The organism is Amycolatopsis thailandensis, assembly GCF_002234405.1.
In the GTDB taxonomy this organism is placed as follows: Bacteria; Actinomycetota; Actinomycetes; order Mycobacteriales; family Pseudonocardiaceae; genus Amycolatopsis; species Amycolatopsis thailandensis.
In genome coordinates this window covers 1-57671 of record NZ_NMQT01000190.1, presented here as the reverse complement: position 1 = coordinate 57671, position 57671 = coordinate 1, and the positions used below count along the sequence as shown (strand labels likewise).

Here is a 57671-nt window from a genome sequence, read left to right as displayed (position 1 = left end):
CGGGGAGCTGGCTGATGTGGTGGGCGAGCAGATTAGTGAGCTGTTCGAGCGCATCGTTGTATGTGGCAAAGGCACGAGCTAGCACCAGCGCCGCTGCAGGAGCATCCTGATCACGTAACAGCTGTAGGCGGCGGCGGAGGGTGTCAAGGACCAGGCGATCGGCGACAAGGTGAGGAACCAGGCCTGGCCGGTGATCAGGCCCTGGCGGGTAGCGTCGGTGCACCCAGCCAGCAACCGCGATGCGGGACTCCTGCGCGGTGTCGTGAGCGAACTGAGGTAGCCGACGCAGCAGCGTCGCCGCCTCCTCAACATCGGCGGCAGGTGACAGCAGCAGCACCGTCAGGGCCTCGGCGAGCGTGTCTAAATCACACCCTGCAGGCAGCCGCGATAGGTCGGCGGCCCAGCCGCGTTGTTCCAGGGCGACCAGCTCGGTGAACAGCTCGGACGGTGGCTGGGTGCGGGAATTGATGCGCCCCAGCACCGCGAGCAGCGCACGCGCGTGCAGCACCAGCGGAGTGTCGTCTTCGGATCCAACCGGACGATCCGGCAAGTCCGGCGGGGAGACCTGCAGCGTGCGGGCATAGGCCTGAACTGCCTCGCCGTACCAGCGCAGCCGGTCGCTGGCCTCACCCACGGGTTCCAGCGTCTCGATCCGCCGCAGATGCGGCAAGACCGTGTCGGACAGCACCGGCACCGCCGCTGCCGTACGGGCAAGCAACACCACGCGCACCAGAGCCGGGTGGCGGATCGCTCCGCCGAGGAGAGCTTCCAGTACGGGGGCGGCAACACGCTCAGCGTCGTCGACGATCACCAACGTCGGATCGTCTGCTGCGACAATCCGCTCGACCAGTCCCGCTCCGTCACTGTCCAGGCGCCCGGCCGCCCATCCCTTGTTGAGCAGAGACTCCGCCACCGCCAGAGCGAGACGGCTCTTGCCCACCCCGGCAGAGCCGGCAATCACCCTCGCCACCTCAGCCTGCGGATCACGGTGTTCGCACCACGCCACAAGCCGGTCGCGGACAGCACTCCGGCCCCACAGCGGAGTAGGGCTAAATGGAGCGGTCAGCCAATGCACCACACCCCGCGCTCCAGATCCCCCACCGCCTTGTCCGACGGCAGCCTCGTCGGCCGAAAAGATCGGCGCGGGCGGCCGCAGTTGCCCCAGCATCGCATCACGCGCATCCCGCATATCCTGCCGATCGCGCCCCACCTGCCACGCCGACAAGCCCGCCTGGACTACCACCAGCACAACCAAGAACACGGTCAACGCCCACGAGAACCCGCCGGTGGCCAAATTTGTTAGCACCCCGACTCCGGCGGCGATGACCACCGACACGAGCCCGTGCCACCATCGCGCTCCGCGCAACCGACTCATACACCACCTGTCGCGCAGCGACTCGCTTGCGTAACACACCTCGCAGCGTGGCAGTACGCAGCGGCATGGACGGTCGGACACCCTACCGAGTGCAGCTTGGCTCGGCCAGTCGTGATGCCCTGGGTAAGGATCACAGCTGACGTCGGCCGCGAACGGCAAAGCTCGGGTACTGGAAAAGGAGCCCGGACTCAACAGGCCTCGTCATCAGGCCAAGTGGTGTAACCGCGGTGATGCGGTGCGGGCAATATGCCTAAAACACGCCTACCAACTGGCCTGTTCATCGCCGAACGAGTGAGAATGCCGAGTCTGCTCCACACCCGCCGCTAACTTGCAGCACGTGTTAAATCATCACGCATCGCGCCCGGTTTGTCCGTCGCGGCCGACGCCGCGCTCATTACGGCTGAGCCCGCCCAAGTCGACGGGAGACTGATCGCCACAAGCCCGGAAGTCGAGTTCGATCAGATAACTGGTCACCCACACGACATGCCCGCCAGATTTCGTGCCTAAAAGCACATGTCGTTCATGCCATCCATCACCTGTACCCGACGGAGAAACGCCACGCCAGGCGAACCGTGGTGCCAACTAACAACTGTCGTCACAGAGCTGCTGCATCAACCGCAACGACCGCTCTGCCCGTTCGCGTACCTGGATCACCGCCAACCGAGAGACTCATCTGAACTCGCGGGGCTGGTGGTGGCGTCATGGACCTCGGCGTCCGTCGCCGGCCCGGACAGCTGGTTGCGCTGTCCGGGCCGGCGCCGCGGAGCAACTCCTACTCGCCGAGGACTTTGCGGATGGCCCAGCCGATGAACTGCCCGGCGATCAGCTGCAGCGGGACCTTCACTCTCGGCCACACGTGCTGCCACCATCTGGGAGCGTTCGGGGCGGGGTGCTGCTGGTCGTGGTTCGCGTGTCCTGACATGACGTTTCTCCCTGGTTGGTGGTGGTTGTGCAGCACCAGGTTGAAACAGGAGGAGAGCCAGGAGGTATTGGTGGGTGTCACACGAGGTCGGTGTCCGCGAGGCCGCCGGGCCGCCAGTACGACGCCGCGTAGTGGTCGAACCCGTCGTGCCAGGCCTGTTCCATGGCCCCGAAGACCATACGACGTGCCATCCAGAGAGACCGGTCGGCCAGCCAGCTCACGATCTCCGGTGAGGTTCCGGCGAAGACCTCCTCAGCCACCGAGCCGCGCGGCCACCGCCACACCGGTTTCGCTGTGCGGGACTTCCTTCGGCGCGTGATGAGCACGGTGAAATCCCGGTCGGGACCGGGTCCGGGCTCGGACACGATGCGTTCGCCGGCGGTCCGCGTCCGATGTGGGGCCTGCTCGTAGGCTGCGGCCATCGCGGCGCGGCGCTGTCCGGCGTCGATGAAGCCGAAGTCGAACGCCTTGTCGACCGGCAGCCACAGGTAGGGCGTCGGGAAGTCGAACTCGGCCACCAGCTCGTTGGACGCTCCGCTGCCGTCGTCATCGAGCCCGATGCTGGCGTCCACCGCGTCCGTCACGGACGTTCCCCATTCGATGAGGATCGCCTCGACGAATTCGAGGACTTCCTGCGGCCGCAGGGTGCGGGCGAGGGCGGCGAGCGGCTCGATTCCGGGGACGGGCCGCGTGCGCCCGGGGCGCACTGGCCACACGATCTGGCGGCCGTCGACCGGCCACACCAGTACTTGATCCCGCGCAGCCCACTGGGCGAATCGCTCGGGCAGTTCCTGGCCGCGCGGGACGACGTGGGTAGCCCAGCCCGCGGGCGCGCGGACCGACCAACCGGGAGCGCGCATGATCCGCGTCCGTGGTGTGCGGCCGTCGAGTGTCCGCAGCCAGTCGGTGAAGTCCTGAAGGTCGACGTTGCGGCCCGCGCGCCAGACCGCGGTGGAACCGCGGCCGTCTGCCTCCCAGCCGCCGCGCTGCTGGCTACCGTGGTCGGCGTGCCGCAGGTCCAGTCGCCACTCATGCCAGTCGTTTCCCTGCTCGTACAACCATTTCTCCTTCGCCGCCCCGCTGTCATCGTCAGTCAGCAGCACGCGGGCCAATTGGGTGGCGGCGGTGAAACGGGACTCGGCGTGCCAGAACACCTCGTCGTCGAGCTGTTCGGACATCAGCAGCAAGCGTCGTTCGTCCGGTGTCAACGTCCCGCCCATCCGGGCGCGCACGTACTCGGCAGCGCCTTGGATCGCCAGCTCCGGTTTGGTGATGGTCTCGGCGACCGCCAGCTGCCACAGGCCAAGAGCGGCGTTGTGCCGTAGCACCGGCAACAGCCCATCCAGGAAGGGATCGGTGAAGCGCTCCTGCACCGCGATGGCGGTCACCACCGCGTCGGTCAGCGGCCGGGCCACGTAGTCCTTGTGGGCACGTGGATGCTGCCCCGGCAGCCGCAGGGACACCGCACGGGCCCGGTCGGCCATTCCCTCCGGGAGCCGCAGCCGTAGTGGCTGGTCTGCCCGTTCCCGGTTACGCGGGCCCGGCAGGGGGTGCCGCAGAACGGTCGCGATATGGGTGAGCCGGTCCTCGGGGTCCCGCGCTTCCTGCGCGGCGATGTGCTCGGCGAGTACCTGCCGCACGGCTTCATCACGCGACACGCCGCGCCGAAGCGCGATCCGGTCGAGCGCGTTCAAAACGCACGGCAGCACCCGCACGTTGGTCTCTCGCACGGCGGCCATGCCGTCAGAACACGCGCTCGAACATCACTCGTTGTTCCTGGGGCTCGGGAAGGACGAGGCCTGCGAGAGGGTCGTCGTCGGGGTGGTGGAAGACGCACCGGCGAGCCCCGTTGACGATCTCCTGGTTCAGTCTCCTGCTCACCTGGGTCGTACCGGCGATCACGCGATCGCGACCCTTTCCCTCGTCCATCAGGAGGGCGGCGCGACGGTCGAGCGGCACCAGGATGCCGCTGTTGGAGGTCAGGCTCAGCGGCGTGCGGACGGCGGTGCCGGGAATCGGGAGCAGGGTGACGGGTGAGTCGGAGGTGATCAGCGTCCTTCTCTCAAAGAACACCACGGTCCAGGTGCGGGAGACGAGCGTGTCAACGCCGGCGTGGAAGTTGTCGATTATCGACTGGAGGTGCGGCGCGCGGTGGCGTTCGCTTTCCTGTCGGGACAGGTGCCTGGCATAGGTGTGCGGACCTGGGCCGGGGAACTGTTCGAGTTCTTCGCCGAGGGTGCGGCCGCTGATCTCGCTGGTCAGCTCGGTGGTGAGAGCCAGCAGTTCGCGCTGGCCGGGTGTGCGCAGGTGCTGCAGAGCGGCCCAGGCCGCGATCCATTCCCGATGCTCCTGCGTCAGGGGAGCTTTGTCGTCGACCAGGTGGCGCACGGCGGTCGCCGCAGCCGCCTCGACCTCTGATAGCTGATCCTCGAAGGCATCGGAGGGATCGCCGTCCGCGGTGTGGGTGAGGTAGAAGTCCGTCTCGACGGTCGCCGAGGTCACCGAGATCGGGTGCCGCTTCGTGCCGGGCAGTTCGACCCGCGTCAGCTGCGGATGCCCGCGCCCAGCGCGCTGTGCACGCGCGAACCGGGTGAGGTGAGAACGGGGAACGGTGTGATGGGACCGCTTGCGCTGTTGCTTGGTCACTTCAGTTCCATTCGCCTCGCGGGTGCCCGGCCCAAGTATCCGCCGATTCGTCACGACACGAGCAGAACGCTACTCGCCTCGACGCGCAGCGCGACAGACCCCGCATCGGCCATCCTCCTTGTCGCCGATGTCCCGGCCGCGCGCCGTCCAAGCGCACCGCACCGAAGCCCCGGACACGATGCCAACGATCACCTGTGGTTCGTGCCAACTATTGCCCCGGCGCGAAATCAGTGCAACCGGATCTTGTCGAACGGCCACGGGCGGTGCGGCATGACAGGCGGACCGCCCTCGGTGCGTTTCGCGTCGGGGTCGATCATCTCGGGCCAGCTGTGCTGGTCGAGGCTGTAGGCGATCTCCGGTTGCGGGCCGGTGGTGATCGGGGTGCCGTTGCTGTGCAGCTGGGGTGTGGACAGGGTCACCGAGTAGGCCGGAAGAAGGGTTGCGGGGTCGAGGAAATACCGCTTCTTGAAGCCTTGCCCGGCGCCGATGTTGATGCTGTAGGGCTGGTCGTAGGGGCTCTTTCCCGTCTGGGCGAACGCGGCGTTCAAGAATGCCGCGCCCCTCGTGCTGTCCGTGTCCGTGCCATCGGGCTGCGGCACGAGGGTGACGTCGAGCTGGATGTAGGTCTTTCCGTTCTTGCCCGTGATGGATTCGGGGCGCGCCACTTGGATCAGGTTCGGTACGTGGTCGAGATACGAGATGAACTTGTCCATCGCCTGGCCTGACAGGCCCGAGGGCGCCAGCCCGTCGGTGACGTGGTTGTTGGCCACGAGCTTGCCTGGTTTCATCCGGTCTGGGCAGTTGCTGGCGCGCGGGTTCTCCTCGATCTTCCACGTGGCCGGGCGGTCGGTGGAGCGGCTCCCCGAGTACGTTCCTTCCCGCGCCGGGCCGGAGGCTGGGCCGACACAGCGGAGGAAGACGTAGGTGTCGATCGCGTTGTTGACGTCGATGCTGGTGTCGTCCCGCGTGAACTCGCGGGTGCGCCAGTCGATGACCGACCGGATCACGGAGTGCGCCGCCGGGTAGGACGTGTCGTATTCCTGTGTGGACTGGTACCAGCGGTTGACCACGTCGGTGACCGGACGGGCAGCTTGCCGTTTAAGCGTGACCCACAGCAGCACCCTGGGGTCGACTCCCCCGAGTTGCTGGCCGGACAGCTCCGTGCCGTCCGGTACGCCGGGCAGGCTCGACGGGTACTGCCGGCTTTCGCCGGCGGGGATGTTGATCCCGTACATGACCGGATCGGTGACCGAACCCGACCCGAGGTCCGCCGACCCCGGTGTCTTGTCCTTTGCCGACGGTGACATCCACGAGCGGACGACGGCGGTGCCGGCGAACGCGAGCACGGCGACCACGACGAGCGTGAGCGTGACTTTCAGGACACGGTGGCGCTTCTTGCGCGGCGGTGTCTCCGGCGCAGGAAAGGGACGGGGCGGCGGCGAGCCGACTGGCGGGAAGAGCGAGTGGGTGCCACCACCTGTGTGCGGCACGAATCCCTGATGCGGATGCTGATTCCGCGGGCCGTAGTTCCCCTGCCCCGGTGGATAGTGGCCGTTCATGTCTTTTTGTTCCTCCCCTGTGCGTGGCACGTGCTGGTGGATCGGTGTGGATTCTGTCCGGCTCCCGGCGGCGGAGAGCCTCTGCTTCGTCGGTGCGGTGTGTCCTGGGCGTGCGGAGATGGTCGTTGTCTCGTCCGGTGGCAACGGCACCGGGCTTGGACGATCTCTACGATCAAACCCGGTAGTGAATTGACAGAGGAAGGATCGAGTCCGCCGTGCCCACCGACGACGACATCGTTCAGTTCGACGCAGGGTTCCTCAGCGACCCAGACGTCGCCTACACGAAGCTTCGCGCCGAGAAACCCGTGCACCGCGCGGTCACGCCCGACGGGTCCCCGGTGTGGCTCGTGACGCGCTATGACGACGTCCGCGCCGCACTCGCGGATCCGCGCCTGTCGCTGGATAAACGCAACGCGGGCAACGGCTACCAGGGCTTCAACCTGCCGCCGGAGCTGGACGCGAATCTGCTCAATATGGACGCGCCCGACCACACCCGCCTGCGGCCGATCCTCGGACGCGGCTTCACCCGCGCCCGCGTCGAAAGCCTGCGCCCCCGGATCCGGGAGATCGCCGACGGACTGCTCTCCGCCCTCCCCGACACCGGTGAGGTGGACCTGATCGAGACGTTCGCCGCGCCGCTGCCGATCGCCGTGATCTGTGAACTGCTCGGGATCCCCGTCGCGGACCGTCCCGACTTCCGGTCCTGGACCGACCGCATGCTTGCCCCCACCGGCCCCGAAGACGTCGGGCTCGCGGTGAAATCCCTGTGGCGGTATCTGCTGGGGCTCGCGGCGGCGAAACGCGCCGAACCCGGCGAGGACCTGATCAGCGCGCTGATCGACGAGCGCGACGTCGAAGACCGGATGTCCGAAGCGGAGCTGATCAGCGCGCTGTTCCTCGTCCTCGGCGCCGGGTACGAGAACGTGGTGCACCAGATCGGCAACGGCCTCGCCGCGTTGCTCGCCCGGCCGCACCTCCTCGCGCGACTGCGCGCGGACCGCACGCTGCTTTCGTCCACGGTGGATGAACTGGTGCGGTTCTCCTCGCCGTCGCAGCTCGCGATCCGCCGCTTCCCCACCGTCGACGTCGTCATCGGCGGGACCAGGATCCCCGCCGGGGACACGGTGTTGCTGTCGCTGGCCTCGGCCGGCCGCGATCCGGACCGTTTCGCCGACCCGGACGATCTCGACCTGCGCCGGACGGACAACCCGCATCTCGGATTCGGGCATGGACCGCACTACTGCGTCGGCGCGCCGCTGGCCCGGATCGAGATCGAGGTCGGCCTGGCCGCGCTGCTCGACCGGTACTCGGACCTGACCTCGGCGGTCCCCCACGACCGCCTGCGCTGGCGGCCGTCGTTCCGCAACCGCGGCCTGCTCGCTCTTCCTGTTCACGTCGCCTAGTCCTCGTCAGCGAATAACCCGGCGCATCCGGGCCGCTGGTGACGATCGCGCGTAGCGGCGATCAGGGCGCAGGCCCGCAGTATGGCTGCGGCGCGCAGTGCACGGAACTGCTGCCGGGTGCGAGCGGCTGTCATGACCGGCAGGGGGCGAGTGTGGTGGTGGAGCGCTCGGGGCGCGGACGCAGGGAGCGGCGCACGTGGCGGATGGTGCGGCTGAACCGGAACGCCACTGCGACCGTCGCCAGGTGGCGGGCTTCGTCGAACGGGGTGGCCCCGATCCTGTCGTGGTTGACGTAGTCGACTCTCGGGGATTCCGGGTGCGGGCGCCGCTGCTGAGCGCGGAAGGCGTCGAGACCGGTCGCCAGGGCTGCGGCTTCGCAGAGCGCGAGGCTGTGCTCGTGGGCGGGTTCTCGACGTGATCGAGCGGCGGCGACGAGCTGGGCGTCTGGGTGGACATAGGGCGCCAGGCGCAGCTGGACGTCCCGGATCTCGATGACCCTGCGATACAGCATCGTCGTCCGGCCACAGACGGTGACGTTGACGACGACACCCGGGACGGCGCGGACCAGGGGGCGCCACAGCATGCTGACCAGGGCCAGTGCCACCATGACCCGGAGATGGGCTATCGGCCGGAGCAGACACCTCGCGGCTCGGGTCCGTAGCAGCGGTGGCATCCACTCCGGGAAGGACACCCCGAGAGCCACGAGCGCGGCGCAGAGCCCGGGCAGCACGGTGGCGCCGATCAGGGGCGCGCCGATCGGCCAGCCGGTGTGCAGGGCGAGGACATCGATCGCCCGGGTCAGCAGCCACAGATAGCCGCAGGTCAGCCCGAGCTGCGTCAGCCGGAAGCCTGTGCGGGCGATGATCGTGGTCGACGGCGCGTGGAAGTAGCGGTGCCCGAGCCGGTGAAACGTCGCCATTGCCCAGGTCAGGTACCCGGCGTAGACGGCCAGGTACATGTCGATGAGCGGCTCCCCACCGTAGGTCGAGACGAACGCTGTGGTCGGCGCGGTGTTCGCGGCGTCGAGCAGAAGCGCCATCGCCAGCGCGCCCGCCAGGAACACCGCGGTGTGGCCGGTGATCCGGCGATGCGGGTGCGGATCCCGGCCGGGAGCCATCGTCGACAGCGCGAGCAGGCAGTTCGCGGCCCCCATCGCCACCACGTCCCCCACCAGCCGTGCCAGGTTCGGCACAGCCTCGTACCGGAGGGCCAAGCGGGCCGTGGCGGGGGCTCCGAGCGTCAGCGCGGCGGCGAGCAGCAGCAGGCCGAAGATCAGGAATTGCCGCGCCCGAGTCCGGGGACGGCCGGAGTCTCGTGCGGCCAGGTACTTCGTCACGGCGGCGGCGCTCGCGAGCAGCGCACCGCTGTAGCTGAGCACGTCATTCACTCGCAGCCTCGCGAGCGTCGTCAGCGTTCATGTGATCTCCCATCCCCGACCACGAGTCTGGTGTCACCCTGCGCCGCTGGGCTAGTACCTGCTGTTTCGAGCTCGATGAAACAAGCGTGGCGGTCGCCGCCCGCGTAAGCACCGTCGACGACCTGCCCGCGTCTCCCCGTGTGCGGTCTGATGTGGACATCGTTCATTTCCCCGCTGACCGACGTCGATGTGTGGCACGATCATGAAAGGTCAGACGGAAGAAGGGGCGGAATGCCGGCAAACTCCGACCGCGAGGGCTCCAAGCCCCCCACGGCCGCCGAGCAATACGGCAAAGCGCAGAAGTTCTGGCGAAGGAAGCGCGGGCTAACCTTGCGCGAGCTGGACGCCATGAAGGTGGGCTACAGCTACAGCATGCTCGGCCGGATGGAGACCGGTAAGCAAAAGCCCACGATGGAGGGCGCGGTCCTCATCGACCAGGCACTGGGCGCCGACGGTGTGCTCATCAGCCTGGCGACCGCGGCCCGGGCCGAACCCTACGCCGGGCTTCCCCCGGCGACCCCGCATTTCGTCGGCCGCAAGGACGCTCTCGCAGAGCTCACCACCGAGCTGATCGACAAAGCGCGTCCGGACCGGTCAACGGTCACTTTCGTCTCCGGGCCGCCAGGTGTGGGCAAGTCCGCCGTGCTGCGCCAATGGGCCAACACGCATGAAAAGAAGTTCCAGCTGGTGCTGTACGCAGACCTGCACGGATTCGGCCCGCGGGCACCTTCCCAGGCCGGGGACATCCTCGAGGCACTGCTGCGCGGCCTGGGGGTCGACGACACCCGCCTCCCGAGCGCCGACGAGATGCGCCTGGCGCTGCTCCAAGGGCATCTGCGGGCGCTGGACATGTCCGACAAACGGGTGCTCATCGTGCTGGACAACGCGAAGAACTCCAGCCAGGTCAGCCAGGTCCTTCCCGGAACACGCAACGCCTCAGTTCTGGTAGCCAGCCGGGTATGGCTCGGAGGACTGGTGATGTCCTCGAAAGCGGAAGGCATCAATCTCGGGTCCATGGGCAAGTTCGACGCGATCTCGCTGATCCGCAGCTTCGTCGGTGACGAGCGGGTCGATGCCGAACCTGACGCGGCCGCGCGCCTGGCGACCCTGTGCGGGATGCTGCCGCTAGCCCTGACGATCGGCGCCGAACAGGTCGCCTCCAACGAAACGCTGACCATCAGCCAGCACGTGGACAATCTGGCCAACCAGGCCCTGGAACTACAGGTCGAGGACGACGTCGACAGCGGCGTCCGCGCGGCCTTTGGCTACTCCTACAGTCGCCTCAACGCGTCGCAAGCCCAGGCGTTCCGGCTGTGCGGGCTGCACCCTGGCCAGCAGTTCAGCTCGGCCTCCGCCGGCGCGCTGATCGGGGTCCCGAGCGGCGAGGCGAATCGCCTGCTGGAGCAACTGGTGCAGTACTCACTGCTGGAGCAGGTCGCGTTGCATACCTTCCGGCTGCACGACCTGCTCCGGGTCTTCGCGGCCGAGGAAGCACACCGTCCCGAGTGGACCGACGAACGGGAGACCGCCGCCGACCGCGTGGTGCAGTGGTATCTCTACGCCGCCAACGCAGCATCCTGGCGCATCACCCCGAAACGACCCGACCATCACATCCATCTTCCACCGCCACCGGACGGGATCGAGCCGCCACAGTTCAAGTCGTTCGATGATGCCTACAAGTGGTGTCAGCAGGAATTGCCGACGATCGCGGGCATCGCGGAAATGGCCTCCAAGCGGGGTTTGCTATTTCCTGCATGGCGGATCCCAGTGGAGTTCTTCGATTTCTACATCCATAGCCGCCCGGTGTCGGCGTGGATCGAGGGACACGAGCTTGCCTACGCGGCCGCCGAGACATCCGGTGAACCACTACGAATCGCCCAGGCCGCCGAAGAACTCGCCGAGGGCTACCTGCGACGCGGGAGCGCTCCGGACCTCGAGCGCGCCTGGCGGCTCGACGAACGCGCCATCGAGGTGTGCCAGGATCTGGAACCGAATCGGTTCGTCGCGTTCGCGTACGTGGAGATGGGCAATATCGAGTTCGAGCGGGGGAACTACGCGGAGTCCGCGCGGTGGTGCGAAAAGGGCGTCGCCGTGGCGCAGGCCGCCGGGGCGTTTATTGGAGAGACCTTGTCCCGAACGCACCTGGGCTCCGCCTATCGCGAGCTCGCCCGGTTCGATCTCGCGATCGAGCACGGCACCTGCGCAGTGGAGATGCTGGTACGGGCTGACGATCTGCACGGCGTGGCCTTCGCGGCCGTGCCCCTAGCCCGCACCCACAGGCTCGCCGGAAATCTCGACGCCGCACTGCGCTACTGCGAGCAGGCACAGGAGGCCTACAAGACGACCAGCGATCCGCAGGGGTTCGCCGAAGCGCTCGGGGAGAAAGCTCTCGTGCTCTTCGAGCTCGGAGAGCACGCGGCGGCCAAGGAGGCGTACCGCAGCGCGCTGTTCCGGCTTCGCGAGCTGGATCTGCGCAAGGTCTCGGCACTCCAGGCCGATTGGGCCACCCTCACATCCGACGAGTGAGCGCCGGTCCTCAGGGCGCGGGTGGTTTCCGGGCGGTGAAGTAAACCTGCGGCTCGGGATGCGCCTGGTCAGTAGCAGGGATGAAGTCCACGAGGTCCTCCCGCACGATCTCCAACCCGGTGTCCTCGATCCGTTGCCGCAGAACGTCGACCGGGTAACTGAAGGTCTGTACCCAGTGCCCCATCCACTCTCCGACCCGGCCCGGGTTGTCCCGGGGCACTGTCGCCAGGACGACGTAGCCGCCGGGGGCGACCCACTGCGCGAACCGGGAGATCATTGCGTCCTGGTCCGTGCGCGGGAGCTGCAGCATCGAGAAGAAGGCCAGGACCACGTCCCAGCTGCCGTCGTCGAACGTCAGGTCGCGCATGTCCTTCTTGATGAACCGCGCCGTCGGCACCCGGGCCCGCGACAGTGTGATCATGGTGTCCGAGACGTCGCAGCCGGTCACGTAGTGCCCGGCCTGGGTGCAGGTCAACGCGACCAGCGCGCCGGTCCCGGATCCGACGTCGAGGATCGTCGCCGGGCGTGGCAGCAGGTCGAGCAGGTGCTGCAGGGTGGCTCCGAGGGCGGGCTGGTGCCCGAACGCGTCTTCGTAGTCCTGACCCAGGGCGTTGTAGAGCTGCTCCGCGGTCTCAGGAATCCGGTCGGCCATGGAAGACACCTTTCGGGTGAGGAGGGGAATCAATCGTGCCCGGTGAGGGAACACCGGCACCGGGTGGGACGGATGATCTGGTCATGCCGGGGCCGTCGCTGATTGTCGTGGCGCCCCGGCGGTGTAGCCAGCGGGCGTGGGCGCAGAGCACGATCAGCGCGGTCAGGTACGGCAGTGCGTGGTAGGCCTCGGTGGGGAGCCCGAGGTCCCGGGTCTGCGCGAGCAGCGCGAGACCGTCCATGACCGCGAACAGCGCGGCCCCGGCGACGACACCGCCGGGCCGCTGGCGGCCGATGATGACCACCGCGAGGACCAGGAAGCCTCGCCCGCCGGTCATGCCCGGGGTGAACGTCCCGATCGTGCTGACCGCGAGCACGGTCCCGGCGGCCCCGGCGAGCCCGCCGGCGATGAGCGCGGCTACCAACCGGTAGCGGGCGACCGCGATCCCGCGCTGGACTGCGGTGTCGTGCTCGGCCGCCGACCGCAGCCGCAGTCCTGCCCGGGTGGACCTCAGTGCCCACGCCGCGACGATCGCGACGGCGATCGCCAGCCACATCCCGACGCTCAGCTCCCGCAGGGGCGGCCCGATCACGGGCAGTTCCGCCAGGCCCGGCACGGACAGCCTCGGCAGCAGCGGAGCCGAGATGTTCGTGCGGCCCGCCGGCGCGATGACCTCGAACGCATAGGTTGATACACCGGCGCCGACGATGGAGATGGCGATGCCGGTCAGGACGACGTCGAGCCCGAGCGCCACGCTCACCGCGTACAGCAGCCCGCCCGCGACACCGGCCGCGAGCCCGGTCAGCAACCCGATCCACGGTCCGGCGGCCGCCGAGCCGAGCACCCCGGCCAGCGCGCCGACCAGCATGATGCCTTCCAGGCCCAGATTGAATCCGGCGCCGCTGCGCTCGAGGACCATCTCGCCCAGCCCGGCCAGGATTAGCGGCGCGGCCGCGACGAACGCGGCGCCGAGCAGCAACGTCAGGAACTCAGCCATCGGCGGCCCTCCGGCGTGCCCGGTGCCGCTGTGCCACGGCGAGCGCGAGTGCTATCGCGAGCAGCAGAACTCCTTGGGTCACCTGCCCGATCGAGGACGGTGTGGACGGTGAGTAGAGCTGGATCCCGCTCGCGCCGGTGGTCAGCGAGGCCATAATCAGCCCTGCGGCGACGATGGGAACGGGGCGGCTCGCGCCGATCACGGCCACCACCAGGCCGGTGAAGCCGATTCCGCCGGCGACGCCAGGGGTGAGGTTCCCGTCGACCCCGGCGACCTGCATCCATCCGGCGAGCCCTGCGGCCGCGCCGGAGACGGCGCCCGTCCCCAGGATCGCGCGGGCCGGGGTCAGTTCCAGGCGCCCGGCGAGCCAGCGGCTCTCGGCGAACACGTCGAGCGCCCGGGCGGACCGGGTGCGATGCCACCAGACGCCCACGAGTACCAGCAGTCCCACGACGATGACCCCGGCGGTGAGCCTGCCCGCGGTCGGCAGGAGCGGAATCTGTGACGGTGCGGGCAGTTCGGCACTGCGGGGTGTCGAGTGTCCCTCGGGGTCGCGCATCACTGTCCGCAACAGATAGGTCAGCAGGTGCACGGCGAGGTAGTTGGCCATTAGCGCGGTGAGGATCTCGCTGACCCGCCACCGTAGCAGCGGGATCGCGGGGATCATCGCCCACGCCGCGCCGCCCAGGACTCCCGCCAGCGCGCCGACCGGGAGCGCCAGCGCCATGGGCAGGTTTCCCAGCGGGGAGAACGCGACGGCCGTCGACGCGATCGCTCCGGCGATCACTTGTCCTTCGGCGCCGACGACGATGACCCCGGCTCGCAGCGCCGGGGTCGCCCCGAGTGCGATGAGGATCAGCGGTGCCGCGTAGGCGACGGTCTGGCTGATCGCGTAGGGGGTTCCGGCCGCGCCGTAGCCCCAGCCGGAGAGGGTGACCGCGAGGTCGCCGCCGGTCAGCGCGAGAATCCCGGCCACCACGGCGAAGCCGCCGATCACGCACGCGGCACCGACGGCGACGAGCCTGGTCCGGCCGGCGGGCGGGATCCGTAGCCGGGTCATGCCGGGCCGTCCTCGTGCAGCGGGACGTCGACCAGGCGGTGCACGGCGTGGTCGTAGTCGGCCGCGGTGTGCTCGCCGACGATCCGGCCGTCGCGCAGCACCAGGACCCGGTCGGCGAGCGCGCGGGCTTCCTCGTGGTCGGCGGAGATCAGCAGCACCGCGGCCCCCGCGGCCGCGGTCGTGAGGATCAGGTCCCGGATCCGTTGCGCGGCAAGCAAGTCCAGCCCCTGGGTAGGAGCGTGCACGACCGCGACCGCCGGTGCGGTGTCGAGCTCCCTGCCCATGACGAGTTTCTGCGCGTTGCCGCCCGAGAGCGCACCGGCGGGCAGGTCCGGATTCGGCGGGCGGACGTCGAAGCGGCCGAGCAGGTCGCGGGCGAACTCGTCGACGGCGTCCTCGCGCACCATGCCGAAGCGGGTGAAGCGCCCATCTTTTAGACGCGGCAGGACAGCGGACCACTTCACCGGCAGGCCGGACAGCAGCGCGTCGGAGCGCCGCTCGGGAATATAGGAGGCCCTCCCCGTGACCCGGCGAGCGCCGCGTTCCGGCGTCACGACTCCGGCCGCCACCTCGGCGAGCGTACGTTGACCGCTGCCCGCGGTGCCCACGACGGCGACGACCTCCCCGGGCCGCACGCGTACCGTGACGTCCCGGACCGGTGCGAGATCGTCGGTCGCGGCCCAGACCCGGTCCAGGACCAGAGCGGGGTCGGCATCGTCGATGATCGGTTGCCGGGGCGGTGGCGCACTTTCGGGCAGGTCACCGACCATCGACCGTGCCAGGGTCACGTCGTCGACGTCGGCGACTCTTCCCGTCCACGCCACGGTGCCGTGCGAGAGCACCGTGGCGGCGTCGGCGACGGCGCGGACCTCGTGCAACCTGTGGGTGATCAGCACAACCGTGATCCCCGTGTCGGCGAACACACGTAGCTGACGGTGCAGGCCATGGATCTCGTCGGCGTCGAGCACGGATGTCGGCTCGTCCAGCAACAGGATCCGGGCGCCTTGGGCGACCATGATGGCCAGCTCGCCGAGCTGTTGCTGCGCGCGGCCCAGCCGCCGCACGGGCGTGTCCACGTCGATGGTGAGCCCGGACGAGGCGGCCGCGGCCTCCAGGGTCTCGCCGACGTGGCGACGGCGGATCAGCTGGCGTGGCTGGGTCAGCGCGAGGTTCTCGATCAAGGTGAGTTCGCCGAGCAGGCTGCCGGTTTGCGGTATCAGCCCGATCCCGCGCCGGACCGCGGAATCGCGGGTCCGCAGCCGGACCGGGCTCCCGGCCAGTTCGACGCTGCCGGAGTCCGGCTGGTCGAGGCCGGCGAGGATCCGGATCGCGGTGGACTTGCCCGCGCCGTTCTCCCCAAGCACCGCGTGCACCTGGCCAGGCTCGAAGTCCAGGTCCACCCCCAGCAGAGCCTGGACGGTGCCGAACCTGCGGTCCACGCGGCGCAGGGAGAGAGCGGGGCTCACGAGCCGATCTTGACCTTGCCGTCGGCGATCTGCTGTGCGAGATCCTGTGCCCGGTTCTGCAGGTCGCCCGGCAGCGCCGGTGTCGCCGCGACCGTCGTGATCTTGTCCAGGATCAGCGACCGGTTCGCGATCGAGCTGGTCGAGGTCTGGTTGCCAAAAGTGCCGTTCTTGACACGGTCGATGATCTGCCGCATCAGCGCGAGCATGTCGAGCTTCACCCGGCCGATGTTGACCTTCGTGGCCTCCGGGCTGGTGGTGGGCGCCATGCCGATCGTGGCCACATTGCCCGCGGCCGCGGCCGCGGAGGCGATGCCGGGCGCGAAACCCTCGGCGTTGGTGGCGATCATGCGCACACCGCTGCCGATCTGCGTTGTGGCGGCCTGATTGGCCAGCAGCGCGTCCTTCCAGGATCCGATGAACACCGGCTCACGGACCTCGGCGTTCGGCTGGATCGCTTTCACCCCGAGCGCGAAACCCTGCCACTTCTTCTTCTGCGCGGGCAGCGGCTCGCCGTCGACGATGCCGATCGGTGATAGCTGTGCGTGCGCGGCGATCCACCCGAGGAGGTAGCCGTAGGAGAGGTTGTCGTAGTTCCAGGTCTCCACGTTCGCGGAGGTCTTCTGCTTGTCTCCGGAGTCGCCGGTGATCAGGAACTTCGTCTTGGCGTATTTGGGATCCGCGCTGATCTTGTACAGCGAGGCCGAGAACGTCGCAGACCAGCCGATCACCAGGTCGTAGCCCTCGGAGGCGAATTGCTGGAAGTAGGCCTCGGCCTGGCGCTGATCGGCGCCTTGGCGGACCTGGGTGACGATCTTGCCTTCCTTGGCCAGCACGTCGAGCGGATCCGCGCCGCTCTGATTGAAGCCACCGTCATTGGCCTGGCCGCCGAGCACGATCGCCACACGAGTGGTGCCGGTGCCTGAGGCTTGCTCGGCGGGTGTGCCGCATCCGGCGGCCGTTGCCACCATGAGCAGCGCACCCACAACAGCCGTCGCTGTTTTGAATCGCATGATCTTTTCTTCTCCCCACTGATGCTGGACCAGACTGTGCCAGAGATGGCCGTGTTTCACCGAAACCCGAAACAAGCCGCCGCGGGCATACACCGCGGCGGCGCTCGGAGAAACTTCTCGCGAAAGGAACGTCCTGAGGACGTCAGGAACTGGGCACCTCAATGCCTCGACTCGGAACATCGAACAGCGCCCGCAAGCCGGCGGGGAACTCCTCGTCGGCCCGCTGCTGAAGGACCGGTGCGATCAACCTGGCCTGCACCATGGTCGCGAATTGCTCGGCCTCGCGCTCCTGCGCGTCCTCGTACGTGGTGCGGCCCCGGACTCGCGGTTCCAGGTCCGGGTGCAGGTCGGGCATGAGCGTCCGGACCACGGCCTCGAAGCCACTGCCGTGCGAGGGACCGGCGCCCGTGTCCTCTGACAGGTGCATCAGCACGTGGGCGTCCTCGTGGAGGATGATGTGCCCCTGGTGCAGCCTGGTGGTGTTCCGCGGATAGAAGATCATGTACGTGGTGGCCGTTTCCAGCACCATCCCGAACGGCGCCGACCCCGACAGGTCTGCTTCCTGCACCATGACCTCGCGCCCGGTCTTCTCACTGGTCGCGGCCAGCAGCTGGCCTACCGTGAATCGCTCAGGCAGGTTCAGGGAGTGCAGCGCTGCCCTGCACTTCGCCGTGATACGCCGCATCTCGCCATCCACTACAGCAACCTCCCCATTGCCATAGGTACGGGGACTTCCAGCGTGACGGTGGCCACGCGAGAGAAGCCGCTGGTGAGCGGCTCTACCTTCTGGAGAACGTCGGCGGCCCCGTCCGCGATGTGACGCCCCGTGAAGAGTTCCCGTTAATCCCGTTATGTTGGGCGACGATAACCCGAGTGGGGCATAGTGTGCAACGAACTGCACATTGTGCAGTACAGTGCACATCACTGTGGGGGGAGTGATCGAGATGTCCGAATCGCCGATGGATGCGCTGCTACAGGCTGCGAAATCCGACGTGGGACGCCGGCTGAGGTATGCCCGAACCAATCACCCGAATGGCCTCCTCCAGAATCAATCCGCGCTCTCCGAGGCGACAGGGGTGTCCAGGCGGACCCTCGCGGAGATTGAGGCGGGCAGCGCGAACCCGAACCTGGAAACATTGATCAAGATCACCTGCGGTCTGGGCATCAACACGCTGGCTTACCTGTTCGACGAACAGGTGTTTGACCAGGTCAATAAGCAATGGGAGTCAGTAGAAGACACCGCCGAGGCCAGGAGGGAACTAGGGGTTACCTCGGTAGCGTATCGCGCGGACCCGGACGCCGACGTGTCCTCAGTGGACATCAATGGAGTCCTCCAGCAGCTGGGACTATGGGTGGCGGCGAAACAAGCCGGCACTCCCGACGGATCTTCCCGGTCGTGACGGATTTCTATCGCTGGAGTGTCATGGAGCACCACATCGGAGCGGCCACTGCGCCTGGAACCCTGCACAAGGACGCGCAGGACAGGCTGGCACGTCTCCGGCTGCCCAGGTTCACCAGGATCGGTCTGCCGGACCTGTGCCTGCGAGCAGGCGACATGCTCGGCCGTGAGATCCAGCTCGTGCCGATGAAATTGCCGGACCAGGTCACGGGAATGTGGTTGTCGACCAGCAAAGGCGCCGACTACATCGCGTTCGAGAAGCGGGCCGCACCCGACCATCAAGCGGCGGTCGTCCGGCACGAAATCGCACATGTCCTCTGTGGTCACCAGTCGGGCCCGGTCATCGACCTCGATGCGATCAGGTCTCTGTGGCCGGCGCTGAACCCGAGCATGGTCCAGGGTGTCCTCGGCCGGGATCACTCGGATACGCCGGCGGAGCGACAGGCCGAGTACCTCGGGACCGTGCTCGCGAGCCGGACGCGCTGGACCGCGGACCTGACGAGCCGGATGAGCGGCGACCCGGGCATCCTCGCCCTCGCTGAGCGCCTGTCCATGCTGTTCACCCAGCGGAGCTGACCGGCCGGTGACCACGATCGTGTACCCGCTGTGCGCGGGAATCTCCCTCCTCGCCCTGCTCTACCGCATCCGCAAGGCCGTCACCGACCGCAACCTCGCCAACGTGGGCCTGGCCGGGATCTTCCTGTTCATCGTTCTCGGGTGGGGGCTGGTCACACCGTGGCTGTGGCACCCGATCGCGGACGCCGTCGGGATCAGCTCCCTCGGCGGGCTGCTGGCGCAGATCTCGGTCATCGCGATCATCGCCTGCAACACCATCGTCCTCCTGCACTACGGCTATGACCGCAAGGAGGCGTGGCGCCGGGTCGCCCCGCGGCTCGCCCTGGTCATCGCCGTCGTCATCGCCATGGTCGTGCTGTTCAACGCCTCCTACACCGATGATCGCGCCGCGTTCGCCGTGTCCCGCGCGATCTCCTCCCCCGCCTACCTCGCCGTGTACATCACCGCGTTCGCCGTCGGCCAGTACGACGTACGCCGCCTCGCCCGCCGCGCGATCCGCGCCGCACCGACGATGTGGGTCCGCCGCGCGTTCCGGGTCATCGTCGCGGCGACGCTGCTGCAGTTGATCTACATCGTCGGCCGGGTCGCGGACATCCTCGCCCCGCTGCTGTTTGATATCTCCGGAGCCGCCTGGGAGCCGGTCGCGGTCGCCGCACTCGGGCTGGGATCGATCCTCTACACCGTCGGCTGGTTCCTGCCCGACCTCGGGCCGTATCTCTCCACCGCCTGGGTCCGACTACGGCGGCCGGCGATCGAACGGGAACTGGCCGCACTGCATACCGCGCTCGTGTCCGCGGTTCCCCAGGTCGCCAGTCGGCTCGAGGACGACGCCAGTGACGCCGGCTTCCGGATCACCCGTCACACCGTGGAGATCCGGGACGCGCAGCGTTCCCTCTCTGCGTGGGTGAGCCCCGCTGCGACCGCGGCCGCGACGCGCGTCGTCGACGGTGAGCGGCTGAGCCCGGAGAAGCGGGCCGCGGTGATCGAGGCCGCGCAGCTGAGAACCGCGATCACCGCCAAAGCCAACGGGGTCACCCCCGGGCCCTTGGACCCCGCCAGCCGCATCGCGGACCCGGACGGCCAAGCCGAGGAAATCCTGTTCCAGGCCACGCTGTCGCGCGCGTTCCGCTCTCCCCTCGCCGACCAGGCCTCCCGGGCGATGCTCGAGACGGAATCGACGCGGTAGTCACGATGACGGCCGGTGGGGAACAGGGCCTTCGCAGGCGTCCGGGATCTGTCTCAGCGGATCCCGGGATCGGTTCCGTCCCCCTGCGCGGACTTGACAGAGGCGCGGATGTGGGCCGCCATGTCCCGCAGGTCAGCAGGCTCCGGAGCCCGGCCTGTGTCGGGTTTGCGGAGCGCAACCCCTTGTAAATCGCCGAAGACGTTCTGCCACTCCTGGAGCGCGTCGAGAAACTCGCGCTGTGCCGCGAGCTTCTCCTGGTCGGCGCGGGACTGCTCGTCGTCGAAGAAGAACGCCGCCGACACGCCGAAGTAGTCCGCGAGGGCTTCGAGTTTGTCCTTCGCGAGCCCTTGGGGATCACGGTCCTTGAGCAGCATGCGGATGTACTCTTCCGTGCAACTCCGCTTCGTGTACTTGCGAACGTGCTCCGCGATTTGCTCCGGGGTCGGGAGCTTGCCGTTGAGGTGTTCCTGGCCGTACTGATATCGCAGGTGCTGGAGCCGCTGGCCGAAGGTTCCTTCGGGATCCCCACGGTCTTCCAGATCGGCCAGCGTCTTGTCGAACTGCGCGAGAATAGCCTCAAGCCGTTCCTGATCTGGATGCCGGGTCCGCTGGCCCGTGAACAGCTTCTCGATGTAGTCCTCGCCGCATCGCCGCCCGGTGGCCTTCGTGACACCCTTCGCGATCTCCTCGTAGGGCAGGATCCGGTTGCCCAATCCTCGCTGTGTCCGGCGGATGTACTGCAACTTCTGCGAAAGATTGCCGTTCGGATCCCCGCGTTCGTCGTCCGCCACCGCGCCTCAGCTCCAGCCATCACAGTCGGCGCCTCGCGGCGCCGCACACTCATCCCCAGTAGCAGGCCGCCGCCGGGTTCCCGGACGGCTGTCTGCAAGTGCAGATGCTAACTGAGTCGAGGCTTCCGCAGAAACTTGTGTCGAGTTCCAGTGAAACAAGACAGGCAACCGATCAAGCTTCTACCTGCGATTTTACAGCGATAGCCACATAAGTTTGTCAGATTTTTGTCAACATCGAGCCCGCCCGGCAGGTAGCAGAACACGGATCCAGTTGACTTTCCTACCTTGGCTCATATGCTCGTCATGTCGAAGCCGGACACGAACGCGGATTCCGTACTTTCAGCGGGGTCGTTGCGCAGTTCCGAAAGGTATCGACGCAGGTCAGCCGCCTGTGGGGACAGGGGACCGTGGGAAGGGGGGAACGACCGATGGGCACACAGATGGGGATCATGCGCCGGGCCGCGACAGCGGGGCCTCGCCGTGACGGGCTCACCGGTCCCAGCGGGCATGACGCCCGCCGGTACCAGCCCATGGCCGAGGCAGACCTGCGCGCCGCCGTCACCAACCCGGCGGCTGGCGATCTGGTCCGGGTACCGGCGCCGGTGCCCGGACCGGACGCCACCACAGAACCATCGTGCCGCACGGAGGTCACTCCGTGCGGCACCTTCCTGGCGGGCGCTGCTTCCCTCGACTGAGGTAGCGCCCGCCCACCTACGAGATCGAGCCACCCCCCCTTCCCCGTGGGTGCGCGGCGGCGATAGCTGCCGCGCACCCACACCCGCTCGATCGCCCTCGCTGACGTCCGCACCGCGGGCGGCGGCCAGGACCGCCAGCGTCACGAAGGGGAGAGCCATGCACTCGTTCCAGATCGACAGGCACACGGTCGCCAGCGCGGACGGCACACCGATCGTGGTCAACCGCGTCGGGGACGGGCCCGACGTGGTCATCCTCCACGGCGGGATGGACAGCGCGGCGAGCTGGCTGCCCGTCGCCTCCTCACTCGCGCGGCGAGGCTATCGATGCTGGCTCCCGCACCGCCGACGGGCCGACACCGGCGAGGACTATTCGCTGGAGCGGGAGATCGACGACCTCGCCGCGGTGCTCGGCCTCGCGGACGGGCCCGCCCGGATCGTCGGGCACTCCTACGGCGCGTTGATCGCCCTGCGGGCGCTACTGCGGGCACCGGCGCTGCCGATCGCCGCCGCCGTGCTATACGAGCCGCCCTTGACTGTCGGCGGTCCGATCGTCGGCGACCGGCTCACCCCGATCGCCGCCGCGTCCGCGGCCGGGGACAACGCCGCCGCGCTGCACATCTACCTGCGTGACGTCGCCGGTTTCACCCCGGAGCTCGCCGAACAGCAGGCCCGCAACACGTGGTTACAAAACCAGGTTCCCGCGCTGCTGCCTGAAATCGAGGTCGCCGACCGTCTCGTGTGGACACCGGAAGCCTATGCCGCGATCGCCGTGCCGACGATGCTGCTGCTCGGCGAACGCACAGCCCCGCACCCCAATCGCGACTCCACACTCGCACTCGCGGAAACCCTTCCGGCCAACCGGCTGGTCCGCATGCGACAGCACGGGCACCTCGCGCATCGCCGGGACCACGCCTACGTCGCCGGGCTGATCCGTTCCCATCTCGCCGACCATGCCCAGCCCGACAGCTCGGACGCAGCATGACCACCACGCCCAATGCCACCGCCCTCCCCCATCCCCGGCGACCGCGCCACACCCCGAGGAGGATCACAATGACCGACTCCGTCCCGCCCGCCGCCCCGCTGCTCGTTCTCGTCCGGGACAAGGAATCCGGGTGGGCCCACGTCGCCCGCCAGCCGCACGACCCGCGCGCGACACCACGATTCACCGGGTTCCTGCACACCAGCACCCACGACGAGCTGATCACCACGATGCGCACGGCCGGATACAGCGTGTTCGCCACCTACGCGATCGATCCGGGCACCACCAACTACTGGTTCGCCCCCACCTCGTCGCCACCGCGGCCCGGAGTGCCCGGGACGGCCGCGCGCCGGCCCGCGACCATGGCGGCGGCAGCGGCATGACCGGCGCCCAGCCCGCGACGGCGGAGCCGTGGTGGGAAGCCACGGCAGAGAGGAGCGGATTGGTGCTACACCTGGCGGAACGCAGCGCGGCGGTGCCGTCCCCAGTCGCGACGTTGCTGCTCGAGCAGGAGCAGCCCACCGCCGACGTCGCGGCCGACATCCTGCGGATGGACGCCCACCTGCGGGACGTGGAACAGCGTGCGGCCGGACGGGCCGCCGCCGACAGCGCCGAATACGCGCGTCTCCGCCGTCTTCTGGTGAGCCTGGGCAAAACCTGGTTCGCCCGCGTCCGCCGGGCCGAAGTCCGAGCCGAGATCGAGACGGCCCGCCTGGCCTACCTCAACGCGAGCAGGATCCACGCGGAAGTCGTTGAGCTGAAGCGACTTCTCCGGTCCTTCGTGATCGCGATGGCCCCGGACGAGGGGCTTCTCGCGGAGGCGGCGGCCGGATGGGCGCGCTCCCCCGACGTCCCGCCCGGAGTGGCCGTGTTCGAGGACGTCTCCTACTTCCTGGCCGACAGCCGCCGCGACGCGGCGCCGGACGGGCTGGCAGGCACCATCGGAGGCGAGGTTTACGGCGACCTGTGGCGGCGCGAGAACGACGATCCGATCGAGATGCCCCTCGCGCGCGCCGGCTGCTGGTCGGTGGGGCACATCGGGCGCACCGGCGAGATCTACGCGGTCCGGCGCTGCGGCGACCAGGCCAGGGAAGTCTGGTTGCTGGGGCGGAACGTCAGCGCCGCGCGGGCACACGCCGTGCTGACTCCGCTGCTGACGCGGATGCAGGAACCGAACTCGCTGATCCTGGTCGCGCACGACGTCCTCGCCGCCTCCCACGAGCGGCCCGGCGACCGGTCATGAGCTCTCGGCGCACCGTGGCCCTCACACTCGCGGCGGCCGCCGCGACAGTGGCGGCCTGTGGCGGCGGTCCGTCCCCGCCGCACACCATCACGAGCTGGGTGGAACCCGCCCCGGCCGAGCAGAAGGGCCCGCAGGTCGTCATCGACGGCACGGCCACGTGGCGCACCGACCACGTCGGGTGCGCGGCGATGGTGACCGACCACGGCCAGACACTACGGCTGGTCGGGCAGGTCGCGACCGATCACGAACGCGCCGTGTTCGAAGGCGGTCCTGCGCAGGAACGTGTCCGCATCACCGGCTACACCCTCGACCCGCTCGGCTCCGCGACCGTGTGCGGGTCAGGAATTCCGTTCGTCGCGGAGAAGGTGGAACCAAACCCGATCCGATAGAAAAAACAACTCGTTAGACAATTCCTGATCCCGTGCGCCGTTTAGCTCACGGGCGCATCGTCGCGCGCACAATTCACCATGCAAGGAAACGGAAATATTCTTTCTAGAATTGGTTGACAGAACGCCACTCCGATATGCAGAGTGGGTCTCGAACTGATAACCCCAGTTCGCGAAGCCAGCAGCGGAGACGCTGGCGGCACATCGGAACGCGTGCAGTCACGCGGGAAGCGGAACGGAAGCCGATCTCACGCTTCATCGAATCGATGTTCTCTTTCCATTGATGAATTGATCGACGCTGCGCGCAAATCCTGATGTGTTCTTCATGAGCCAACCGAGTAACGGGGGCACCAATGCAAGTACGACCATCTCGCGCGATCAGCGTGATCGCCGGATGCGCGGCACTCGCGGGGATCGCAGCCACGACGCCAGCGATCGCCGCGAACGATCAGGACGGCGACCGGGTCGCCGTCCTGGGCAGTACACCGGCTTGGGCCACACCGGCCGCCAAGGTCGGCGGCACCGACGACGGCGCCCAGCGCCACATCCAGGTGGCGCTGGCCCTGCGCGACCAGCCGGGGGCGGAACGGCTGGCGAAGGCGATCAGCACACCGGGCTCGGCCTCCTACCGCAAGACGCTGAGCGCCGATGAGTTCGCGGACCGGTTCGCTGCGACGGACCGGACCGTTGAGGAGGTCCGCGGCTGGCTGGAGCGGCAAGGGGTGCGGATCACCGGGGTCTCGACCAACCGACACTTCGTCGAGGCCACCGCCGACACCGCGACGCTGGAGAAGGCCTTCGGGACCAAGCTCGCGACGTTCCAGCACCGCGGTAAGCACGGGAAGCTCCAGAAGCTGGTCGCTCCGGAGTCCGCGATCACGCTGCCCTCCTCGGTGCGTGCCGCGGTGACCGCGGTCCTGGGGCTGGACGACTCGGAGAAGACGATTACCCCGCAGCGGGTGGACCGCCGCGCTCCGGCGGCGCAGGCCGCCGGTGGCGCCGGTTGCGCGGCCTACTGGGGCCAGACCGTCAACACCGGCGTGCCGCAGAAGTACAGCGACCAGTCCAACGCGCTCTGCGGCTACAACTCCGCGCAGACGAGGGGCCTGTACGGATTGACCCCGGCGCAGACCGGCGCCGGAACGAACATCGGGATAGTCGCCGCCTACAACGCCGAAAGCACCTTCGCCGACGCCAACCGGGCCGCCGCGAAATTCGGCGCGCCCCCATTGGCGGCCGGCCAGTACACGGTCAAGTTGCCCGACGGTGGCTTCAACCCGGACCCGGCCTGTGAACCAGATGGCTGGGCCGGTGAGCAGGCCCTCGACGTGCAGGCCGCGCACACCGTCGCCCCGGCCGCGCGGATCACCTACTACGCGGGCGCCGACTGCCGCGGCCTTTACACCGCGCTCAACAAAGCGGTCGCGGACAACGCGGTCGGCATCATCACCAACTCCTGGGGCTACAACGGTGACGAGACGGCGGTGCCGCCCTCGAGCCGACAGGCGATGGACACCATCGGCGTCCAGGCCGCGATCCAGGGCCAGACGATCTTGTTCTCCAGTGGCGACGCCGGTGACCTGTCCGGTGTCGCGGGCAAGCCCTCGGCGACCTTCCCTGCCTCGCACCCGTGGGTGACCGCTGCGGGCGGGACCTCCGCTGCGGTCGACGGCGCGAACAAGCGCATGTGGGAGACCGGCTGGACCTCCACCGGCCTGGTCCAGTCCGGCAACGGCTATGTCCCGACCCAGGACAAGGACGGGCCCTTCGCCGGTGGAGCCGGGGGCGGTGTGTCCCGGGTGTACGAGCGGCCGGAGTACCAGGCGGGCAAGGTGTCCGGTGCCCGCCGCGCGGTTCCCGACATCGCCGCGCTGGCCGACGCCTATACGGGTTTTGGTGTGGGCTCGACGGTTCCGGGTCAGGGGTACTTCGAATACGCCTCGGGTGGCACGAGCCTGGCCTCGCCGCTGCTGGCCGGGATGATCGCCACCGCCGCGCAGGCCGCCGGGACCGACCGGATCGGGTTCGTGAACCCGGCGATCTATGACCTCGCGGGCACCTCGGCGATCGCGGACGTCAAGCACCGCACCGGCGGGGTCTGGACCGACCAGCTCCTGGCCTATGGCGGAGTGTCGGTTCCGCCCGGCCGGGGCAGCTATCTCGTCGATCTCGACACCAAGCCCCAGTCGCTGCAGAGCGGCCCCGGGTGGGACCCGCTGACCGGCGTCGGCACCCCGGCCGCGGGGTTCGCCGCCGCGCTCGCCAAGTAGCTCCGGCCCCGTGCGGCGGCGGCGCCTACCGTCCGTTCGTGGATCACGCGCTGTCGCGCCGCCGCTGCACCCGACCCCACTGACCAACCCAGGAGAAAGGAGGTTTCCGATGAAGGACGACGGCGGCCAGGACCAGCGCCACGATCAGGCCGGACCCGAGCAGGACGTTCCGCTCGGCCCGAGTACCCCACCCGGGAAGAGCGGCTCGACGGAGCCGCCCCCGAGCGCGCGGAACCGCCGGACCGGCCTGGCCGTGATCGCCGGCCTGGTCGCCGTCGTCATCGCCCTGGGCATCGCGATCAGCGTCACGGCTGGACCATCGACCGCCACAGTCGCCACCGTTGTGGACGTTCCGTCCGGCGCGCCCGTCCCGGACGGCGAGCAGATCGTGGCACCGCTGGAAGTCAGCGAGCAGGCACTCGCGGGTCTCCCCCGCGCCACAACGTTCGACACCGTCCTCGGCGCTCCGCAAGATCCGGCCCCGGCCACGCGCGCCTCGGGCCGGATCGTCCACCCCGCGACGACCGTGCCGCTCTACGCGCGGCCCGGCGGCCCGGCGATCGCCGCTCTCCCGCCGCAGCAGACGTTCGGCGGCCTCACTACCGACACGAAGGTGCCCGTGGTCGCGGAGGAACCGGGCTGGGCGCAGGTGCTGCTTCCCAGCCGTCCCAACAGTTCCACGGGCTGGGTCTTCCTCGACGACCCCGCCATCAGCACCGAGCACAGCAGGTACCGCGTCGTCGTCGACCGCTCCCGGTTCACGCTGGCACTGTTCGACCAGGACACCCAGCTCAGGACGTGGACGGTCGGCGTCGGGAAGCCCGGCGCGATCACCCCAGCTGGCCGGACATTCGTCCTGTCGTCCATTTTGGACACCAACCCGAAGCCGTTCTCCCCGATCGTGCTGCCGCTCGGGTCGCACTCGGACACTTTTTCCAGCTATGGCGGCGGTCCGGGGACCGTCGGCATCCACACCTGGCCCACCGCGACGGTGTTCGGCCGGGCCTCCTCAGACGGCTGTGTCCGCGTTCCGCCGGACGCACTCGACGTGATCTCCCGGACCGTGCCCCTGGGCAGCGTCGTGGAGATCGCGTGACCACTCGAATCGATTTCACTCATCCAAGGGGGGACCACGTGGTCCACACTCTCGATCGATCCTCCACCCGCCGGGCGCTCGTCGCCGCCGGAGTCGGCGGCGTCCTCGCCGCAGGCGTCCTCGGTGTCGCCGCCTCCACCACCGCGGCTCCCGCCGCGGCCGCGGGATCCTCCGCCTACGGCGTCAAGGCCTCCGGCATCGACAACAGGTCCGCCAACAGCGGATCCGTCTCCGGCACGTCGTTCTCCGCGTCCGGGATCTCGGCGGAGTCCCGGCCCGGCTACGCCAAGGCGACCGTCGGGAGCCTGACCGTCGGTGGGAAGGCGCTCGGCTCGGTGACCGCGACATGCGAGCAGGGGGTCACGAAGGTCAGCTTCTCCGGCGGCGCCCAGAGCACGAAGTTTTTCCAGGTCGTTCCGGGGAAGGGCGGCGGTTCCAGCGTCGTCGGCGTTACGGTCACCATCTCCGACGCCAAGGGCAAGGTGAGCCAGACCGTGTCCGCCGCCGGGGTGAGCTGCGACAAGGCCACGACCCCGCCGAACACGCAGCCGCCGACCGGCAAACCGGATCCGACCGGCAAGCCCAGCCCCACGGGCAAGCCCGGCCCGACCGGCAAACCTGCTCCCACGGGCAAGCTCACCGGCAAGCTGGGAACAGGCAAGGCCCCGGACAAGGACGCCAAGCCGGTCAAGCCGGGTCCCGGACACCACGCGGTGACCGGCTGATACCCGCCGGGGCGGCGCTAACCAGCGCCGCCCCGACCCCTCCGGCCAGTTACCCAGGCCGGGCGCGGCGGCGCCCCTGTTCCCCTGCGTCGCTGTTGAGTAAGTACGGAACGGACTCGGTCTTATTCGGAGACGCACAGCATTCCATATATCGACTGACCTTCGATCATATAGGCCATTGTTATGCCCGAAAATTGCAAGACAAAATAATTCGAAATACTTTTCCGAAAAGCTTGACTAAATTCAAGTTCACCCTGCATCGTAGATCTCATCAGCAAACACAGGCGCTGATCGCGGGGACGTCGCAGCAGCACTGAGCCTCTGCGGATGCGGTCGGGTTGGGGAACCCGAGCATCACCGCACCGCCGCAAGAACCTTTCCTGAATGAATTTTCGAAAGCCATAAAGGGCTTGCGTGGGCACAGGGTGGCGACTCTGCGAAGTTTTATCCATTGGAATTCGCATGAGGAGAAAATCATGCTTTCTCGCCGAATCAAACTCGGACTCGTGGCTGCCGCTGCGACCGTAAGCACTCTTGGCGGCGTCGGTCTCGCCCACGCCGCACCCAGCCAAATCAAGCAGCCCCAGACCGGGCCGACCTCCTACCTCGGCGGTCACGCGCCCGACGGCACCCGTATCACCGGCTTGGCCGTGAACCCTGGGCACAGCTGGGCCGACGGCGTCGCCCCTGCGGCCGCCGTCGAGGGCGAGGCCGCGAACGCAGTCAACCTCCGCGTATCGACCACCAGCGGGATCACCCTGGCCAAGCACCTGCTCACCCGGCCCGCGAACGGCGGCGCCCAACCCCCTGCCCCTGGAAACACCGGTGAAATGTCGGTGAAGGGTGGCTACCAGTGGTTCCCGGGTAGCCCTGGCGGCTCCAGCGGTGTGCGCCTGCGCGCCTCGGCGCCCTCCGGCACGACGCTCGCATACCTGCCGCGGTACGGCCGGGTCTGGCTCTGGTGCGAACTGAAGGCGGGCGGCTCCTGGTGGTACAGGACCGCCCTGAACACCGGTCGTGGCTGGCTTTATGGCTACACCTCCCAGCAGTACGTCACCCCGCAGCCGGATCGTGCGATCCCGCATTGCTGATCCGGCGCGCCGTCATGCACAACGCGGCCGCGCTCGCTACCGCATTAACGGTGACGACCGAGTACTCCCCCTGTTCATCCGCTCCACCTCACACATCTTGGAGGACATGTTATGTCCAGCAGCACTTTCACCCGCCGCACCGTCGCCGGTCTATTTCTGGGAGCGGTCATCACCGGCGCCGGCCTCGCCGCCACCGGAACCGCGCTCGCTGGCACTCCGGGCACTGCGAGTGGCCCAGCGTCGTACCTGCACGGCGTCGAAACCACTGGCGCCACACCGGATGGCACCCGAATCACGTTCAGCGCGCCCGACAGCCGCGAACTGACCATCACCCCGCTCAGCCGCGAGCTGTAGCGAACACCCAGCGGCCCCAAGCCGCTTCCCGGGAGCGGAGTGTCCCGGATTCAGCGGAATCCGAGTCACCGTATCGCCACCGGTAGATGGACCGGGGCCGGGCCACGTCATTCCCCTCCCTCTGGCCCGGCCCCACCACCACTTTCCATCACCTTCTCGACAAGGAGCAGCTCACGTGCACGACGCATTTTCCAGTGCCATACGCCGGGCGCCGCGTCGGTTCGCCTCGATCGACGATCAGCTCGGGCCCCGCGCCGATCGCTACTTCGGCGACGGCTTCAAGCGAGTGTCGCATCGGATCACTGATGCGGTCCTAGACCCTCGCGACAGTTCGATCGCCGCACATGCTCGGTTGCAGTATCCGATTGACTGGTCCTCGAAAGCCACCGGTCCTGACCGGACACCGCACGTGAGTTCCCTTGACGTAGCAGCACTCGCCGTCCAGCTCGCCGATTTGTACTTCACCGCCACTTTTGGTCTCACCGATGAGCAGCGTCGGGACTTGACCATCCGGCGTTTGACCGTCAAGGCTGGACGGTCACCCCAGGAGCAGCTGGCCGATGTGCCGATGGCAGCGCAGCGGGTCGTGACCAAGAACGACAGTGATGCGGCTGTCACCCGATTCACGGGTCATGTGGGCGGGCTGGCGACTCTGTGTGAGGTCGTGCATCCCCGTGATCTTCATGCCCAGGTCAGTGGGCCCCGCGAACTTCTCGCTGGGGAGTCGCTCGGCGACCCGGCCCGCCGCTATTTCGGCAGCGGGTTCCAGACCCGCGACCACGAGTTGCGCGACGTCCTGGTGGCCGAGAACCACACGGTGGTCTCTGCCACCGCGCGTATCACCGGCGATCAGATCCATCCGCGCGGCATCGCGGGACGGTATCAGCCAGCTATCACCTTGATCGACGGCATGATCGTCCTCGCGCAGCTCGCGCAGAGCCTGCTCTACGACCTCGACGACATCGACCGCGGCGACAGCAACACCCTGTGGTTGCGCAACATCGATGTGGTCGGCCCGCCGCCGCACCAGCGGCTCGGTATGCCGTTTCGTACCTCAGCCTCGGTTACTCGAACCGGGTTGGTGGCCTTCGCCGGCGGCACCTGGAGAACCTCGTCGTGGCGGGCCTTGTTCAGCGGTTTGCAGTTTCAGTTCCGTCTCGCGCACGAACTTCCGACCGGCCGGGAGGCGAAGTGACCACCGGGCCTGCGCTGCGGCAGGACGACCTTCTCATCGTCGTCGAAGGCGCTGCCCGGTTGAGCTGGATCCGTACCGGTCCCGCGCGGTGGCGCCCGAGCGGCCTGTGGCCGACTCGTGAGCAGGAAGCAGAGATCGCCGAGCATGTTGGGAGTGGTGCTCCGCTGTTGGTGGTGCTCGCGGAGATGCCGACGATCGTGCCTTTGCTCACTGAGGAGCTGATTGACGCCCCGGAAGACCTGGTGAAGCTCGCGGACTTCACCGGCTACCTCAGCGAACTCCGTATTCCCTTCTTGGGATGGCTTCCGCCCGAGCTTCGTGAGCGTGGCCGCCGCTTCTTCGAAGCAACCGGTGCCCGACCGGCGCGACCGCTGGTGTTGCGGTCACCGTTGATCGTCGAACCTGCCGTCGCCGGCGACTACGGGCACGTCCGGTTTGCCCGCTGGCTGGACGCTGGCCATCCACCGATCCATGCCCTCATCCCCGCGGCTCGCCGCGTTTTCTCCGGAGCGTCGACATGACATCAACTAAGCCCCTCCGCCTGGCCATTTCGGGCACCTATTCGACAGGCAAGAGCACCACGACCGAGGCGATGGCCTTCGCGACCGGTCTCCCCCGCACTCACGCCAAGACGTCCCGCGAAATCCTCGCGGACGTGGTTCCCGGAAAGCAAGTCCAGGAACTGTCGGCGATGGAGCTGATCAAGCTCGGCCTGAGACGGTTCGAAGAACGCGTCGCGAACGAGTCGATCCCAGGAGGGTTTGTCTCCGACGGGTCGGTCGTGCACGAATGGGTGTACGGCGAAGCCCGGATGCGAGTGGGTATCAATCCCGGCGCCAGCTGGGGGCTACGGCAGCTCAAGACGCTCTCGGGCTTCCACGTCCGGCGCTTCTATCAGCAGTATATGGACATTTACGGCGACCTCACCAAAGACCGGGCCCGGCGACTTTACGACGCTTACGTGCATCTGCCTGTCGAGTTCCCGATGCATGCGGACGGGCACCGCCCGGTGTCGGAGGAGTTCCGGCTGCTGTCCGACCAGCTGCTATTGGAGTCGCTCGACGAACTCGGCCTGCCGTACTTGATCGTCCGGGGATCGATCGCGGAGCGAGTGGCACAGATCGTCGACCACCATCAACTGCCGCTGGTCATGCCGATCGGTGAAGCGATCGTACGAGCCCAGGATCGGGTCCGCGCCGCGACCGATCTCATCGAAGCCGACGCGCGCGTTCACGACGCCCGCCGCCGTAAATCCCTGTACCGCCGGATCACCTACGCCCTGCGGTACTGATCGGAGCCTTTCATGACCCCCACGACGATCTCCAGCGGGCGTAGTGGCCCGGACACGCCGAACCCGTTCCGGCGAAGCGGGCTCCGGCCACCGGCAACCTGGTCAAGGCACTTACGGCACCTGAGCTACTCCTCTTTTCGTCACGCTCAGGGAAGCCAGGCCGCCCAGGTCCATTTTGTACAAAGCTACCTGCGGCTCGTGCTCGAGTACGGAACGCCGGGTACGCTGCCGCCGCTGGAGCGGATCCTTGATCACGCGCGACGGCTGGCCGTTCCGGCCGGTCATCTCGCCGTCGACAACGCGTTGTCACGTGCACAGTTCCTGTTCTGGGCGCACAACATCTGGGACGTCGCCCGCTCGCTGGTGGAACACGATTCCGCCCTGCTGCCCGATCGTGAGCTTCTGGAGGCGCGTGCGGCCGACGTCGGCGCGCAGCCCGGCATGAGCAGCTTCAGCGAACCGGAGCTGGCCGAACTCGCCGGCGCCTTCGAGGTCTACCGCACGAGGTACGCGACAACGTCCGCTGCGGCACAGGTGATCGACGAGTTGTTCGTCCCGCAACTTCTGGAGGTCGAACTCGGCTTCCAGGGCATCGGGGCACGGTATCCGAGGCGGCCACGGATCGACGGAGGTGACGCGCACGAAAGCCGCCTGTTAGGTCACTGCCGCACCGCGCACACCCGCTACACCCAAGCGAAGACCTCCGTCACGGATCTGGTCTACCGGCAGGTATGCCGCAGCCTTGACCAACTCCGCGGTTGTCCTTCCCCCACCAACGCTGTCGTGGCCCGCTACGACCTTCTGATCCGGCTCTACAACCAACGCCACCCCGGCTCGTCCGTGCCGTTGCTGCACATCCCAGCGGACACCTTCACTCGACATCCGACCGACCCGGCCCGCCCAGAGGGACAGAGCCCGTCCGCTTGAAACCAGATCCAGCTGAAAGTCCTGAAAGGACAATTGATGTATCTCCTGACGAAGCTACTGACGACCGCCCTGCTACTCGGCACCATCGTCATCACCGGAGCGGGCCTCGTCATCGGAAGCGCCGACGCGGAAACACTGGCACCGCTCAAGACTCGTTCGATCACTCACTCCCACAGCTGGGCCGACGCGACACCACCGAGTCAGTCGATCAGACCCGACGGGAACTTCGAACCGAACGGCACCCCCATCACCAGAGGTCCTGGTTCCACCGGCGCGCAGGAGGTCGGTGTCCGGATCACCGACGCATCGGTGTTCCACGAACCCAGGGTGTTCCCGCGACAGACCAGCCACAGCGCCTGAACGTTCAAGGAGGCCCCCCGATGACTCAACAGCTGCAGCGCGTGCTGCACACCACCACGAACCCGATGGCGGACTATCAAACCGGCCCGCAGCGTCAGCTGCTCGCTCCCGCTATCCACACGGGAGTAGCGCCCGTCAAGACTCTCTCCTCAGGGATTGTCCGTATGCCGGGCTTCCACCACGCACTGCCGCACATGCACGCGCGGTCGGAGATCACCATTTTCGTGGCACACGGACTGGTCGCGTCCCTCGTCGGCGACGAACTGGAACACCTGTTCATCCACAGTCCCCACTCGGTCATGACTGTGGGTGCGGGAGTGCCCCACGTCGGGCTGAATCTCTCCGTCGAAGTCGCGACGGTATTCGAGGCCCGTACCGACCCGGCGTTCAACACCGACGTGGAACGTGTTCCCCGCCTGGACGCCCTCGCGGTCGCACGCGTGGCGCAAGCACAACACGACTTCCGCAATGGGGCGTTCAAGGAACAACTGCAAGCAGCGTCCTGGAGTTCGGCTGTATGGACTGTCGATGACGACTGACGCGAACTCCCCGAAATACTCCACACCGCACCGAATCGGCGGGCTCACACGCCTCGCGGACAACGAACTCCCACAGGCCCCGCCCGCACCGGTCCGTGCCGCCGTCGCCGACCATGTCCAGCTCAACCGCTACCCAGAACCGCACAGTGCGGCCCTGGTCACCGCGCTGGCCGACCATCTGCGGACACCGCCGGAGCAGATCATGCTCGGAGCGGGGTCATCCTCCATCCTTCAGCGCCTCACACGAATCCTCTGCACAAGCCCGGACGACGCAGTCCTGTGGACGACCCCGGCCTTCGACGCATTCGGAACCTTCGCCCGCCAAGCGGGTGTGCGTGCCCAGCAGGTTCCACACTCCGGCGGCGGCACACTCGACCTGGACGCGGTCCTCACCGCAGTCACCCCGGCAACGCGCATGGTCATCGTGGTCAATCCACACAATCCCACCGGAGCGGTCGCGCGCACCGCGGCGCTGCGCGAGTTCCTCAACACCATCGACGACAACGTCACGGTCGTGCTCGACGAGGCGTACCGCGACTTCGTCACCGATCCAGACGTCCCTGACGGCGTCGAGCTCGCCCGTGCCCGCTGGGCCGCAGGGAGCGGGAACGTCGCCGTGGTCCGGACGTTCTCGAAGGCTCACGGGCTCGCGGGTGTCCGGATCGGATACGGCGTCGCACCGACAGATCTGGCGAGGAGGATCCGTGACGCCGCGATCCCACGAGAAGTCAGCACGACAGGTCAGATCGCCGGGCTCGCAGCCCTCGCGAGCCGTACCTCGACCGACCGCAACATCGCTCGCGTGGTCGCCGAACGGACCCGAGTTGTCGTGGAGCTGCGTAGGATCGGTTACGCACCAAGCGAGTCGCACGGCAACTTCGTGTGGCTGCAGCTCGCCGAGGACTCAGGCCGGTTCGCGGCGCATTGTTACGACGACGGAGTCCTTGTCCAGGACTTAGCCGGCCACGGCGTGCGCGTCACCGTGGGCACCCCGGCGGACAACGATGGCTTCCTGCGGTCGGCCCACACCTGGATCACCGGCCGCCCAAGTCTGATGAGCCCGCGCGACTCGCCTCGCGGGCTCGCACCCGGCGGCGCATCCGAACACGGATCTCCGCCCGCCCTGTGCTGAGACGCAGGCATTCGGCAGTACCCGCAGACGCCGATCGTGTGCGGACGCTGCACCCGAGCTGCGCGGGGGCGTTCGCCCCCCAGTCGCCCCCGCGCACCACCCCTCCCGATTCAGACCAAACCCAGCTGCCTGATCCGTCTTCTTAGGAGCGCGTCATGTCCCTATCCGCACCTCCCGCTCCGCTCCAGAGCAGGTGGGCTCCACGCCCCATGGAGATACATCCCGTCGGTACCGCCCCGATCGGGGCAGGCGGTGACCCGCTCTCCACCATGCAATGGCACCTCGACCACCAGCACGGTGTCCCGTTGACCGGCCTGCCGTTCGAAATCACCGACGACCAGTGGCTCGGCGCCTGGCTCCGCGCCCGGGAACGCAGGCCCGGTCTGACCAAAAACCGCCTCGCCGAGGGCCTAGCGCACACCGAGATGCCTTGCTACACGATCAACCCCGACCACCGCCTCTCCCCCGCTGATCTGGCACTCGGTCGTGTCGAGCAGACCGACGCCGCCTTCGCGGTGAAAGACCGTCTTATTGGTCGCCAAATCCCGGAACGGCTCCAAGTCAGCATCCCGAACGCATTGGATCTTGCCTACTTCGTGTCCGGCTCGACGGAGGCAGCGCCCGATTGGATGGTCGACGCCCAAGCCATGATCAACGGCGAGATCCGCGAGATCGCCAAACGCTGGGGTGACATGGTCCAGCTGCAGTTGGAAAGCCCGTCGATCCTTCTCGCGTATTACGTGACGCCACGTGAGTTGTGGCCGCGGCTGACCACGCAACTGGCGCACCAGGTCGCCGAAACCATCGGTGTCGCGCCGGAAGTGCCATGGGTTCTGCATCTTTGCTACGAGGGCCCTGAGCTCGATCCGCTGGTCGAGCCGGCCGACCTCGACGCAGCGGTGCTTTTCCTGAACGCTCTCGCCGGGGCGCTCGCCGAACGCGGTACTCCCATGCCCCGTATACACCTTCCGGCTGCCGCCGGCGTCGCCGCGCCGTCGACCGATCCCGACTTCTATGCAGCGCTGGGTGACCTCCGGCGCGGAATCGACGTCATCGCCGGCGTCGTCGCGGAGGGACATCCCGACGAAACACGAACAGCGCTGGCGTTGATGACCGACGCGCTCGGAGCGCCGGTGACCGCGATCGGTGCGGCCTGCGGCCTGCGGCAGCGGACCATCGCCGCTGGCGGCGCGAACCTCGCGCTCGCCGCGAGCGTGGCTCGCGCGTGGACGGCGACCTGCACCAGCTAGCACGGTTGACCGAACGACCGTGATCCACAAAGGACCTTTCAGCTTCTCGACCTGTAGGGGAAATGATGAGGGGACGTCACACCAGGACCCGCAATCACCCGCGCCTGCCCACCCCTGTGCAGGCGCCCGGGAAACACCGGCGTGGACGGCACCGCCGTCGGCGTCGGGCGATCCACGCAGCTGTCATGCTCTTGATCGCTCTCGCTGCCGGCGTTCTCGCGGCAGGTGGCGCGTCCGCCGCAACGACACCGCCCCGCGCCGGGTGCACTGACCTGGACATCCCGGTCACTTCCGGAGTGGTCACCGCCAGGATGCGCGCGACGCTATGCCTTCCTGCTTCACCCGCTGCCGACGTTCCGCTGCAGATTCTGGTGTCCGGCGGCACCTATAACCGAACGTACTGGTCGGGTCTTGGACTACCCGCCTATTCCTACGCCGCACGCGCGACCGGCGCCGGCTTCTCGACACTGGCGGTTGACCGGATCGGCACTGGCGCCAGCTCGCATCCGCTGAGCACGCTGGTGTCCGCAGGGATGCAGGCGGACGCTCTGCATCAGGTCATCGCCAGGGTCAGGTCCTGTGCACTCACCGGGCAAAAGCACACCCGGGTCGTCCTCGCCGGTCACTCTCTGGGCAGTATGGCCGCCGTTGTCGCCGCCGCACGTCACCCTGCGGACGTCGACGCCCTCATCCTCACCGGCTACAGCCACCGAATCGCGCCCAGCGAACTCCTGACGTCGCTGACCTCCATGTACCCCGCCGCGCTGGAGGGGCGCCTCCTGGACCCCGGATACCTGACGACACGACCCGGTGTCCGCGGCTCCCTCTTTCACTCTGCGGGAGAGGTCGCCCCTGCCGTGGTCGCCGCAGAGGAGGCCACGAAAGACGTCGCGAGCGCTGCTGAGCTCCCCGACGCGGTTCTGGCCGGTCTGTCCCGTGACATGTCACGGCGGATCACCGCGCCGGTGCTGGAGGCCAATGGCGAGAAAGACTCCTGGGCCTGCACGGCTGTGGACTGCACCAACGCGGACGCTCTGCACGCGGCGGAACGCGGGTACTTCACCGTCCCGCTGACGACTTACGTGCAGCCACGAGCGGGGCATTCGCTGGCGCTCGCCCGCGATGGCGGCGCTTTCACCGACTTCGCATCCATCTGGCTGCGCCACGTGCTGGCAGAGGGCTCAAGGAGCCGGTCATGACACGACTCTCGATGCGACTGCTCCTCACCGGCCTCGCGCTCGCGGCCACGGTGGGCGGCTGCTCGGATCAGAAACCGACGGACGTCCCGTCACCAATCCCGCCTCCGGCCTCGTCAACATCGCAGGGGCAGTTGACGCTGCCACCGGTCGCGCCGATCACGCCGACCTCAGCTGACACAGCACCGACCGGGATCCCTGCTGCCGTTTCTCCGCCACAGCCGGACGCAAGGGCGTTCACGGACCCGCTGCGGGTGACGACAGCGTGGATGCAGCAGTACTGCCAGACAGACTTCGAGGAGGAGATCAACGGGAATCTGATCCGGGCAGCGGCCTACGCGACGCCGGGAGCCACCGCCGCGGACACCACCCGCGGCGACACCGCCCAGAGCTACCAACAGATGCGGAATCAGAAGCTGGCCACGCGCTGCGACCAGATCGAGGCGAAGATCAGCCCGGAAGCGCCCGCTACCCCGTCCATGGTCTACGTGCAGGTGTCGGCGTCGCGGACTCAGCTCACCGCCAGCCGACCATTCCAGACACTCCCGCTGGTCAGCACGCGCCGCGTCGTGCGCGGCGGCGACGGCCGGTGGCTGGTCGATTCCGGAGTGGACGCGGGCTGATGAAGGTTCTCTTGATCGTTCCGGTAGCCGTCGTCACGGTGGTCGCGAGTCTTGTCCTGGTACTCGGCGGCCACGACGCCGAGGCGGCCGTTCCTGGTCCGCCGACCTGCACCGCGCCCACATCTCCGCCAGCAGCACGCGCTGGACCGGGCGGCACCTTCGGCGGCATCACATTGTCACCAGAGAAGGTCGACACCGTCCAGAAGATTCTCGGCACCGCGAAGGGCCGCAGGATCACCAAGCGCGGTGCGACCGTTGCGGTCCAGACGGCGTACCAGGAGTCCAAACTGGACCCCCACAACGACAAAGGTCGCGCACTCGGACCGTTCCAGCAGATCGCCCCCGGCCCGTACAATGCCTATACCAGCTACGACCCGCACGACACCGCCGCGGCCGCCGGCGGATTCTTCGCTGTCCTGTTGAAACGCGTTCCCGGTTACGACGCGGACCCGCGGACCAACCACGACCTCGCCCAGGAGGTCCAGCGCAGCGGTGCAGGCGCTCAGGAATACGCCCAATGGCAGACATTCGCCGAAGCCATCACCAACGCGCTCTATGACGGCTCCGGGCCGCCACTGCAGTGCGCCGACAAATCCGTAAAAGGCAAGATCACCGTCACCATCCGGGGCAACGAGGTCACGCTCCCGCCGGAAGCCCGCGTCGCCGGCCAGATCATCGCGCCGACCCCGCAAACCGCGAAAGCGATCGGCTCAGGACTCGCGTGGCTGGGAACCCCGTACGCCTGGGGCGGCGGCAACGCCGACGGACCGACCAAGGGCATCAGTGACGACGGCGGCGCCGCCGACCAGCACGGCGATTCCAGCAAGATCGGATTCGACTGCGCCGGGCTGACCGCCTACGCCTATGCCCAGGCTGGCGTCACGCTCACGCGCCCATCGCGGACGCAGCTGACCAACGCGAAGCTCGTGGTGCAGTTCGCCTCCGCAGAGCCAGGCGACCTGCTGTTCTGGGGAACGCATCACGTCGCCATGTACCTCGGCCAGTTCGAAGGCCAGCACCAGATGCTCGAGGCACCGCAAAGCGGTGACATCGTCAAGGTGTCGAAAGTGCGTACCGGTGGAGATTTCCGCGGTGTCGCCGCTCGACCAATTCCAGGGAGGTGAACGACATGCGACCGGGTGATGCCCCTGAATACGGTGCGGAAGAACCGGTGGATCTCACTCGTACCGGCGAACCACCTAGGCCACGACAGGCGTCCGCTCCAGCGGAGGCGCCTGCAAGTCACGTTCCGGACAATACCGGGCTGGCCACCGCGCCCCCGGTCACTGCGGACCCGGCGAACTGGGGGTGGCGAGGCAGAATCCGCCGTGCCACCTTCGGTGTCATCAGGCCGAAGCCAGGCCACGCCGAAGCCCGGTACCGCCTGGCCGAAGTTGCTGCCCGCCAGTACATCGGCGGCGCACGACTCGTGCTGGTCGCGAACCCGAAGGGCGGTTCCCGCAAGACAACGACCGCCCTGATGCTCGGCCACGTGTTCGCCTCGCTGCGCGGCGGATCGACAGTGGTATGGGACAACAACGAGGCCCGCGGCACGCTCGCCGAGCGTGCAGAGATCACCACCCCGGCGACCTCTGCGACCCATCTGCTCGCTGCTTTCGAGCGGCTGATCGGACCGGCCGGGTCCGCGGGAGACATGAGCCACTACCTGCGGACGCAACCCAGCCGCGCGGAGATCCTCGCCGCAGGCTCAGAGACCGAGCGCCGAGACCAGATCGGCTCGGCCGAAACCGGACGCGTCGGGCTCCTGCTGTCGCGCTACTACCGCCTCACGGTGATGGACACCGGCACGAATCCGCGATCTGGGGCCTGGCAATGGGCTGCCCAGCAAGCCGACGTCCTGGTCGTGCCGATCACCTGCGACCCGGACGTCGTCCAACTGGCTGTGTGGATGCTCGACATCCTTGCCGCGATCGGCCGCGCGGACCTGGCTGCCGGAGCGGTGACGGTAATCAGTCCGTCGGCGACCGCGCCCGATCCGCAGGTGAGAACACGGATCCTGGAGTACTTCGGTGCGCGGACCGCAGTCGTGGTTGAGGTTCCTTTCGATCCGCAACTGGCGGGCGGTACGCCTGTCGTGTTCGACCGGACGAGCACAGCATCGCGGCGCGCGTGGGTCGCTGCCGCCGCGGCGGTCGCCGATCGGCTCGCCGCGCGCGAACGCACCCGGCCGGACCAGATGCCGCCATCCCCAGGCGTGGACCCTCCTCGGCAGGGAACGGCACCGCAACCGGCCGCCACACAGGGCGGCACCGAGCACCGGGCAGCCGATTCCTCGGTGACCGAACTGCCCGCACGAAGGGCGAAAGCACAATGAGCAATATCCACTTTGCACAGACCGCGGTGGAGTTTCTGGCCCAGCAGGGAAGCAGGAATCCATTCGACGGGATCACCCCGGACTTCAACGTTTTCGGGATCCAGTTCACCAAGGCGTGGCAGAAGGTCCTCGCGGGTCTCTGGGGCCTGACCTTCGTCTGGCTCGCCGGCGGCGCACTCCGCGCCGCCTACCAGCTGCAGGAAGCGAAGAAGGGTGGCTACTCGGCGAGCATTCTCGAACACACCGATGGCATCAAGCGTCTGGGTCTGGCGCTGGCAGTCGTGTCCGGCATTGGGATCATCTTCGGTGCAGTTGTCGCACTCTTCTAGGAGATGGTTATGACGAACCCCGCGCACCACACCCCCGCCCGCCGCTCCCGCACCGTGCTGTTGACCGTCGTCCCTGTGGCCGCGCTCGTGACCGGTGCAGCTCTGGGCCGCTGGGTCTTCCCCACCGAGTCCCCGGCGGGCGGTGACAGCGGGCCGGTGACCGGAACCGCGCCGGCGGGCGGGATCGTCGCGGCACCGCATGGCCCGGCGAAGTTCACCCACGGTGTCCCCTCGGGCTACACACGAGATCGGGCCGGGGCTGCCACGGCGGGTGTCAACGCGGTGCAGTTGGTGAACAACCTCGCCCACGGCCAGGCCTCCCCCGAGATCGCGAGCACCACGTGGCCGGCCAGCACCGCGGACGAGGGCACCCGGCAAGCCCTTGCGACCCGATCCGGTAGCGCTGACCAGACCAGCAAGATCCCAGCGACCACGAGGGTGACAGCCTATGCCGACAGTTCCGCCTCGGTCGAAGTATGGGTCGTCGCGGTCGGGTCCGGCGACGCGGTCGGGGGCGGCACGAACACAGCCGCGCGCTGGAGCACTCACACCATCCAGCTGAGGTGGGAGAACGGGGACTGGAAGGTAGCGGGCTTGCGCGCGAACTCCGGTCCGCAACCGGGAGATACCGGCGCCACCCCGGTCACCGAGCCGCTGACGAACGGTCTTTACACCTACTACATCAACTAACGCATGAACGTTAGGGGGGAGCATGTTCCACCGTGTCGCCGCACTGATCCTGACAGTGCTGGCGTTTCTGGTCTTCGCCGCACCCACCGCCCTGGCCGACCCGAACGCGCCGGTCGGCGGAGGCCAGCTGCCGCAGGGCTTTCCCGCCGAGCTGCGGAAGTACGTCGTGGGTACCGAGGAGTTCAGGGACGCCCCATGGTTCCGCGACCCGTCCTGTATCGACCAGGGCGGGAACGTCGGGATGTACCTGAACGCAGTCATGCTCGACGAACCGCGGCTGATGTACTGGTCGCTCCCGCCCGATTCCCGGAAACTGTTCTGGGGCGGGCCTTTCGGCGGTGCAGAGGCTGATCCGAACAAGGAGCCGCCGACGCTGCCGAAACTGTTCCCCGCCAGTGCCGCGGACCGGGACGCTTACCGGGTACCCACCGGTGAGGGTGGGTGCGCGACCAAGCTGCAGAAGTGGGCGAACCTGGCCACCAACGCGTGGGGTTTCACCTGGGTCTCCGCGCCCGATCCCGCGAGTCTGGAGCGGATGAAGGCGCTACCGCCTCTCTATCCCTCCGAGCTGCCGGTGGAGGAGTTCACCGGGGCCTGCGTCAAGGCGAAGTCGCCGTTCTGCGAGAAGGCGTTCTTCGTCGACTGCGCCAAGGTAGCCAGCGACCCTGCCCAGCATCCCCAGTGCATCGAGTGGAACGTCGCCATCGGAAAGCTGTTCACAGGAATGGCGGCGTTCATCGAGAACAACTCGTCCTGGCTGGACAATGTCAAACGCTTCCTCGAGTTCGTCGGTGACAAGCTCTACAGCGGCGGGAAGTGGGCCGTCGACGCGTTCGCCGGGGTCGCGATGGCGCCGGTCGAGGTGGGCAAGTTCGTCGCTGATCCATCGTCAGCGATCGATGACCTCGCCAACGCCCTGCACCAAGGCGCCACAGCTTTCACCACCACCGTCCTGCAAGGGCTGGCCAGCGTCGGGAACTTCGATCCCACAGCACCGTGGTTTCTCGGTATGTACGCGGCCAGCAGCGGAATCGGCATCGTGGTCATGGCGTTCATGGCCCTGCTGATGTTGTGGCGTACAGCCCACGGCAACGGCGGGAGAGAAGAACTCCAAGAGGCCCTGTTCAAACGCCTGCCACTCGGACTGTTCCTCGCGGTCTTCTCCCCCGCGATCGCCACGGTGCTGCTGGAGATGACCCGAGGGCTGACCAACGGCATCGCCGCATGGGACGCCGGATACCTCAACCGCGCGGTAGTGAAACTCGGCCTGCTCGGGAAAGTCTCCGTCGCGATGATGCCCGGTGGCGTGTTCATCGCGATCCTCATCTTTCTGCTCATGATCTTGGGCGCGTTCTCGGTGTTCGCAGGGCTGGTCGTGCAGTCCGTCGCGTTACCGCTGGCCGGTGCGGTAGCCGGTCTCTCATGGGGGATGCTGATTCATCCGAAGTACCGGGCGAAAGCGCTCAAGCCGCCGATGATGTTCGTCGGGCTGGCGTTGTCGCCGCCGCTGTTGTTCCTGCTGCTCGGGTTCATCTGGGCGTTCATCGACGGGAACCTGTCGATTCCAGCGATGCAAAGTGGCGGTTTGCCTCTGCTGACGCAGTTGGCTTCCTCTGGTTTTGCGATGCTGATGGCCGGCTTAGCCCCGTATTCCGCGTTGAAATACGCACCTTTGCTACCGACCGAGGCTGACAGCCACGCACCTCAGCCCTCCAGTGGTTTCGGAACTTCCTCTGTGGTCGGCGCGGGTATCGGCGCGATGGCGGTCCGGGGTACGGGTTCGTCGTCAGGCGGGGGCGGTCCCTCGGGCGGTGGAGAAGGCCACTCGATCCAGCGCAACTACACGCAGAACCAGAACCCGCCACAGGGTGCCTCACGGCCGCAGCCCCGTACCGGCACTCCGGCCGCGAGGCACCCTGGAGGGCCGGGTGGGACCGGTTCTCCCGGTAGCACAGGCCCAGCCGGTTCGCCGGGATCGCCCGGACGAAGCGGCGGCACGACGTCGGGCGGGCGGCAGGCCGCGGCTACGGCGGGCGGGCGACACGGAGGCGCGGTCGTGAACGGTGGCGCGGCCACGGGCACTACGGCGGGCGCGGCCCAAGCGGGGGCGAGCAGCGGAGCTGCCGCCGGCCCCTGGGGTGTTCTCGCTCAGGTCGCGGTGGCGGGTTTCAACAAGGCCCGCACCGCCGCGCACCGCGCTCCGGAAGTCGACGAGGACGTGGTACGAGGTGACCGGCCATGAGGATCGCCGTGCTCGGGGGTGAGATCGGTCGGCGCGGCTTGTTCGGTTCGCTGCCGAAGCCCGCGATCGCGCTGCTGGGACTGTCCACGGCTGGCGCGTTCGTCCTCTGGCTGGGCGGGGGCGGAATGAGTGGCGCCGCCGTTGGGTTCGCGCTACTCGGTCTGACCTACGGTCTGGTCCGGCCGTGGTCGCAGCGCCGGTCGATCGCCGAGGAATGGATGTGGGCCCTGCGGTGGCTAATCCGGCGCCGCAGCGGGGAAACCCGCTATACCGCTCCGGAACAGATTCGTCAGGTGGCTCCGGACTCGTGGCCACACCCGTTGTGGGAGCGCCCCGTCCCGCTCGGGCGGGTCGAGCCACTTGACCTGGCCGGAACGGGTTTCGAGTCGATGTTCATTTTGCACCACCACAATCCAGGCGAGCGTGCCTATCTGTCGGTGGTGATGGAGGTCCAGGGCCAGGCCTCGGGATTGCGCACGGAGCGCGCCTACGATGCGGCGTCCATCCAGTACGGTCTCCTGCTTGCACAGCTCGGCAAAGCCGGCAGCTACATCCGCGGTTTGCAGCAGCTGAACCGGATTGTTCCGCACGACCCGGCACCACATCGCGCGTTCGTGTCCGGGCGGGTGTCGCGCCGCGGCGGCCTTGACGACATCATCGCCTCCTATGAGGACCTGATCGACCTCACCGCTGCGTCGGCCGAGCAGCATCGCAACTACCTTGTCGCCCGGATCCCGCTGACTGGAGAGTTCTTCGAGGAGTCCCAGTCCTACGGCGCGGGTGTCGCGGGATGGGCTGGACTGGTCCATGAGGAACTCGCCCGGATGGCCGACCTCGCCGTCCGCGCCGAGCTGACCCGCCCGCGTGTCCTGGGTGAACAGCGGACCTGCGCGATGCTGCGGAGCCTGCAGGATCCGCGGTGGCCGATCGATCAGCACGAGGGTGTGCGCTGGGAGGACTGCTGGCAGTCCTACCGCACCGACCGGGACCGGCAGATCGTCAACGACTACTGGCATACCCGGACCGCGGTGCTCCCCCGCAGGGGCATCGCCCCTGCGAAACTGGGTCCCCGCTGGCTGGCGCCCCTGCTGACCTCGGTCAACCCGTCGGTGATCCGCACGTTGAGCGTCCGGATGGAACTCATCCCGGACAGGGTCGCCCGCGCCAAGGCTGTCGTCGACGTCGCCCAGGACGGCGCGTCCCTGCAAGGCGCGAATCAGAAGGGACAGGTCGGGGACGGCACCGACGAGGTCATGCTGTCGGCCTCAGCGCGCCGGCTTCATGACCTCGCGCCCGGCTCCGGACATCAGGGAGTGGACTGGTCCTTGGCGATATCCGTGACCGCCTCGGGTCCGGCGGAACTTCGGCGGGCGTGCATGCGCGTCGCCAACGAGGCCGCGCAGTCGGCGCTCACGGACCTGGATTGGCAGGACACTCAGCACGACGTGGCCGTGCTCGCAACCTATCCGCTCGCGCGGGGAATGGCGGTGGCGTGATGCGTCGCCCGACGTCCTTCCACTTTCAGCGCCTGGCTGAGGTCTGTGGATACCTCGATGATGACCCCTGGGCGTTGCAGTCGACCGTGGAGAACGAGCCTTCCCGTCCCTGCCGCGACGCCGACCCGGAACGATTCTTCCCGCCCGACAGCACCCGTTTCCTCGGCGACGATCTCCTTGTCGAGCGAGAACGCATCGCGAACCTGTGCGGGGACTGTCCTGTGCGAACGCAGTGCCTGGCGGGTGCCTTGTTGCGCGGGGAGGCCTACGGCAGCTGGGGCGGAGTGTCCCAGCCGGACTACCACATCATTCGGCGCGTGTTGCGCGAGGACCAGGACCGACGACAGGAGGCGGCGTGATGATCCCCCGATCCCCCGTTCCACCGGCAAAACGTTCACCGCCCCAGGTGGGTTGGCAGCCGCCGCGGCCACCGTCGCAGCGACCCGAACCTCAGTTCATCCCGCCGCCGCGCCGGCGGCGGTGGCTGGATCGCTGGGGCTGGTACGAACCACGGCTCGACCCGATGCACACCACGACTAGGCAGGCCGAGGCACTGAACTTGGCATTGTCCTCGCCGCCGACCAGTTACCGTGGCCTTATCGTCGGCACCGACTTGCTCTCGGGGCAGCTGGTCACCCACGATCCCTTCGTGTCCTATGAGGACAAGCTGATCAGCTCGCCGAACGCCGCTGTGATCGGCGACGTCGGCAAGGGCAAGAGCTCGCTGCTGAAAACCTGGGCCTGCACACGGCAGCTGCTGCTCGACAACCGGCGGGTCGTGGTGCTGGACAAGAAACTTCAGGCCGGTGTCGGCGAATACACCGCGCTGGCAAGGTTTCTCGGCGCACCCAGCATCCGGTTCACCGTCGACGGCCGGGGCTCACGGCTGAACCTGCTGGATCCGGTGATCGCTCTCGGGGACGACCAGGCCGTCGACCTGGAAGCCGATACCGGTGGCGGGCTGGCCCGACCGACCGGGCAGATGATGCTGTTGCGCGCGGTCCTCGCGGAAGCGCTCGGCCGTCCGGTCAGCGAGCGCGAGGGCAAAGCCCTGCGGCTCGCGCTGGTTTCCGCGACCCAGGATGCGCACAACCGTGCTCGTGTGCCGGTGATCAGTGATATCGTCCACCACCTGCTTCATCCCTCCGACGACCAAGCGCGTGTGCTGGACCGGCGGGTACGGGAGTTGCAGGATTGGGGCTTGGATCCCGCTTTCGCGCTCGAGCGGATGATTGAGGAGGACCTCGCCGGGCTGGTCGACGCCGAAACCAGCCGCGACGTGCATCTCGATCACCCGTCCGGGTTCACCCACTTCGACATCTCGGCCCTGCCGTTGGACGGGCCTGCGCTGCGGGTGGTCATGACGCTGATCAACACGTGGCAAGCGAACATGCTCGCCCGCCGCTCAGGTGAAGGCCAACAGACGGTCAACGTGGTTGAAGAGGGCTGGCACGTGGCCGAAGGCTCGGTCGGAGCGATCTTCCGCCGTAACGTCAAACTCGCCCGTGGGCTGGGTCTGGCCACGATCGCCGGATTCCACCACATCTCCGATCTGCCCCCTGACTCCCCCGCCCGCTCGCTGCTGCAGGAAGCCGAGACCGTGTTCGTGTACGGGCAGGGCAGCCAGGACGATGCCGAGGCTTGCGTGGAGCTCTATAACCTCCCGGCCGGTACCGAGGAGACGATCATGGCCTTGGAGCAGGGCACCTGTCTGCTCAAAGTTGGCCGGCGTGACCCGATCCTGCTGCGGCACGAACGCTCGCAGCGCGAGATCGCGCTGACCGACACCGACGACGCCCTGACCGGGATCAGCGCCCGTGTCGCAGCGTGACCCGGAGAGGTTTCCGGGAGGTCCTGCTCGGCCGACGATCAGCACGTTCTATCCCATGGTCGCCGCGGTGGTGGTCGGCCTCGTACTTGCGGCGTTGCTCGGCGCGGGTCTGTCCGGCCTGTTCAGCGGTGCGGGCTGGGCGTGGCCGCCTGCTGGTCAGCTGCCTCTCGTGCTCGGGCGGTGGCTGACCCGCCCTGGTGATCCCGCGACCGCATGGCGCACCGATCCTCGGCCAGGACCGGCGATCCTGACCTACGTCCTTGCGGGTCTGCTCGCGGCCGGCGAGGGAGTGTTGTGGTGGCGGCTCCGCGGCTGGCGCAGGAAAGCCCGTCTCGACCGGGGAGTTCACCGGACGGGGCTCGCCGACAAGGCGACCGTCCTCGCACGGCTCGGCACCGCAGCGGTGGCCAAGTCCGCTCGACGTCTGCGTCCCTCCCTCGCGAGCCTGCGCACCATCACCCCGGACGACGCGGGCGCGTACTTCGGGTGCTGGCCAGGCACTGGGGAAGGACTGTACGGAACCCACGAAGACTCCAAACTGGTCGTCGCACCTCAGCGGATGGGCAAGACCCAGCGCCAGGCTGTGTCGGACGTCCTGCGCGCGCCAGGTGCGCTGTTGGCGACCTCGACCCGTTTCGACGTCGTGGAGCTCACCATCATGGATCGAAGCAAACGGGGCCGGGTCTGGGTTTTCGATCCCGAGAGTCGGGTCCCGTGGCCGGACAAGCTTCGGTGGAACCCCATCGCCGGGTGCGAGGATTTCGATGTCGCGCTTCGTCGATCGATCGCCATCTGCAGTGCGATGCCGTTGGAAGACACCAAGAACGGCGGCTACTTCTCCGGTAAAAGCGAAGGTGTGCTCGCGGCGATGCTGCACGCCGCCGCGCTCGGCAAGGCCGGTCTGGAGAGCATCTGGTATTGGACCACCAGCCAGTCCTACCAGCCCGCGCAGATCCTCGACACCCATGCCGGGGCGGCACCCGCGATCGGCAGCGGACTGCGGAACCTCCTCGACAGCCTCAAATCCACGAGCGACACCAGTGGCGCTGGCGGCATCTTCTCCACCCTGGAGTTGATCCTGCGGCCGCTGAACTCGCCGACCGTTATGCGGTCGCTGACTCCGAAGCCTGGCGACAGGCCGTTCGACATCGACGATTTCATCTTGTCCGGCACCGACACGCTGTACATGATCTCCCGCGGCCGCAAGAACTCCGCCGCGCCCATGATCACCGCTCTCATGGCCGAGATCCTGCACCGCACGGACATCCTGTCGCAACAACCGGGCGTAGAGCAGTTCACCGAGCGCGCGCAAGGAGATCTCCGGCTGGACCCGCCGTTCCGTGTCGTCATGGATGAAGCGAGCGGCATCACACCGCTGGAGGATCTCGCTGCCCGGCTGGCCGATTCTGGCGGGCGCGGGGTACAGCTGTATGTCTACGTCCAGTCCCTGTCACAGCTGCGGCAACGCTGGGGACCCGAGCAGGCAACCGAGATCTGGGACAACGCGTCGATCAAGCTTGTCCTCGGCGGCCTGAGCAATGCGAAGGATCTGCAGAGCATCTCGGATCTGTTGCGCGAACGAGAGATCGACCAAGCCAGCGTTTCGACCGGGACAGCACGCGACCAGGTGACCATTTCGCCGCGTATGCAGCGTGCCCTGACCGCGGATGGGATCAGGGAGATCGGCGAAGGTGAGGCGCTGCTGTTCTACCGCAACATGAGAGCCGCGCGAGTGGAACTGCCTGGCTGGTGGGAATCCCCGGACATCCGCGACCGGGTGATCGCCAGTCGCGAGGAGACCCGCCGCATCGTCGCGCTCGCCGGGTAGCTCCCGAAGTCCGGAACCGGATCACCAGCTCACCCCAGGACTGACTCGGAAGGCGGGGAATGACCGAGACCGAGCCGCCGGAGCACCCAGGCGACGATGACGACGTGCCGGTTGTCGACATCGAGATGGTGCCGGAAGTCGTCGCTGAGCTAGCCGCCACCGCTGAACAGCACAGTACGGTTCTTCGCGAACTCAGCGGTCTTGTATCGGAGCTCGGCGGCCAGGCCACGACGCAGTCCGAGGAACTCGCGGCTCTGCATACCGGCTTCGAGACCCTTGAAGCGGCACTGGCCGAGCAGGCTGACATGACCCAGCCGTCTCGCTGGGCGTGGGAGTTCCTCAACCAGGAGGACGCCGCTCAGCTCTGGCGGGAAACACGCTGGTTCGTCGACTACCTGACCCGTCGCTATCCCCTCGGAACCGAGGTCAGCATCCCGCCCTGCTGGTATCGGCACACGGTCGCCGTGGACGAACTCTCCGACCTCTACGCTGCCTGGCGCGAGGCCTACTGCCGAAGTGATCGGCCGTCCTCGGCGATGACGTCCTGGCGGGACCGCTGGCTGTGGCCGTGTCTCACCAGGCTCGCCGCGCACGCCAGTTGGCGAGAGTGCAAGGAGTCACGCCGTCACGTCGAGCCCATCGCCCGGCAGGAACCGACCGACAGTGAGTTCGAGTCGTACGTCGCAGGAACCGTCGCATCGCGGCCCGAACTCAACGAACAAATCCTTCCATGGCTCTAGGCCAGGAAACTCTCGTCGCGTTCGCGACCGGGTACACCGCTAAGGCCTATCCTCCGGTAATGGTCGATCGCTTTCGGGTGAGTGATCGTTGCGGACAATGAACAGGACGTCGTCGTGACTCCGCGCGTCCGATAGCGGCAGGCTCTCTCCGGGCAGCCGTAGGCGGGGCCTGGGCGTTCCGGGTCGTCGAGGTTCTGCAGGGGTGTCAGAAGCCAGGGCGAGGGCCCTGTTGCCCAGGTTGGCGCGGATCGTGATGTGGATGTGGTTGAGTCTTCCTCTGCTGTTCGGCGACGCGTTCGGCGCGGGCCAAGGTTTCGTCGGCTCGGCTGGGCTTCCCTGCTGTTGTGACGGGTGTCGGCATGACCGTGGTGCGTTCCGGGGTTTTGCCCGGTTGCACTGGCGTCGCCTTGTGCTCGGAGGCGAGTGCGGCTGCGCGATCGAGGTGACCGCGCGCTGTGACGACGGCGTCGTAGGCCGTGCGAGGCTCTCCGTCGATTGGGGGCGGCCCGATGGGGTCCGGTCCGGTGATGTGGTGTTGTTCGCGGTAGGCGGCGATGGTCGTGATGGCAGCGAGGTAGCGGGCTCGTGGCGCGGCGCCGTCAGGTGCGGGGCCGAGTTGTTCGACCCAGTCGGGGCGATCCCGCAGGGCTTGGCGGCCGAGGTCGACAACGCGCGCGCGGATACGGCGTGCGTCGGCCGCGGCGGCGGTGGCGAGCGCCTTATCGCGTCCGGCTCGCGGCTCGGATCCCGGCAGGACAGGGAGCCAGCTGGGCCACATGGCATCGCGGTGGCGGGCTGCTGCGGGCTGTTCCAGCCGATGAGGATCTGTGGCGGGGGCGCCAGTCGTGGACGGGGGCGCAGGTTTCTGGGTGAGGTGTTCGACAGTCTGCTGGTAGGCAGGGACGAGAAGGTCTAGCCGGGCCGGGGCGTCGGGGTGTGTTGGCGGTAGCTCGGCTGGTCTCGGTCGCCCGGTCTCGGAGGGTGCGATGGATTCTGGCGTGGTGATGGCGGCGCGGATCCGGGAGGCGGCGTAGGCGCTGGGGTTGTCGATCCTGGGGCGGAGCAGGTAGTCGGGGTCGAGGTCGCGGACGAGGGTGCGCGGGTCCTGTCCGATGCGTGCGGCTGCCGCGAGGTGGCGTGCCACGGCGCCGAACGCTGTGCCATTGGTGACGCGGTCGACGGCGGGATGCTCGCCCCATTCTTGACGGAGCAGGGTGGCGGCGATGTCACGCTGGGCTTGTTCAACGGTATCGGCGCGGGCTTGACGCTGCGCTTTGGTGAGCGGCCGGGCCGACGATGCGTCGGTTGCGGGGTCGGCGTGTGCGGCTGCTTTGACCAGGGCGGCGGTGAGGCGGCTGGCGTCGCGGACGTGAGACTTGACGAGATTGTCGGGGTTGATGTCTCGGATCAGGTCGCGAGGGTTGCGGCCGGTTTTGTCGGCACGGTCGAGGATGAGAGCGAGGGTGCGGAACGCGGCGCCGTGGATGACGCTGTCGACGGCGGGGTGGTCGCTCCATTCGTCGCGGAGCAGGTCTTCGGCTTTGCCGCGGCGGACGACGTCGGCGGCGTGCAGTCGTGCGCGGAAAACGCGGCGCTGTTCGATCTCTTCCGGTGTGATTATGGTCGGGTCAGGCTCTGCTGTGGTGGCCCGGCTCGCGGCGGTGGGATCGGTGAGGAGGCCGAGGTCGACCAGCGCGGGGATGTCGTTGCGGTTGAACTCGGTGGCTTCGGCCCGGCTGATGATCTTGGTGATGACGCGCTGGGTTCGCTCCCACGCGAGACGCGGGAAGCCGCGCAGGTAGATGTCGTGGGCGGTCTCGAGATCTTTGCGGGCGAGGAACATCCAGACGGCGAGTTTGTGGCGGCTGGTGGCGACGAAGGTGCCGGGGTTGTCCGCACCGGCAGCGGAGAACAGCACCGCTCCACCTCGGCGCTGTCCGTCGGGTCCGCGCCAGGTGGCGCCGTCGGAGCCGACGGTGAGGCCTTGGCCTTTGTGGATGGTGATGGCGTAGCCGAGGGTCAGCCCGCCTTTGGCGATGAATTCGGGGCTGAGGTCGGCGTGTTCGACGACGTGTCCGTCGCGGGTGGCGCGTTCCCAGTGGACTGCGACGCTGCCGTCGTCGTGGATGGTGTCGATGACGCCGCGGTAGCCGTTGAGGATATCGGGTTCACCGATGCGGCGTTCGTTGACCCGGACCATGACATGGTCGCCTTCGCTCAGGATGACGGTCCGGCCGCCGGCGGCGTCGTAGGCGCGGGTTTCGCCGAGTTCACCGGCGACGGCGCGCAGGGCTTGTGCGCCGTCGTTGAGCCGGTCGACCATCTCGTTGGTAGCGGCGACCATGACGAGGCCGCGTTGCTCGGTCAGCGGGTCGGGCGCGCCTTGGCGTTGATCGAGCCAGGTGGCGAGCATCGCGGCGATAGCTTCCTGGCCGGTTTCGGTGGCGACGAGCCGGTCGCGGTCGGCCCAGGAGGTAAGTGCTTCGCTGTACTCTCCGCGGCGCCAGGCGGCGACGGCGGCGCGTTCGTCGGCGCTGGCTTGGCGGCGGTTCTGGCGGAGTTCGCCACCGCTGACGAGGGCGTGGATGACGGCGAAGCTGGAGCCGACTCCGACACCTCGGAGTTGCTTGGGGTCGCCGATCTCCAGAATTTTGGTGCGGGAGGCGTTCGCCGCGAGATAGATCTGGGCTCGTGCCCGATCGTCGATCATCCCGGCTTCATCTAGCACGAGCACGTCGACACCGTGCAGGCCTTGCCCGTTCTCGATGCGGAAGCGCCATTGCGCGATCGTGCGGCTGGGGATGCCGGATTCGGCTTGCAGATTCTGGGCGGTGACCCCTTGCGTCGCGGCACCGGCGATGACGAATCCCTCCGACTCGTAGGCCAGGCGCACAGCATCCATGAGGGTCGTCTTTCCGCTGCCCGGCGGCCCGACGAGCGTGTCGAGCCCGGCTCCGGAGGTGGTGATGCGCAGCAGCTGGCGCCATTGCTCGGCGGAGAGCTCGAATCCGCCGCTGGCTTCGATGGTGTTGGCCGCGAGCTCGACGGTCTCGCGTTCGACGCGGATGCTGGTCTGGTCGTGATGGCTGGCTTCGGCCTTCGCGACGATGACTTCCTCAGCGGCGATGACGTCGGCCGTGGTGTAGAGCGTGGCGCTGGCCATGTGCTCGGCGCCGAGCTGGCGGCGCTCGCCGTTGGTGGGCGTCACTTCGGAACCGGCTGGGGTGCTGAGGTCTTCTGTGTTGCGGAGGTTGACGAAGCCTGTTTGCTCGAGAACCTGGTCGGCGAGTTGCTCGATGTCGGCGTGGTTTCCACCTGCGGGAAGTGCGTCTGCGATGGCGATGATCGCGTCGAGACGGGAGAAGCGGCGGCCGTGTGCGGTAACGCCGGTCTCCGGGTTCTGCAAGTGCGCGGTGAGTTCTTCCAGGCTGGGGGCGGGCTGGGTTTCGGAGGTGGTTTCGCTGGCGGTGAAGGGGGCGCGGGCGATCTGGTCGGGGTTCAGACCAGCGGTGATTGCTTCGTCTCGCCAGTACTCGGCGTGGGTCTGGACCGATGCGGCGCCGCTGTCGCTCTTGCGTTCGCGGGTCATGCCGGCGGCGACCCGCCGGACGGCCGCGGTGGCCTCGTCGGGGCTCAACCCCATCTCGACGAGTGCTGCTTCGATGCCCTCGCCACGTTTGGAGAACAAGGCGATCGCCTCGTCGGGGACCGCGGCGACCTCCCAGAGGCCGGTCCGTTCGCTACGCCGGAACGTCATGCCGTAGCGGTTGCTGAGGACGTTGCGCACTCCGGCTTGGAGGAGCTTGTCGACGACGGGTGCGTGGCGCATCAGGTCGCGACCACCGGCTGCGATCGTGGACCACTTCCCGTCTTCGCCTTTGGTCATGTTGGCGATGGTGTAGTGCACGTGCCAGTGCGGATCTCCGATCGGGGCGCCGCCGACCGGTCGTGCTGTCTGGTGGAACATGGCCCATCCGGCGAACCCGTTTCCCGGTGTGATGTCCGCGGTCTGACCGTCGCCGTGGTGGCCCCGCATCCCGTATGCAACGGCGTCTTCCACCCAGTTGAACGTCGCCATCGCACGGTCGGTGTAGATGGCCTTGACGTCGGCGTAGGCGTCTGGATCGACCGACTCGAGGAGGCCGAGCAGGGTGGTGAACGATCCAGGAAGGGTGAGGGTGGCATCGTAGGCGAGGTTGCCGACCACGATCCGGTTGTCGATCTGCTGCTGACTGCCGCCGGGGAGGTTGATCGTGCGGGTCAGGTTTGAGAACGCTGTGGTGAAAACGTCCTCACCCCAGATGTCGGCGGGGGCGAGTTCGGCGGCGTCGGCGAGCTGGCCGGCGTGATCTGCTCGCAGTGCCGCGCTCTCGCCTTGCCTGCGCAGCGATCGTTTGGCGCGGGCGAACATGGTGCGCAGCCGGGCGGTGACGAGGACCTGGTCGAGGGGGACGTCGGCTTCGCGGGCGACGCCTTCGATCATCCTGATGAGGGGTGCTACGGCGAGTTTCGCTTCGTGCGGAACACCTTTCTTGTGCGCGACGAGTTGTTCGCCGGTGGTCGGGTGATAGCCGTTGACCAGGGCGCGGGCTTTGTCGAATTGGTCGGGGGTGAGTTCGGTTCCGGCTGTGATTCCGAGGTCGGCGAGTCCTTTTCCGACCCACATGAGTGGCTGCTCACGCATGTCGAGGTGCTCGGTGAGCTGGGTGTCCGTGATGGCTTCACCAAGGCAGCCATGTCCGAGGCCTAGTCGGTAGTCGATTTGGGCCGGATCGGAGCCGATCGGCGTTATCCACGCCATCCAGTTCACCCCCTACGGTGAGCTGGGAAAACGATCTCGCCCAAGATCAATTTTCCTCTTTCGTGTGACGATACCTTAGCTCAAAGTTGTTGATCTTGTGGGCGGTTTACCGCCCACAAGGCCCGCGTCAGCGGGCAACGACACAGTCGGCCGTCAGGCCGTCCGTTGTCTTGTCACCTCGCCTTCGGCGAGGTGTGTCCGCGTCCGCGGACATCCCGCTCGCTTGCGAGCGGCGTCGTCGGAGCGAAGCGGAGACGACGGGTAGGACAGTCGGCCGTCAGGCCGTCAGTAGTCAGAATCGGCGCGGCCAGCAGCGACGTCGGCGTGAGTCGCGCGCCCGGCTCTGCCGTCTGCGACGCGCGCATTCCGCGCGTTCGGCACGGAGGCTCAGGCCGACGTCTCGGCAGCTAGCGGCCGCGCGGTAACGGCCTAGGAGAAGACAGTCCTGTGGGGACAATCGGATGCGGTGTGTGGGTGAGGTGACCTACCGTCGAGGTAGGGAGGGGCTCGAATCGAGCCTCGGGAGTGGTCGCGGTGGCTTTGACCGCAAGCGAAATCAGGAAGAAGATCCGCCGTCAGGCTGAGGAGGAGCGACGTGCGCGGGAGAACGCGGTCGTCGAGGTTGCTGCGGCGGCTACGGCGGCGAACCGTGCCCGCGCGGAGAACGACGCACGGTTGCGATCGGCGTTCGACTCCGCGTTGAGGTTGCCGCACGGCGACGCTCGCGCAGCGGAGCTGCGAGCGGCGTTCGACGCAGCGCTGACGGATGCTGCGGAGGTGCGGGACGCGGAGTTGACTGTGGGTCGCGCAGTGCTGTCGGCTACCAGGGAACGGAAAGTGACGCAGGCGAAGCTGGCGGAGTTTACGGGTCTTCGGGTTGAGGATCTGCGTGCGTGGGCTGAGTTGGCGGCGCCGACGGATACTTCGGAGCGTGCCGCGTCAGCGGGCAAGCGGCGTTCAGGGGCGCAGCGTGGAGATACGGCCGACGGGTTCGCGGTGGTCGTGTCAGCAGACGATGAGACGGGCTTTTCTGATAGGGACTTGACTAGCGGCGAACTGGGTGTGGATGACCTCACTACCGATGAATGAACTGGGCTGGTACCAGTGCCGCGTGTCGGCAATGGGGTGATCGTCTATTCGGTTGGCGGCGACATCAGCCGGGTCAAGTCGGCGCGGTTCAAGGTCCGTGCGCTCACGCTCGCGGGTGAGCGTGAGCGCACGGACGTGTTAGTCGTGTGGTGACACGAGGATGGTGTGGTTTTGGGTGGGCGGTAGGGGCTTGCGGTACATGCGGACGTCGGCCCGGACTCCCCGCACGTCGCTGCGCCCGTTCCAGTCCGGGTTGTCCGGGTCGCTGCGGTGCCATCGGTAGCCGGTGGTGGTCCGCACCTCGTCTGGGTTGAAGGTGAGTCCGTAGTGGCGTGCGTAGTTGCGGAGCGATGTCAGTGCGGCGGCGCGGAGGTCGGTGCCGGCGGGGTGCTGGTCTTGGTAGGCGTAGCGGCGGACGTGGACGCTGGTCATGGTTCGGTCTCCGGCTGGACGGGTTGGGCGAGTTACCTGGTGCCCGGCACCGGGTGGGTGCCGGGCACCAGCGGCTCACGCGGCGACGGCGACGGGGGTGGTGAGCTGTTCGCGGTTGCGTTCGTTGCCGCGTTCGGTGGTGGTCTTGCCGGTCTTGGTGATGACGGCGGTGGCGAAGCTGAGGTCGGCGCCGCCGGCGGAGGCGACGAGCTTCGTCCGGTTGACGCGGTGGTCGCGTCCGGCGGGGATGTAGCTGTCGTCTCGGAGCTTGCCGATGATGATGACTCGGACGCCGACGCCGTTTTTCTCGTGGGTGGCGAAGGTGGTCTGGAGGTTCTCGGCGAGGCGCCGGTAGGCGACGACTTTCTGGGTGACTGTGTCGCTGATCCAGCGGTTCTGGCTGTCGTAGTAGCCGTTGTCGATCTTGATGGTGAAGGTGAGTTCGGCGTCGCCGGAGCGGGTGGTGCGGTAGCCCTCGATGTGCGAGACGTTGCCGACGAAGGTGTTGTCGTTCATGGTGTTGCTCCCTTGAGGCTTGGGTCTGTGGAACGCGGCTGTGCCTCAGCGGGGTGGTTCGGGGGTCCGCAGGACGGCGGGGGTTCTGGTCGGCTGATCCGGTGGCCCGCAGCGGAGCGAGGACGGTCACCGGATCAGCGGGCCAGGGTTCATCGGCGCTTGCCCCTGGGCCGCTCTGCTGACCTGTGGGCGGGTGACGGGGACAAGGTCGAGGGGGCTGCGCTGTGGGCGTCGAGGTGCTGTCGGTGCTTGCTGCTGGCCGGGTTGTCGGCGGTCGGCGGGGATGTGCATGGTGCGCTGGCGGCTTGGCTGCGGCGGCCGGGGCCGGAACGCGGCGCCCGGTGGTGGCGGGCTGTTTGTCGTCGCGGTGCCGCTCACTGGTGATGCGCGCGGTTGGGAGGGTGCGGTGCCTTTGGTGGATGGCTCGTGGCGACTTCGTAGGACGTGGCGGGCCGGGATAACGCCGCGGCTCGTGTGGCTCTCGTCGTCGCGGAGCTGACGGTGCAGTGTGGCCAGTGCTGTGGGTGCCCAGGCCGGGGCACCCGGTTGGGGTGCCCCGGCCTGGCTGTTACCAGCGGGTGGCGGCGTTGTTGCGGCCCCTGGGGGCGTAGCGCGCGATGCGCTGGTCTTCGGTGAGGGCGGCGGTGAGTTTGGGGATGTTGACTTTCTGGGTGTCGGTGTAGGGGGTGACGAGGGCGAGGATGTCGCTGGCGTTGGTGTATTCGCCGGTGTCCATGCCTTCCCAGAGCACGTTTTCGGGGTTGGTTCCGGGGGCGTCGCGGTAGACGCGGGCGAAGAAGGTGTGGATGCGGGAGTCCCAGCCGACGATGATCACGTGGTGGGGTGAGGTGCTGTTGGGGGTGAGGGTGTGTTCGGTCATCGGTGCGTGCCCTTTCAGCGGGTGGTGTGCTGACGGGCGCGGGGCTGCATCGCGGTGGAGGGCCCGCAGGGCGGCGGGGGTTCTGGCCCGCCCCGGTCCGGGGTCCGCAGCGGAGCGAGGACGGT

General features: G+C 67.8%; 53 protein-coding genes (1 of these 53 running past the window's edge). 36 read left to right on the top strand and 17 right to left on the bottom strand.

From position 1 onward, the window contains the following. The 5 genes from CFP71_RS40775 to CFP71_RS40760 form a co-directional block, all read right to left on the bottom strand. The coding region annotated (locus CFP71_RS40775) for a hypothetical protein (protein WP_143267264.1) crosses the window boundary (this coding region is incomplete at its 3' end): on the bottom strand, positions 1 to 1336 show 1336 of its 1606 nt. The annotated region extends 270 nt beyond the left edge of the window. 811 nt (positions 1337 to 2147) lie between these two features. Continuing rightward, complete coding sequence (locus CFP71_RS44485) at positions 2148 to 2297, bottom strand: hypothetical protein (protein WP_167406462.1); 150 nt, start codon at positions 2295 to 2297, stop codon at positions 2148 to 2150. Positions 2298 to 2374: 77 nt separating this feature from the next. Continuing rightward, entirely contained in the window at positions 2375 to 4036 is a 1662-nt protein-coding gene (locus tag CFP71_RS40770; RefSeq protein ID WP_093939239.1) for a hypothetical protein, read from the bottom strand. 4 nt (positions 4037 to 4040) lie between these two features. Beyond that, positions 4041 to 4943 carry a DUF4238 domain-containing protein gene (locus CFP71_RS40765; RefSeq protein WP_167406461.1) on the bottom strand — a complete coding sequence of 301 codons (903 nt, stop codon included), beginning with the start codon at positions 4941 to 4943 and terminating at the stop codon, positions 4041 to 4043. A gap of 227 nt (positions 4944 to 5170) precedes the next feature. After that, entirely contained in the window at positions 5171 to 6502 is a 1332-nt protein-coding gene (locus CFP71_RS40760) for a hypothetical protein (RefSeq protein WP_093939237.1), read from the bottom strand. A 215-nt stretch (positions 6503 to 6717) separates the two neighbouring features. On the opposite strand from CFP71_RS40760, the gene CFP71_RS40755 reads away from it, so the two are divergent. Beyond that, a complete protein-coding gene (locus CFP71_RS40755) occupies positions 6718 to 7905 on the top strand; it encodes a cytochrome P450 family protein (RefSeq protein WP_244200018.1) in 1188 nt (395 codons plus the stop codon). Between the two features lie 130 nt (positions 7906 to 8035). On the opposite strand, the gene CFP71_RS40750 is transcribed toward CFP71_RS40755, so the two are convergent. After that, a complete protein-coding gene (locus tag CFP71_RS40750; RefSeq protein ID WP_093939236.1) occupies positions 8036 to 9292 on the bottom strand; it encodes an MAB_1171c family putative transporter in 1257 nt (418 codons plus the stop codon). 261 nt (positions 9293 to 9553) lie between these two features. Between CFP71_RS40750 and CFP71_RS40745 the strand changes: the two genes are divergently transcribed. Further along, positions 9554 to 11848: an AAA family ATPase gene (locus CFP71_RS40745; RefSeq protein WP_167406460.1), complete on the top strand. Its 2295-nt coding sequence runs from the start codon at positions 9554 to 9556 to the stop codon at positions 11846 to 11848. A 10-nt stretch (positions 11849 to 11858) separates the two neighbouring features. Here the strand turns inward: CFP71_RS40745 and CFP71_RS40740 are convergent, their stop codons facing one another. The 6 genes from CFP71_RS40740 to CFP71_RS40715 all read right to left on the bottom strand — a co-directional run bounded on the left by CFP71_RS40740 (position 11859) and on the right by CFP71_RS40715 (position 17730). Further along, entirely contained in the window at positions 11859 to 12500 is a 642-nt protein-coding gene (locus tag CFP71_RS40740; protein WP_093939234.1) for a class I SAM-dependent methyltransferase, read from the bottom strand. Further along, entirely contained in the window at positions 12481 to 13497 is a 1017-nt protein-coding gene (locus CFP71_RS40735; RefSeq protein WP_093939233.1) for an ABC transporter permease, read from the bottom strand. Before CFP71_RS40735 ends, CFP71_RS40740 begins: the two co-directional genes overlap by 20 nt. Further along, the gene (locus CFP71_RS40730) at positions 13490 to 14557 is read right to left on the bottom strand and encodes an ABC transporter permease (protein WP_093939232.1); all 1068 of its coding nucleotides are present in this window, start codon (positions 14555 to 14557) and stop codon (positions 13490 to 13492) included. Before CFP71_RS40730 ends, CFP71_RS40735 begins: the two co-directional genes overlap by 8 nt. After that, positions 14554 to 16023, bottom strand: coding sequence for an ATP-binding cassette domain-containing protein (locus CFP71_RS40725; protein WP_093939231.1), 1470 nt, complete (start codon positions 16021 to 16023; stop codon positions 14554 to 14556). The genes CFP71_RS40730 and CFP71_RS40725 overlap by 4 nt, the downstream gene beginning before the upstream one ends. Further along, positions 16020 to 17033 (bottom strand): BMP family ABC transporter substrate-binding protein, encoded by a 1014-nt coding sequence (locus CFP71_RS40720; RefSeq protein WP_167406459.1) that lies wholly within the window; start codon positions 17031 to 17033, stop codon positions 16020 to 16022. The genes CFP71_RS40725 and CFP71_RS40720 overlap by 4 nt, the downstream gene beginning before the upstream one ends. Positions 17034 to 17175: 142 nt before the next feature. Beyond that, positions 17176 to 17730, bottom strand: a complete 555-nt coding sequence (locus CFP71_RS40715) for a M48 family metallopeptidase (RefSeq protein ID WP_093939229.1) — start codon at positions 17728 to 17730, stop codon at positions 17176 to 17178. Positions 17731 to 17977: 247 nt separating this feature from the next. Between CFP71_RS40715 and CFP71_RS40710 the strand changes: the two genes are divergently transcribed. From CFP71_RS40710 to CFP71_RS40700, 3 genes are read left to right on the top strand one after another with little or no spacing between them, the layout of a single operon-like run. After that, positions 17978 to 18433, top strand: coding sequence for a helix-turn-helix domain-containing protein (locus CFP71_RS40710; RefSeq protein ID WP_244200019.1), 456 nt, complete (start codon positions 17978 to 17980; stop codon positions 18431 to 18433). Then, positions 18430 to 19008 (top strand): leucine-rich repeat domain-containing protein, encoded by a 579-nt coding sequence (locus tag CFP71_RS40705; RefSeq protein WP_093939227.1) that lies wholly within the window; start codon positions 18430 to 18432, stop codon positions 19006 to 19008. The genes CFP71_RS40710 and CFP71_RS40705 overlap by 4 nt, the downstream gene beginning before the upstream one ends. A 7-nt stretch (positions 19009 to 19015) precedes the next feature. Beyond that, positions 19016 to 20194, top strand: coding sequence for an MAB_1171c family putative transporter (locus CFP71_RS40700; RefSeq protein WP_093939226.1), 1179 nt, complete (start codon positions 19016 to 19018; stop codon positions 20192 to 20194). 53 nt (positions 20195 to 20247) lie between these two features. Here CFP71_RS40700 and CFP71_RS40695 read toward each other — a convergent pair whose 3' ends face one another. Then, complete coding sequence (locus CFP71_RS40695) at positions 20248 to 20985, bottom strand: hypothetical protein (RefSeq protein WP_093939225.1); 738 nt, start codon at positions 20983 to 20985, stop codon at positions 20248 to 20250. A gap of 428 nt (positions 20986 to 21413) precedes the next feature. Between CFP71_RS40695 and CFP71_RS44480 the strand changes: the two genes are divergently transcribed. The 30 genes from CFP71_RS44480 (at position 21414) to CFP71_RS40550 (ending at position 49828) form a co-directional block, all read left to right on the top strand. Then, positions 21414 to 21680: a hypothetical protein gene (locus CFP71_RS44480; RefSeq protein WP_167406458.1), complete on the top strand. Its 267-nt coding sequence runs from the start codon at positions 21414 to 21416 to the stop codon at positions 21678 to 21680. A 157-nt stretch (positions 21681 to 21837) separates the two neighbouring features. Next, entirely contained in the window at positions 21838 to 22662 is an 825-nt protein-coding gene (locus CFP71_RS44475) for an alpha/beta fold hydrolase (RefSeq protein WP_167406457.1), read from the top strand. Positions 22663 to 22730: 68 nt separating this feature from the next. Further along, positions 22731 to 23042 (top strand): hypothetical protein, encoded by a 312-nt coding sequence (locus CFP71_RS40685; protein WP_093939223.1) that lies wholly within the window; start codon positions 22731 to 22733, stop codon positions 23040 to 23042. Positions 23043 to 23104: 62 nt separating this feature from the next. Beyond that, complete coding sequence (locus CFP71_RS40680; RefSeq protein WP_093939222.1) at positions 23105 to 23902, top strand: hypothetical protein; 798 nt, start codon at positions 23105 to 23107, stop codon at positions 23900 to 23902. After that, complete coding sequence (locus tag CFP71_RS40675) at positions 23899 to 24291, top strand: hypothetical protein (protein ID WP_143267261.1); 393 nt, start codon at positions 23899 to 23901, stop codon at positions 24289 to 24291. Before CFP71_RS40680 ends, CFP71_RS40675 begins: the two co-directional genes overlap by 4 nt. Positions 24292 to 24641: 350 nt before the next feature. After that, positions 24642 to 26558 carry a S53 family peptidase gene (locus tag CFP71_RS40670; RefSeq protein WP_093939220.1) on the top strand — a complete coding sequence of 639 codons (1917 nt, stop codon included), beginning with the start codon at positions 24642 to 24644 and terminating at the stop codon, positions 26556 to 26558. A 109-nt stretch (positions 26559 to 26667) separates the two neighbouring features. After that, positions 26668 to 27654: a L,D-transpeptidase gene (locus CFP71_RS40665; protein WP_093939219.1), complete on the top strand. Its 987-nt coding sequence runs from the start codon at positions 26668 to 26670 to the stop codon at positions 27652 to 27654. A 38-nt stretch (positions 27655 to 27692) separates the two neighbouring features. Continuing rightward, a complete protein-coding gene (locus CFP71_RS40660) occupies positions 27693 to 28379 on the top strand; it encodes a hypothetical protein (protein WP_093939218.1) in 687 nt (228 codons plus the stop codon). Positions 28380 to 28855: 476 nt separating this feature from the next. Further along, the gene (locus CFP71_RS40655) at positions 28856 to 29470 is read left to right on the top strand and encodes a hypothetical protein (RefSeq protein ID WP_093939217.1); all 615 of its coding nucleotides are present in this window, start codon (positions 28856 to 28858) and stop codon (positions 29468 to 29470) included. A gap of 111 nt (positions 29471 to 29581) precedes the next feature. After that, complete coding sequence (locus tag CFP71_RS40650) at positions 29582 to 29824, top strand: hypothetical protein (protein WP_093939216.1); 243 nt, start codon at positions 29582 to 29584, stop codon at positions 29822 to 29824. 175 nt (positions 29825 to 29999) lie between these two features. Beyond that, positions 30000 to 31019 (top strand): AvrD family protein, encoded by a 1020-nt coding sequence (locus CFP71_RS40645; protein WP_167406456.1) that lies wholly within the window; start codon positions 30000 to 30002, stop codon positions 31017 to 31019. After that, a complete protein-coding gene (locus tag CFP71_RS40640; RefSeq protein WP_093939214.1) occupies positions 31016 to 31540 on the top strand; it encodes a hypothetical protein in 525 nt (174 codons plus the stop codon). Before CFP71_RS40645 ends, CFP71_RS40640 begins: the two co-directional genes overlap by 4 nt. Beyond that, on the top strand, positions 31537 to 32310 hold the full coding sequence (locus tag CFP71_RS40635; protein ID WP_093939213.1) for an ATP/GTP-binding protein: 774 nt from the start codon (positions 31537 to 31539) through the stop codon (positions 32308 to 32310). The genes CFP71_RS40640 and CFP71_RS40635 overlap by 4 nt, the downstream gene beginning before the upstream one ends. Positions 32311 to 32508: 198 nt before the next feature. After that, complete coding sequence (locus CFP71_RS40630; protein WP_093939212.1) at positions 32509 to 33237, top strand: hypothetical protein; 729 nt, start codon at positions 32509 to 32511, stop codon at positions 33235 to 33237. A gap of 36 nt (positions 33238 to 33273) precedes the next feature. Beyond that, positions 33274 to 33597 (top strand): hypothetical protein, encoded by a 324-nt coding sequence (locus CFP71_RS40625; protein ID WP_093939211.1) that lies wholly within the window; start codon positions 33274 to 33276, stop codon positions 33595 to 33597. Between the two features lie 20 nt (positions 33598 to 33617). Next, entirely contained in the window at positions 33618 to 34136 is a 519-nt protein-coding gene (locus CFP71_RS43890) for a hypothetical protein (RefSeq protein ID WP_143267260.1), read from the top strand. Further along, positions 34126 to 35268, top strand: coding sequence for an aminotransferase class I/II-fold pyridoxal phosphate-dependent enzyme (locus CFP71_RS40615; RefSeq protein WP_167406455.1), 1143 nt, complete (start codon positions 34126 to 34128; stop codon positions 35266 to 35268). Before CFP71_RS43890 ends, CFP71_RS40615 begins: the two co-directional genes overlap by 11 nt. Before the next feature lie 305 nt (positions 35269 to 35573). Continuing rightward, on the top strand, positions 35574 to 36518 hold the full coding sequence (locus CFP71_RS40610) for a hypothetical protein (RefSeq protein ID WP_143267259.1): 945 nt from the start codon (positions 35574 to 35576) through the stop codon (positions 36516 to 36518). A 185-nt stretch (positions 36519 to 36703) separates the two neighbouring features. Beyond that, the gene (locus CFP71_RS40605) at positions 36704 to 37717 is read left to right on the top strand and encodes an alpha/beta fold hydrolase (RefSeq protein ID WP_167406454.1); all 1014 of its coding nucleotides are present in this window, start codon (positions 36704 to 36706) and stop codon (positions 37715 to 37717) included. Then, positions 37714 to 38337: a hypothetical protein gene (locus CFP71_RS43885; RefSeq protein ID WP_143267258.1), complete on the top strand. Its 624-nt coding sequence runs from the start codon at positions 37714 to 37716 to the stop codon at positions 38335 to 38337. The genes CFP71_RS40605 and CFP71_RS43885 overlap by 4 nt, the downstream gene beginning before the upstream one ends. Then, complete coding sequence (locus CFP71_RS40595) at positions 38337 to 39461, top strand: C40 family peptidase (RefSeq protein WP_093939205.1); 1125 nt, start codon at positions 38337 to 38339, stop codon at positions 39459 to 39461. Before CFP71_RS43885 ends, CFP71_RS40595 begins: the two co-directional genes overlap by 1 nt. 305 nt (positions 39462 to 39766) lie before the next feature. Further along, positions 39767 to 40672: a MinD/ParA family ATP-binding protein gene (locus CFP71_RS40590; RefSeq protein WP_093939204.1), complete on the top strand. Its 906-nt coding sequence runs from the start codon at positions 39767 to 39769 to the stop codon at positions 40670 to 40672. Beyond that, entirely contained in the window at positions 40669 to 41001 is a 333-nt protein-coding gene (locus tag CFP71_RS40585) for a hypothetical protein (RefSeq protein ID WP_143267257.1), read from the top strand. The genes CFP71_RS40590 and CFP71_RS40585 overlap by 4 nt, the downstream gene beginning before the upstream one ends. Positions 41002 to 41010: 9 nt before the next feature. Continuing rightward, positions 41011 to 41691, top strand: a complete 681-nt coding sequence (locus tag CFP71_RS40580) for a DUF8175 domain-containg protein (protein WP_093939202.1) — start codon at positions 41011 to 41013, stop codon at positions 41689 to 41691. Between the two features lie 22 nt (positions 41692 to 41713). Beyond that, entirely contained in the window at positions 41714 to 43933 is a 2220-nt protein-coding gene (locus CFP71_RS40575; protein ID WP_093939201.1) for a hypothetical protein, read from the top strand. Further along, positions 43930 to 45429, top strand: a complete 1500-nt coding sequence (locus CFP71_RS40570; protein ID WP_093939200.1) for an SCO6880 family protein — start codon at positions 43930 to 43932, stop codon at positions 45427 to 45429. Before CFP71_RS40575 ends, CFP71_RS40570 begins: the two co-directional genes overlap by 4 nt. 86 nt (positions 45430 to 45515) lie before the next feature. Next, positions 45516 to 45788 (top strand): WhiB family transcriptional regulator, encoded by a 273-nt coding sequence (locus tag CFP71_RS40565; RefSeq protein WP_167406453.1) that lies wholly within the window; start codon positions 45516 to 45518, stop codon positions 45786 to 45788. 164 nt (positions 45789 to 45952) lie between these two features. Further along, the gene (locus tag CFP71_RS40560; protein WP_244200017.1) at positions 45953 to 47260 is read left to right on the top strand and encodes an ATP/GTP-binding protein; all 1308 of its coding nucleotides are present in this window, start codon (positions 45953 to 45955) and stop codon (positions 47258 to 47260) included. A 55-nt stretch (positions 47261 to 47315) separates the two neighbouring features. Beyond that, positions 47316 to 49088, top strand: coding sequence for a type IV secretory system conjugative DNA transfer family protein (locus CFP71_RS40555; RefSeq protein WP_093939198.1), 1773 nt, complete (start codon positions 47316 to 47318; stop codon positions 49086 to 49088). Positions 49089 to 49147: 59 nt separating this feature from the next. Beyond that, positions 49148 to 49828: a hypothetical protein gene (locus CFP71_RS40550; RefSeq protein ID WP_093939197.1), complete on the top strand. Its 681-nt coding sequence runs from the start codon at positions 49148 to 49150 to the stop codon at positions 49826 to 49828. A 205-nt stretch (positions 49829 to 50033) separates the two neighbouring features. Here the strand turns inward: CFP71_RS40550 and mobF are convergent, their stop codons facing one another. Next, complete coding sequence (gene mobF, locus CFP71_RS40545) at positions 50034 to 54629, bottom strand: MobF family relaxase (protein WP_143267256.1); 4596 nt, start codon at positions 54627 to 54629, stop codon at positions 50034 to 50036. A gap of 534 nt (positions 54630 to 55163) precedes the next feature. On the opposite strand from mobF, the gene CFP71_RS40540 reads away from it, so the two are divergent. Further along, entirely contained in the window at positions 55164 to 55718 is a 555-nt protein-coding gene (locus tag CFP71_RS40540; protein WP_143267255.1) for a hypothetical protein, read from the top strand. Between the two features lie 138 nt (positions 55719 to 55856). On the opposite strand, the gene CFP71_RS40535 is transcribed toward CFP71_RS40540, so the two are convergent. The 3 genes from CFP71_RS40535 to CFP71_RS40525 all read right to left on the bottom strand — a co-directional run bounded on the left by CFP71_RS40535 (position 55857) and on the right by CFP71_RS40525 (position 57546). After that, positions 55857 to 56150 (bottom strand): hypothetical protein, encoded by a 294-nt coding sequence (locus CFP71_RS40535; RefSeq protein ID WP_093939194.1) that lies wholly within the window; start codon positions 56148 to 56150, stop codon positions 55857 to 55859. A 75-nt stretch (positions 56151 to 56225) separates the two neighbouring features. Then, a complete protein-coding gene (locus tag CFP71_RS40530) occupies positions 56226 to 56666 on the bottom strand; it encodes a single-stranded DNA-binding protein (RefSeq protein ID WP_093939193.1) in 441 nt (146 codons plus the stop codon). Positions 56667 to 57234: 568 nt separating this feature from the next. Continuing rightward, positions 57235 to 57546: a hypothetical protein gene (locus CFP71_RS40525; RefSeq protein ID WP_093939192.1), complete on the bottom strand. Its 312-nt coding sequence runs from the start codon at positions 57544 to 57546 to the stop codon at positions 57235 to 57237. Positions 57547 to 57671 lie beyond the last annotated feature (125 nt).

Coding starts and splice junctions, on each gene's coding strand:
- CFP71_RS40670 (WP_093939220.1), top strand. CDS start 24,642: ATGCAAGTACGACCATCTCGCGCGATCAGCGTGATCGCCGGATGCGCG.
- CFP71_RS44485 (WP_167406462.1), bottom strand. CDS start 2,297: ATGTCAGGACACGCGAACCACGACCAGCAGCACCCCGCCCCGAACGCT.
- CFP71_RS40730 (WP_093939232.1), bottom strand. CDS start 14,557: ATGACCCGGCTACGGATCCCGCCCGCCGGCCGGACCAGGCTCGTCGCC.
- CFP71_RS40675 (WP_143267261.1), top strand. CDS start 23,899: ATGAGCTCTCGGCGCACCGTGGCCCTCACACTCGCGGCGGCCGCCGCG.
- CFP71_RS40635 (WP_093939213.1), top strand. CDS start 31,537: ATGACATCAACTAAGCCCCTCCGCCTGGCCATTTCGGGCACCTATTCG.
- CFP71_RS40655 (WP_093939217.1), top strand. CDS start 28,856: ATGCTTTCTCGCCGAATCAAACTCGGACTCGTGGCTGCCGCTGCGACC.
- CFP71_RS40745 (WP_167406460.1), top strand. CDS start 9,554: ATGCCGGCAAACTCCGACCGCGAGGGCTCCAAGCCCCCCACGGCCGCC.
- CFP71_RS40550 (WP_093939197.1), top strand. CDS start 49,148: ATGACCGAGACCGAGCCGCCGGAGCACCCAGGCGACGATGACGACGTG.
- CFP71_RS40575 (WP_093939201.1), top strand. CDS start 41,714: ATGTTCCACCGTGTCGCCGCACTGATCCTGACAGTGCTGGCGTTTCTG.
- CFP71_RS40525 (WP_093939192.1), bottom strand. CDS start 57,546: ATGACCGAACACACCCTCACCCCCAACAGCACCTCACCCCACCACGTG.
- CFP71_RS40555 (WP_093939198.1), top strand. CDS start 47,316: ATGGTCGCCGCGGTGGTGGTCGGCCTCGTACTTGCGGCGTTGCTCGGC.
- CFP71_RS43885 (WP_143267258.1), top strand. CDS start 37,714: ATGACACGACTCTCGATGCGACTGCTCCTCACCGGCCTCGCGCTCGCG.
- CFP71_RS40595 (WP_093939205.1), top strand. CDS start 38,337: ATGAAGGTTCTCTTGATCGTTCCGGTAGCCGTCGTCACGGTGGTCGCG.
- CFP71_RS40740 (WP_093939234.1), bottom strand. CDS start 12,500: ATGGCCGACCGGATTCCTGAGACCGCGGAGCAGCTCTACAACGCCCTG.
- CFP71_RS40570 (WP_093939200.1), top strand. CDS start 43,930: ATGAGGATCGCCGTGCTCGGGGGTGAGATCGGTCGGCGCGGCTTGTTC.
- CFP71_RS40535 (WP_093939194.1), bottom strand. CDS start 56,150: ATGACCAGCGTCCACGTCCGCCGCTACGCCTACCAAGACCAGCACCCC.
- mobF (WP_143267256.1), bottom strand. CDS start 54,629: ATGGCGTGGATAACGCCGATCGGCTCCGATCCGGCCCAAATCGACTAC.
- CFP71_RS44480 (WP_167406458.1), top strand. CDS start 21,414: ATGGGCACACAGATGGGGATCATGCGCCGGGCCGCGACAGCGGGGCCT.
- CFP71_RS40560 (WP_244200017.1), top strand. CDS start 45,953: ATGCACACCACGACTAGGCAGGCCGAGGCACTGAACTTGGCATTGTCC.
- CFP71_RS40720 (WP_167406459.1), bottom strand. CDS start 17,033: ATGCGATTCAAAACAGCGACGGCTGTTGTGGGTGCGCTGCTCATGGTG.
- CFP71_RS40685 (WP_093939223.1), top strand. CDS start 22,731: ATGACCGACTCCGTCCCGCCCGCCGCCCCGCTGCTCGTTCTCGTCCGG.
- CFP71_RS40770 (WP_093939239.1), bottom strand. CDS start 4,036: ATGGCCGCCGTGCGAGAGACCAACGTGCGGGTGCTGCCGTGCGTTTTG.
- CFP71_RS40580 (WP_093939202.1), top strand. CDS start 41,011: ATGACGAACCCCGCGCACCACACCCCCGCCCGCCGCTCCCGCACCGTG.
- CFP71_RS40605 (WP_167406454.1), top strand. CDS start 36,704: ATGCTCTTGATCGCTCTCGCTGCCGGCGTTCTCGCGGCAGGTGGCGCG.
- CFP71_RS40735 (WP_093939233.1), bottom strand. CDS start 13,497: ATGGCTGAGTTCCTGACGTTGCTGCTCGGCGCCGCGTTCGTCGCGGCC.
- CFP71_RS40585 (WP_143267257.1), top strand. CDS start 40,669: ATGAGCAATATCCACTTTGCACAGACCGCGGTGGAGTTTCTGGCCCAG.
- CFP71_RS40615 (WP_167406455.1), top strand. CDS start 34,126: ATGACGACTGACGCGAACTCCCCGAAATACTCCACACCGCACCGAATC.
- CFP71_RS40650 (WP_093939216.1), top strand. CDS start 29,582: ATGTCCAGCAGCACTTTCACCCGCCGCACCGTCGCCGGTCTATTTCTG.
- CFP71_RS40530 (WP_093939193.1), bottom strand. CDS start 56,666: ATGAACGACAACACCTTCGTCGGCAACGTCTCGCACATCGAGGGCTAC.
- CFP71_RS40625 (WP_093939211.1), top strand. CDS start 33,274: ATGTATCTCCTGACGAAGCTACTGACGACCGCCCTGCTACTCGGCACC.
- CFP71_RS40665 (WP_093939219.1), top strand. CDS start 26,668: ATGAAGGACGACGGCGGCCAGGACCAGCGCCACGATCAGGCCGGACCC.
- CFP71_RS43890 (WP_143267260.1), top strand. CDS start 33,618: ATGACTCAACAGCTGCAGCGCGTGCTGCACACCACCACGAACCCGATG.
- CFP71_RS40710 (WP_244200019.1), top strand. CDS start 17,978: ATGTCCGAATCGCCGATGGATGCGCTGCTACAGGCTGCGAAATCCGAC.
- CFP71_RS44475 (WP_167406457.1), top strand. CDS start 21,838: ATGCACTCGTTCCAGATCGACAGGCACACGGTCGCCAGCGCGGACGGC.
- CFP71_RS40760 (WP_093939237.1), bottom strand. CDS start 6,502: ATGAACGGCCACTATCCACCGGGGCAGGGGAACTACGGCCCGCGGAAT.